This is a genomic window from Chryseobacterium joostei (assembly GCF_003815775.1).
GTDB classification, from domain to species: Bacteria; Bacteroidota; Bacteroidia; order Flavobacteriales; family Weeksellaceae; genus Chryseobacterium; species Chryseobacterium joostei.
This window is the reverse complement of sequence record NZ_CP033926.1, coordinates 1095757-1153427: the sequence shown is the minus strand read 5'-3', so window position 1 is coordinate 1153427 and position 57671 is coordinate 1095757. Positions and strand designations below refer to the sequence as shown.

Here is a 57671-nt window from a genome sequence, read left to right as displayed (position 1 = left end):
TGGGAGGATGGGGAACATTGAAACTGGCAATGGAACATCCTGAAATGTTTGCTGCTGTAGCTTCAGTTTGTGCACCAACAGATCAGGTTATGACTGCTAATATTGATCAATTTAAGAATTTGAATATGAAAATATTTCACGGTGGGATGGATGATGTTGTTCTTCCGGAGAATGCTTTCAAATTTTATCAAAAACTTCATCCCGTAAATCCAACGGCTGAATTGATAGTTTTCCCGAATGATAATCATAACTCATGGGACTCAGCCTATTCGGACCCTAAATTATACGAATGGATGTTGTCGAAAAAGAAAGAAAAATAAAACAATAATTTAAGAAGATAGATTTATGAAAAAGTTAATTATACTTGCAGCCATAGCACTTTCGCCAGTGTTTTCCGCTCAGGAAATGGTAGACAAGCCCGTACAGTCGTATCAGACTGCGCAATATCAGGCAAAAAAGAAAGCCTTTGTAGATAATCTTTTATCTAAAATGACCTTGGATGAAAAAATCGGTCAGCTGAATCTTCCGACTTCCGGAGATTTTACAACCGGAATGGCTCAAAGTTCAGATATTGGCAAAAAGGTAGAGCAAGGATTAGTAGGAGGACTATTCAATATAAAAGGAGCAGATAAAATCAAAGCTGTTCAGAAAGTGGCGATAGAGAAAAGCCGTTTGAAAATTCCTATGATCTTTGGAATGGACGTTATCCATGGGTATGAAACTACGTTCCCAATTCCTTTAGGATTAGCTGCATCATGGGATATGAATCTGGTACAGCAGTCAGCAAGAGTTGCCGCAAAAGAAGCTGCTTCTGACGGAATCAACTGGACGTTTTCTCCAATGGTTGATATCTCACGTGAACCACGATGGGGAAGAGTTTCTGAGGGTTCTGGTGAAGATCCGTACCTTGGAAGTGAAATCTCAAAAAACATGGTGTATGGTTACCAAGGAAAAGACCTTGCGAATGGTACAAATATATTAGCCTGCGTAAAGCATTTTGCATTATACGGAGCTGGTGAATCAGGAAGAGATTATAATACAGTGGATATGAGCCATGTGAGAATGTTCAACGAATATTTCCCACCTTATAAAGCAGCTGTTGATGCAGGTGTAGCTTCAGTAATGGCTTCTTTCAATGAAGTTGATGGAGTTCCTGCAACAGGAAACAGATGGCTTCAGACCGAAGTATTGAGAAATCAATGGAAATTTAAAGGATTTGTAGTGACCGATTATACCGGTATCAATGAAATGGTTGACCACGGAATGGGAGATCTTCAGCAAGTTTCTGCCTTAGCCTTGAAAGCAGGTGTGGATATGGATATGGTGGGTGAGGGATTTTTAACAACATTAAAAAAATCTTTATCCGAAGGAAAAGTTACACAGGCTGAGATAGACACTGCAGCCAGGAGAGTTCTTGAAGCAAAATACGACCTGGGATTATTTGATAACCCATACAAGCACGGTGATGCAAAATTAGCAGCGAAAGAAGTGTACAGTATGGAAAACCGAAATATTGCAAGAAATGTTGCCGCTCAGTCAATGGTTTTACTGAAAAATGAAAATCAGGTATTACCATTGAAGAAATCAGGAACAGTAGCCGTAATTGGTCCATTGGTTAATAATTCCATAAATATGTCAGGAACATGGAGTGTGGCTACCAAGCACAACGTTTCTGTTAACTTAATGCAGGGACTTCAGGCTAACTATGGTAAAGAAGTGAAATTCCTTTCTGCTAAAGGAGCAAACATAGATTATAATGCAAAATTAGAAGAAATCTATGCGGCCCACGGGAAAAAAACAGACAGAGACAACCGTTCAAAAGAAGAATTATTAAAAGAAGCTGTTGATATCGCTAATAAAGCAGACGTTATTGTTTTAGCTATCGGAGAATCAGCTGAAATGAGTGGAGAGTCTTCATCAAGATCAGAAATCACTATTCCTCAGTCTCAGGTAGATCTTCTAAACGAGCTGAAAAAGACAGGAAAGCCAATTGCGATGATTCTTTTCACAGGACGTCCATTAGCTTTAACCAATGTGAAGGATACTCCTGATGCCATTCTAAATGCATGGTTCCCGGGTTCAGAAGCAGGAAATGCTATGGCAGATGTTCTTTTTGGAAAAGTAAACCCTTCAGGAAAGCTTCCAATGACGTTCCCAAGAAGCTTAGGACAAGTTCCTATCTATTATAATGCTAAAAATACAGGCCGTCCACTAGATCAGAAACTTACTGATAAATGTGAGTACCAAAGATTCCGTTCAAACTATATGGATGAATGTAATACGCCACTATATTCATTCGGATACGGATTAAGCTATACCAAATTTAATTACTCAGATATCAGTGTTTCCAATGCCAATCCAAAAGGAGATCAGGCTATTCAGGCATCTGTTACTGTTACCAATACCGGAAACTATGATGGAGCAGAAGTGGTTCAGCTGTATATCAGAGATATGGTTGGGAGTATTACAAGACCGGTAAAAGAATTAAAAGGTTTCCAGAAAATATTTTTGAAAAAAGGAGAATCCAAGAAAGTAACCTTTGATATTACTCCGGAAAACTTGAAGTTTTATAACGGAGAATTGAAATATGACTGGGAATCAGGAGACTTTGACCTTATGATTGGAACTAGCTCTGATGATGTAAAGCATTCAAAAATAAACTGGACAAAATAAATAGGTGAAAAGTTATTCACAGAAATGTGTTTTATGTTTTCTTTGGCATGATTTTTAATAATACCCAGCGTAGTTATCATAATAATGGAAAACAACATGAAAAAAACAATTTTACTTAGCACAATGTTCCTTGGTACTTTAATATTCGCTCAAGAAACACATGTATTAGGTGGCGATAAAGATGCTCACGGATGTATTGGGTCAGCAGGATATACTTATTCTCAAATCAAAAAGGACTGTATAAGAACTTTTGAAGAAAAAATAAAGTTAAAAGAAGTAGCTTCAAATGGAAATTATATTGCTGCCGTTATTTTCAGTAAAGACAAGAACAAAGCTGAGGTTTTCGTTAAGGATGCAGAGGAAAGAAGTATAATTCTTACCAGAGCAGGAAAAGGGAAAGCAAAAGCTTGGAAAAAAGATGGATATGTACTGGTTCCTTACAAAAAAAGCGGATACCAGCTTAAGAAAGATAATGTTGTGATTTATCAGTAAATCCAGATTTTATAAAATACAATAGAAGACCGTCTGCTAAGGCGGTCTCTTTGTTTTTAACGGGTTAAGCAGTCTCAATTTTGAGGATATAACACGCTGAAAATTTCCCGGACTAAAAAATATATTTATAAACCTCTCAAAATGAGAGGTTTTTTGTATCTTGGGTTTAACTAATGCCTTATTACTGTTGTTATTTTTCAAAACTCAAACTATTAATATTTCAATATGAGAAAAACTATTTTATTGGGAGCAGTGTTCCTTAGTTCTTTAGCCTTTACCCAGCAAAGATCTCCAATTGTAGGAGGTGACGTAGATGTTCATGGGTGCAGAGCTTCAGCAGGTTTTACGTATTCACAAATCAAGAATGTTTGTGTAAAGGTTTTTGAACAGAAAATCAAATTAAAGGAAGTGGACTCGGATAAAAGTTCTACTTCAATGACAGCTGTTATTTTTAGTAAGGATATGAAAAGGGCTGAAATTTTTATCCCGGAAGGAAATGCAAAAAGCATTATTCTGGGCAAAGAAGGGAAAAGCAAAATGTGGAAAAGTGGAAGCTATATTAAGGAAACATATGTTTTGGTCCCTTATAAAAAAACAGGTTACCAGATTAAAAAAGATGATGTTGTGATTTATCAGTAAATCATAACTTAAAATATAAAAGCCATTCAGACGAATGTTTTTTTTTGTTTTTTAGCAGTGAGTAATCATAAAAAAGCCTGAATTGGTCAGGCTTTATTTTTTATATTTTTTAGAATTTGTAAATATTTAGGGGCATATAACGTTTTTAATATAGAGATTAATAAACTCTTCAAAATAGGAAAGCTTTCATAGGCTCTAAAGAAAATAAAGACTACAAAAATCATAAAAGCAAGATTTTCATCTCTCACTGAAAAACCGTATTTTTGTACATCTAAAAAGTAAAAGAAAGAATGAATTCCTACAAAAATCCATTGGAAGAGCGCTATTCCAGTGAAGAAATGTTGTTTAATTTCTCACATAATAACAAATTCCGTACCTGGAGAAAGCTTTGGATCGCTTTAGCAGAGATCGAAAAAGACCTGGGTCTTGAAATTACAGACGAGCAAATCGCTGAATTAAAGGCTAATGCTGAAAATATCGATTTTGATAAAGCAGCAGAATACGAAAAGAAATTCCGTCATGATGTAATGGCTCACGTTCATACTTATGGAGATGTGGCACCATCAGCAAAGGGAATTATACACTTAGGAGCTACTTCAGCTTTTGTAGGAGACAATACAGATTTAATTCAAATTCGTGACGGACTTTTAATTCTAAAGAAAAAGTTAGTTAACGTAATGAAGAACTTGGCAGATTTTGCCATTCAATATAAAGATCTTCCAACTTTAGGATTCACTCACTTTCAGCCAGCTCAGTTAACAACGGTGGGGAAGAGAGCTACGCTTTGGTTACAGAGTTTGGTTCTTGACATCGAAGAGCTTGATTTCTTCCTTGAAACTCTTCGTTTCAGAGGAGTGAAAGGAACTACAGGAACGGCTGCAAGTTTCCTTGAGCTTTTCAATGGTGATTATTCTAAAGTAAAACACTTAGATAAAGAACTTTCAAAAAGATTCGGTTTTGAAAAAGTTTTCGGAGTTTCCGGACAAACCTACGACAGAAAAATTGATGCTAAGGTTGTTGCCTTATTAGGAAACATTGCTCAGTCTGCTCACAAATTCACAAACGATTTACGTTTACTTCAAAATCTTAAGGAAATTGAAGAACCGTTCGAGAAAAACCAGATCGGTTCATCTGCCATGGCATACAAGCGTAACCCAATGAGAAGTGAAAGAATTGGAGCATTGGCAAAATATGTAATGTCTTTAACGACAAGTTCAGCAATGGTAGCTTCTACACAGTGGTTTGAAAGAACACTGGATGACTCTGCAAACAAGAGATTAACCATTCCACAGGCGTTTCTGGCAGTGGATGCCATCTTATTGATCTGGAACAATATTATGAACGGAATTGTAGTATATCCAAACAGAATCAACAAGCACATTGAAGAAGAACTTCCTTTCATGGCAACAGAATATATTATCATGGAAGAAGTGAAGGCTGGTGGTGACCGTCAGGAAATTCACGAAGTGATCAGAGTTCATTCTATGGAAGCTTCCAAGAAAGTAAAGGAAGAAGGAAAAGAAAACGACCTTATCGAAAGAATCTTAAACGATGATTCTTTAAAATTAGATAAATCAAAATTAAAAGAAGTTTTAGATCCGAAAAACTTTATCGGTTTCGCACCGATTCAGACGGAAGAGTTCATCAAAAATGAAGTACAGCCGATTCTGGACCAGAATAAAGATTTAATAGGATTGGAAGCTGATCTTAAAGTATAAAAACGATATGCAGTCTTTTGGGCTGCATATTTTTTTTCACCTCAATTCTTATGAAATATCTGCTAATTACCATTTTATTCATTCCGATGATTTCTTTTTCTCAGGAAAAGGAGGGCTTAGTATATTTCAAATCCAAAGATTCCTTGGTTGGAGTAAAAAAACAGTCCGGAGAAATTATTATTCCGGCACAATTTAAAATTTATTCAGACCTTAAAGATGGAGATCCCGTACAAGGAGAAACCATTCTTTTTGATGGAGTGAAAAAAGACGAAAAATGGGTTGAAAATACTTGGGGATATGTCTATGACAGAAAAGGAAACTTTCTCTATACCCCATTTTTATATGACAATGGTCCGGACTATTTTTCTGAAGGCGTTAGACGATTTGTAAAAAACGGAAAGATAGGCTTTGCAGATAGAAATGGAAAAATCGTTATTGAACCCAATCATGACTTTGCTACATTCTTCATTTTTGGGTATGCTTCTTTCTGTGATGGATGCCAATGGAAAAAAGGAGAGGATGGCTATAAGGAAGTGGTAGGAGGTAAATGGGGAGTGATGAATGCCAAAGGAGAAACAGTTCAGCCTCTTGCAAGACACTCAGGAAAAGATTTAGAAATTAATGGGGAGTTTTACCCATATCCATTTCAATACAACCAAAAAGAAAAGGATATTCTGCAGTTCTTTGAAAAACAAAATAAAATGCTTTCAGACCTTTATTATGTCAATCTTTACAATAAGCTGTCTGAAGATCAGAAAAAACTGTTTTTTGAGATTGTAGAAAAACCAAAGGAGAATTTTCCCTATTATCAGGTGAATACCTATGATTATAGAAAAATAGATATAACATTATCCTACCAGTACAAGTTTTTGGTTTCAGAAGATGGCAAAACATACTATTCATTGGATGGAGAGGATAAAAAAACTCCTTTTAAAGAATGGTTGAAAAATGAAGCGAAAGAAGCCAAGCAATTTCAAAAAGAACATCCGGATAATCCGAATAAATTTGTCAACTAATAACAACCCATACCATGAAAAATATTTTATTATTTGTATTTGCCTTAGCATTTGTAAAACATAGCGCACAAAGCGATCAGACTGTTTATGCAGCTATAGATGATAATGCTAAAAATCTTGCCCAAAAATCAGGAGCCTATTCTGTATCTATCGGTATTTTAAAAGAAGGTAAAGTTTATACCAGACATTATGGGGAAATCGATAAAGGAAAAGGAAATAAGGCAGACGATAATACTTATTTTGAAATAGCCTCTGTTACCAAGCTTTTTACAGGTCAGTTATTGGCACAGGCAGTGTTGGAGGGTAAAATAAGTCTTGATGATGATGTTAGAAAATATCTGAAAGGATCTTACCCTAACCTAGAATATAATGGTGTTCCGATAAAAATAAGAAATTTAATTTCTTACGAAACAGCACTTCCAAGAAATCTTCCTAATGATGACAAATTAAGGAAAAATATGACAGATGAGACCCCTTTTCTTTATGAAAAGCTTAACGAAGGATACACAAAAGAAGACTTTAAAAAAGATCTGGCCACTGTCAAATTAAGCATGGAGCCAGGTAAAGAATATAAATACAGTAATTTAAGTCTGGAAATGTCAGGCCTGATACTGGAAAATATCTACGGAAAAAGCTATGAAAACCTTTTAAAAGAAAATATATTTTCAAAATTGGGAATGGATCATACCAAGCTGGGACTTGATAAAAATGAGGTTCAGGCCAATGGATATCATATCAATTATCGTCTGATGCCTGTTTCAAAAAGCAATCTATGGGGCTCAGGAGGTTCAAAGACCAAATCCACAATAGGAGATATGGTGAAATTTTTGAAAGAAGAACTGGATGTAAAAAATAAAGTAGCACAAGAGTCACAAAGAAATATTAGCAACAGTAAAGAAGCATGGTATGGATATTTCTGGGACCAAAATTTTATTAATGAAAAAGGAAAAGTAGGATTTAAGCATGGTGGGTCTTATGGAACAAATACCTGGTTTGCTATATATCCTGAGCTGAATATAGGTGTTTGTATGATTGTAAACATTAATGGACCTGAAACCTTTAATGCACTTTATAATACTTCGGCGGATCTAGTTGGAGATCTTATTTCCACCTCAGATAAAAATAAAAAAGAAGTATACGGATATACAGTTAAAGGAAATAACGTTGTTTTTTCTTACACTCATCCAAAGAATCTGGACGCAGGTCTTATCAATACGATGGCTGTAGCGGGAAGCTTCAATGACTGGAACCCTGAAAATAAAGAATATCAAATGACCAAAAAAGATAACAACCGCTTTGAACTGGTAGTTCCGGTCTCCAGATTTGAAAAAGGAAAGACCTATTCTTTTAAATTTGTATTCAATAAAGAAGGATGGATGACAACTCCTAAAAGTGCATCCAATACAGACGGAACCGAAAATAATAATTTAATCATGACCCTGTAAAACTATAGGAAAAAGATTGAGGTTAAAGAAAGTAAAAAGATTAAATTTGTAATCAATATTATAGGGTGGATGATAACACCCAAAAGAGCGACCAACGTAGACAGGAATCTGATATGCATGCTCTGAAATCAGAAAGTAAAAAGAAAAATAAATCTAATATTAAAATCTGACATCTAATGTCTAATAACAAAAGAATTTTCGTAGAAAAAAGAGGAATTTTCGATGTTGAAAGTCCAAAAATTTTTGATGAAGTAAAAGCGGTTGTTCCGGCAATTCAAACGGTAAAAGTCTACAATGTGTATGACATCTTCAATTTGAATGATGGAGAATTTGAAAAAGTGGTAAACAACACCTTCGTAGACCCTGTTACTGATATTTTACACACAGAAAACCCTGCAAAAAATATCCATTTCAGTATGGAATTCTTGCCTGGTCAGTATGATCAGAGAGCAGACTCTGCACAACAGTGTATTGCTTTGCTGACAGAAAATGAAAAGTCAAAAGTAAGAAGCGGTAAACTGATCGAATTTGAAGGAGTATCTGAAGCTGATCTTGTTAAAATCAAGGACCTTTTGATCAACAAAGTAGAATCTCAGGAAAAAGACCTTTCCATTTTGGATATCCCTGCAGACGAAATCCCTTCAAAAGTTTTGATCCACGAAAATTTCATCAATTTCAACGAGGCTGAGCTTGAAAATTTCTATAACAATCATGGCTTTGCATTAGGTTTAGATGATCTGAAGTTTATTCAGGATTATTTTAAAACTGAGCAGAGAAACCCTACAGAAACTGAACTTAAAGTATTAGATACCTACTGGAGCGATCACTGTCGTCACACGACTTTCGAAACAGAATTGTCAGACATTCAGTTTGAGGGAGACTTCAAGCATACATTGGAAACTATTTTCAATGATTATATCGAAAAAAGAAAATTCTTAGGCCGTGAGCTGAAGCCAATCTCTTTAATGGATCTGGCAACAGTATGCGGTAAATACTTCCATAAAACAGGAAATCTGGATAACCTTGTGATTTCTGATGAGATCAATGCATGTACCATCCAGATTGAAGCCGAATACGATGGTAAAAAAGAACCTTGGTATTTATTGTTCAAAAACGAAACCCACAATCACCCGACAGAAATTGAACCTTTCGGAGGAGCATCAACATGTTTGGGAGGAGCAATCAGAGATCCTTTGTCCGGAAGATCTTTCGTGTTCCAGGCGATGAGATTAACGGGTGCTGCAGACGTTTTAGAATCAGTTGATAAAACGTTACCGGGTAAGTTACCTCAAAAAACAATTACAAAACAAGCTGCTAACGGATACTCATCTTATGGTAACCAGATCGGATTAGCCACAACAATGGTTTCCGAAATCTATGACGAAGGCTATAAAGCAAAGAGAATGGAAGTAGGTTTCGTTACCGGAGCTGTTCCTATTGATTGGGTAAGACGTGAAAAACCTGAAAATGGAGATTCAATCATCATTTTAGGTGGTGCTACAGGTAGAGATGGTGTGGGAGGTGCAAGCGGAAGTTCAAAAGAACAGGACGAGACTTCTATTCATACCATGAGTTCGGAAGTTCAGAAAGGAAATGCAGTAGAAGAACGTAAGATCCAAAGACTTTTCAGAAACCCTGAAGTAACAAGATTAATCAAAAAATCAAATGACTTTGGTGCCGGTGGTGTTTCTGTAGCAATTGGTGAGATTGCAGACTCTCTGGAAGTAAATCTTGATGTATTACCATTAAAATATGAAGGATTAAACGGAACAGAATTAGCTATTTCCGAATCTCAGGAAAGAATGGCTGTTGTAGTAGATCCAAAAGATAAAGAAAAGTTCATTAAGTTCTGTGAAGCTGAAAACATTGTTGCTGTAGAAGTGGCAAAAGTAACAGATTCTGGAAGAATGCAGATGTTCTGGAAAGGAGATAAAATTGTAGATCTTTCGAGAGAATTCCTGGATACCAACGGATGTTCAAAATCTCAGGAAGTAAAAATTAACCACCTTGGAGAAGTAAAAGCAGAAACGAAAGCATTCACAGCAGAAAACTTCATCAACATTTTAAAAGATAAAAATGTAGCTTCCCAAAAAGGATTATTGGAAATGTTCGACTCTTCAGTAGGAGGGACAACTGTTGCCATGCCTTTAGGAGGGAAATATCAACAGACCTTAATGGAGGGAAGTGTGCAGACACTACCAATTTTAGGAGCAAAAGATATTAAAACCGTTTCCTTGGCAAGCTGGGGATTCGACGCTGAAATTTCAAAGCAAAACTCGCTATTAGGAGCATCTTATGCTGTTGTAGAAAGTGTTGCTAAGATTGTTGCTATGGGTGGCGATTATAAAAATATCAGATTAAGCTTCCAGGAATATTTCGAAAAATTAGGTCAGGCTCCTGAAAAATGGGGTAAACCTTTGGCTTCGCTTTTAGGAGCTTATGATGCGCAAATCAACCTTGGTCTTGCAGCTATCGGAGGTAAAGATTCCATGAGTGGAACCTATCAGGATCTGAATGTTCCTCCAACTTTGATCTCTTTTGCATGTGCCAACGGAGACAAACAAAATATCATTTCACCTGAATTTAAAGCGGCGGGGAACAAGTTATACTTCTTCAATCATATCGCTCAGGAAAGTGGTCTTCCGAATTATGATGCATTAAAAGAAGTATATGAATTCATCTTTGAAAACATCAAGTCAGGAAAGATTGTTTCTGTAAAAATAGTGAAAGAGGGTGGAGTTGCAGTAGCAGCAGCTAAAATGAGTTTCGGAAACAGATTGGGTGCTGAGATCAATGCTGATGAAACTGTTTTATTAGCTAAAAATATCGGTAGCTTAATCATTGAATCAAAAGAAGAATTAAGCTCAACAGTTCTTCAGTTGATCGGAGAAGTAAAAGATTCAGGAATTTTGAAAATCAACAGTCTTGAATCTAGTATTTTGGATCTTGTATCTGCTTACACAAATACATTCGAAAACCTTTTCCCAACAATAGAAAAAGAAAAAATTACGGTGGAAATTGACGAAAAGTCAAACTCAATCCATCCAAGAAATATCATCATTAAAAAACACGGAATAGCACAGCCAAAAGTTTTTGCTCCTGTATTCCCGGGTACAAACTGTGAATATGACACGCTGAATGCATTCCAAAAAGAAGGAGCTGTTGTAAGCAGCCTGCCTTTAATCAATATCAATCACCAATTGCTGGATGAAAGCATTGATGCTTGGGTGGAGGAGATCAGAGCATCACAAATTTTAGCATTCTCAGGAGGTTTCTCAGCAGGTGATGAGCCAGATGGTTCTGCAAAGTTCATTGTAAACGTTTTGAAAAACGAAAAAATGAGAAATGCAGTTCATGAATTATTGGACAGAGACGGGATGATCATCGGGATCTGTAACGGGTTCCAGGCGCTTGTTAAATCAGGATTACTGCCTTATGGAAGAATCAAGGATCTGGATGAAAACTCACCAACCTTGGCTCACAATGCCATCAGAAGACATATTTCTCAGATGGTAACGGTACGGGTTGTAAATGACGAAAGCCCTTGGTTAAAAGGAATGAAAGGTCAAACGTTCACTATTCCTATTTCTCACGGTGAAGGGCGTTTCATGGCTTCAGAAGAGGAAATCAAGAAGTTATATGAAAACGGACAGATTGCAACTCAATACATTGATCTTGATGGAAACATTGCCCACGGAATGCCATTCAACCCTAATAATTCATTATTCGGAATTGAAGGAATCACAAGCCCATGTGGAAAGATCTACGGAAGAATGGGACACCCGGAGCGCTTTGCAGAGGGTCTTATGAAGAATATACCAACCGCGAATTATCACAACATATTCAAAAACGGAGTCGAATACTTCAAATAAAAAAATTAACCTCACAGACTTTCAATCTCTGTGAGGTTTTTTTTAATATGTAATCAATAAGTTCATATTTTTGCATCATTACATTTAGAAAAAACAAAACTTTAACCAATGAACCAAGAAAATTCTTCTGAGACCAAGAAAGAAATCAAAAGAATAGATGCAAGTTACATTTCGCACGAAATACAACACCTTTTACACTTTGACAAAGGCTTTCCTTTTACCTTTAAAGAAGTTTTGCTTCGTCCGGGGAAAGCAGTAAGAGAATATCTCAGAGAAAATCGTGAAAAATATGTAAAACCAATTGTGTTTTTGGTTTTCGCCGCAGTTATTTATACTTTTATTATTCATTTGTTTCATATTGAAGTCCTCATTTTTAATATAAAAGGATTTGGTGGAACACAGCAATGGGAGCATAACCTAGATACTGAAGTGATCAATAAATGGATAGATTCTCACCTCGGATATTCTGCACTGATCATTGGTTTTTTTATGGCTATTTGGACCAAGATATTCTTTTACAAGAAAGGGTATAATATATTTGAAATATTTGTATTGCTATCCTATGTTTTCGGAGTGTTTTTTATTGCACTTTTATTTTTTCTGTTGCTTTCAAAGCTAACAGGCTTGTTAATGATAACTCAGATAGGGGTGCTGTTACTTCAAGTTTATTTTGTGGGAGCAATTGGCCAGTTTTTTGGAGAAAAGAATCTTTTCAATTATGTCAAGAGTTTAATTTGTCTGTTTTTAGGGATTATTACCTACAAATACAGTTTGATTTTACTGGCATATTTGATCCATCTTTTTAAGTGAAATATATTTTAAAAAGTAATGTTAGGAACCATCACAAATAATTACAAATGGACTTAAATACTTCAAATAACAATACAAGAAAAATGATCGTCATCAATGGCGGTCATTTTTCGTCTTTAGCAGGATTCTATGAAGAAGCTTCCGATGTCTTAATGAAAGATACAGATTGGAAAGTAGGTACCTTGGATGGCTTTGACGATATCCTTTACGGAGGGTTTGGAGTCTTTGAAAATAAAGAAGAAATTGAAATCATCTGGAAAGAATCTAAAAAGTCAGAAGAAGATCTGGGGTTTAAGACTACTCAAGAATTCTATGAGAATAAAATCAGACAGGGAAAGCCTTTTAATAGAGAACTGATTCAGCAAAAACTGGATGACTTGATGGCAGGAAAAGGGCAAACGCTGTTTGATATCCTAATCGAAATTATTCAGTCTCATTCTAATATTACCCTCATTTTAAACTGATAAGTAATGATTCGGGAATTTAATTATTCTTTATTGCTTACGATGTCTTAATCGTTCATTGTTAGTGAAAATATGGATTAAAAAATGCTCTTAGATTAAGTGTATTCAGAAGATTTTATTTTACTTTGAAAAATATTTTAAATGCTTTTTACCTGAACTATTATAGCAGGTTACAATAACAAACAAAAGAATGAATTGAATGAAGAAAATCGTATATGGACTGTTCTTTGGAGACAGTATTACGTATGGAGAATATGATGGCGTTTTTGGAGGCTGGGTAGATATTTTGAAGAGATATGCTTTGCAAAAATTCCATGAAGGAAACGGTGATGAATTAATTTTATTTAATCTGGGAATTGGTGGGGAAACTACAGAGGGATTATTAAAGAGAATGCCTACTGAGTTAGGCGCTAGAAATTCTGCAGACGGAAATCTTGTTTTTATAGGCTACGGAGCCAATGATCTTGCTATAAAAGAGGGAATTCAAGTGGTAAAACCTGAAACATTTAAAAGTAATATTATAAAAGCTGTTCAGCATGCAAAACAATTCTCAAAAGATATTTATCTGGTAAGCATTCTTCCGGTTTCAAAAAAAATAGATGGAGTAGTAGTGAGCTCAGGGAAGTTAAGAACCAACGAGGAAGTTGTTGCCTACAACCAGATTCTTAAGGATATTGCCGTAGATCACTCTTTAATGTACATAGATTTTTATGCAGCAATCTTAGAGGATAAAGAAAGTTTGCTTTCCGCAGATGGGGTACATCCTAATGAAAAAGGCTATGGAATGATGGCCGAAATTGCAATCCCAATCATTGAAAAATACTTATAATGCCACATTTATTTTCTTACGGAACACTGCAGAAAGAGCAGGTTCAACTTGAAACCTTTGGACGAATTTTACAAGGAAAGAAAGATGCTTTATCAGGATATAAACTAAGGATGCTTGAAATTACCGACCCTGAGGTATTACGGAAAAGTGGTCAGAAATATCATCCCGTTCTGGAGTTCTCAGGAAATGAGCAGGATGAGGTAGAAGGAGTACTTTTCGAAGTCACAGAAGCTGAAATTCTTCAGGCAGACGAATATGAAGTAGATGATTACAAAAGAATCGAAACCATTTTTAAATCCGGAGAAAAAGGATTTATCTATGTAGGTGTATAATTTTTTATAAGATAAAACATAGAATTGTAAACATTACAATATCATATCAATAGAAACGGGCTTTAGCCCGTTTTATTTTTAAACCACCAATCCATAGCTTTAGCCAAAACTTTAAATTTGCATGAGCTTTCCGTACTGTTTATTTGAATGCTATCAGAAATCCTACTGACAAACAGTTGTCACAATTCATTCCTATCTTTGGTAAAGACAAAAGAAAAATTAAAACATGAATAACGTGAAAGTCGAGCCTTTTAAGGTAATAGGAATTGCGGTAAGAACTACCAATGAAAATAATCAGGCAGCAAAGGATATTCCGGTGTTATGGGAGAAATTAATGAAAGAAAACATTGTGGAAAATATTCCCAATAAGATCGATAATGCTGTTTATTCCATCTACACAGATTATGAAAAGGATCACACAAAACCCTATACCACGATCCTTGGATGCAAAGTCGCAAGTCTGGATCATATTCCCGACGGAATGGTGGGTAAATCCTTTGATGGCGGAGACTATGTGAAGTTTACAACTAAAGGAAATTTAGCAGAAAATCTCGTTATCAACGAGTGGATCAAAATCTGGAACATGGACCTTGGCAGAACATTTACAGCCGACTTTGAAATATATGGAGAAAAAGCAATGAATCCTGCAGATGCAGAAGTAGATATTTTAATTGCAGTACAATAAGCAAATAGAAATATTTCATTATCCATACAATCATAAAAAAGCCTCCTGACATTGAAAAATAGTCAGGAGGCTTCAGTATTTTTATTATACAGGTTATTTATAAAAAACAGTTTTTATATAGTCATTAGTATTATCACCATTATAATCATAGTTAGCAGGAGTTAAAATGATAAGCTTACCGGTGGAAAGATCCAAAACTTCAGCATTATTATTGTTAATGGTAAGTTTCATTTGGGTTGAATCATAAAAATAGGGAAGAGTAGATTCAGTCTTTTGGCAAACAGAACTTACTGTATTATAATCATTCATATAATATTTTCCATCATTTCGGAATTCATAAGTACCCTTTTTCTTGCAATCATCAGGAACGTTTTCATGGATGACCGTTGCCTTATCAGAACCTGAAATTTGATATTCAGTTTGTATTTTCCAAACCCCAACAATATTAGTATCATAAATATTGTTGTTATTATTTCCTGTTGGAGTATCATCACCAAGGCTGCATGATGAAAGAGTTCCCAATACTAAAATTCCAGCTATTATCTTTTTCATAAAATGAATTTTTGGCGAACTTAATAAAAATTATTAAATGAATGGAACTTTATATGATTTTTATGAAAATTTGATGGTACGAGCCCCTTAAAAAATATATTTTCCGTAAACCAGAACGCCGATTACTACAGAAACTGCAGCCCCTAATACCACAGCCCCTGCTGAAATATCCTTAATAAAGCCTATTCTTTTATCGAAATTAGGCTGAATGATATCACAGATCTTTTCAATGGCGGTATTGAAAATTTCAGCACTTAAAACACCAACTGAGGCAAGGAGAATAATGGCTGCATCAAGATTGGAAAGCTTTAAATAAAAAATTAAAAACAAATTGATAAGAAAAGCCAGAAACTCGATCTGGAAATTTCTTTCCGTCTTTATCATTGCAAAAACACCGCGGAAAGCATTGAGAAAACTTTTATGGAGGGGTGGTTTTTGCATAGTCTTTTTACTTTTTTCAACAAAGATAGGTTTTGTACTTTGATTGTTGAATTTAATCTGCTATATTTGGAATACAGGATTGAAAAATCAGTGGGAGTGATTTCAAAAGCCATATTTTTAATAAAAAAGTGGAAGCCCTTGGAAATGCGAACATAATATCAGGTCATAAAACAGATTAACGATGTTTGTTCAAAACTCCTCCATATTATTTTTTTCTTTGTTGTATGTATTTATTATATTTGTAGAAACTTATTTTATAAATCTATGAAATTTATTATTTCAAGTGGTGAACTGCAGAAGGCTTTGCAAACTGTAAGTGGCGTAATATCAAGCTCTCAATCGAGACCGATTTTAGAAAACTATCTTTTTGAATTAGACGGAAATAATGTTACCATTACAGCATCTGACGGCGAGACGACTCTTGTAACTTCTTTGGAAGTGAAGTCTGATGATTCAGGTAAATTTGCCGTTCCTGCTAAAATTTTTCAGGATTTTATCAAGACATATGGGGAACAGCCTTTAACATTTGTTGTAAAGGACAATGCGGAGGGAACTGGAAGCCAGCTTGAGATTTTAGATGAAAAAGATAATTTCGCAGTAGCATTAGATAACGCTGATGACTACCCTGAGCTACCAGAATTTGATGCATCACAAAGTGTGACAATGCCGGCAGGTGTTTTGTCTGAAGCTTTAACCAATACATTATTTGCTACAAGTAACGACTCTCTTCGTCCGGTAATGACAGGAGTTCTGTTCCAGTTTGGAGAAAATGAAACCAATTTTGTTTCTACAGATTCTCACAGATTGGTTGTTTACAAAAGAACAGACCTGATGAATGCTGAACCAATGGAGTTTATCATGCCTAAAAAACCTTTGAATATTTTTAAGAATATTCTGGCAAGTTCCAACGAAGATGTTAAAATCGACTTCAATGAGAATATGGCTAAATTTACTTTTGATAAGCATATCTGGATCTGTAGACTGATTGATGGTAAATATCCAAACTATACAGCGGTAATTCCTAAGGAAAATCCAAATGTATTGACCATCAACAGAAACCTATTGTTGGGAGCAATCAAAAGAGCATCTATCATGTCTAACAAGTCTACCAATCAGGTAAGATTTAAGCTTTCAGGAAACATTCTTCACTTACATGCAGAAGATACTGAATATGCGAACAAGGCAGATATGCAAATTCCTTGTGACTACAACGGAGAAGATATTAATATCGGATTCAGCTCTAAATTCTTAACTGAAATGTTAACGATTTTAGGTTCTGACGATATTACAATGAAAATGTCTCAACCAAACAGACCGGGGATCATTGAGCCTCTTGACGGTCTTGAAGAAAACGAAAATATCTTAATGTTGTCAATGCCGGTAATCGGGTTGTAATATTAAATAACAAATAGATAAAAGCTGGAATTAAATTTCCGGCTTTTATTTTTTACGCCCAATAAGAAATTGATCTTAAATCATGGAAGCTAGAATACATTCTTACCATCCCTCAGATTTTCTTTCAGGTCTTACCACTGAAAACTATAGTGTTGTTTTGTGGAAGGGTTCGGGAGTTTTTTCTGTAGATGACATCAATTATTCCTATAACGGATATAACATTCTATTTCTGTCGCCTTATCAAAAGTTGAAATTAATTTCAAAATCTGAGGAAAATATTCATATTCTTTTCTTCCATGGCGATTATTACTGCATTGAATATCATAAGGAAGAAGTAGCCTGCAACGGACTTCTTTTCAATAATATTTACATGAATCCGGGGATAGAGCTTACAAAAGACAGTTTTGATTATATTTTGGAGCTTTTTAATTATATCAAAAAAGAAGAATCTGAAGATCATCTGTTTTCCCAATCCATTATCAAGACCTATATTCAGTTGATTCTTGCTTTATGCAGCAAACAAAAAAAGAGTGTTGAGCATAGCTCTGCTTTCAATGAAAAGTTACCCAATAAAAATGCTGTTGAATTCCAGAAACTGCTGGAACTTCATTTCAAGGATGAAAAGGAACTGTCATTTTACAGTGACAAGCTTAGTATTACAAACAATACTTTAAGTAAAGCTGTTAAAAAAGAATTTTCCAAAACCCCGAGCCAGCTTATTAATGAAAGAATTATTCTGGAAGCCAAAAAATTACTTCATTTAACCTATCGATCCATAAAGGAAATTGCCTCGGAGCTGGGATTCAGTGATGAGTTTTACTTCAGCAGATATTTCAAAAAATCTGTAGGTTGTTCTCCCAAAAAATATAGAGAAAAAGTGGGAATTTCTGTGGTGGCAAAAATGTCCATGTAATGTCCTGAAATATCTATGTTAAGACACTGTGCGTGTGAATACCTTTGTTAGAAAAAGTAAATCATATGCAAAACAGCAGACTATACAACCGTTTATTAAGGCTGGATACCTATTTCTTCAACTTTCTGAGAATCTCAATATTCATTGTTATGGCCTGGATTGGTGGACTTAAAGCTTTTCAATATGAGGCAGACGGAATTGTTCCCTTTGTTGCCAACAGCCCAATGATGAGTTTCTTTTATAAAAATGTAGGAAATAAAGTCCTGAATGAAGATCAAAAGCTGGTTTCGGAGTATACATTATACAAAAATCCGGAAGGAAAAATGGTAAAGAAAAACATTGACTGGCACACGGAAAATGGAACGTATGTATTTTCATATGGATTAGGTACAATGATTCTAATTATAGGAGCTTTGGTTCTATTAGGAATTTGGTTTCCTAAAATAGGAGCTGTGGGAGGTGCTTTAACATTTTTAATGTCATTGGTTACACTGTCATTTCTTGTCACAACACCTGAAGTATATGTCCCTAATCTTGGCGGAGATTATCTTACTCCTCAATATGGGTTTCCCTATTTGTCCGGAGCAGGACGTCTTGTATTGAAAGATATTATCATGATGGCGGGAGGGCTTATATTGTTTTCCGATAGTGTAAAGAAAGTTCTTAAACCATCTGCCAGCTAAGAATTTTTAAGATGTAGCAAATAAGATCGAGATTTATTCAATCTTTCGAAGAGAAATGAATCAAAATTATTTGTCTTAAAGTTGTTTCTAAATTTCTGTATTTCTCAAAAAAACACGACATTTGTACCTCGAAAAATTACGTAAAATAATTGCGTGATGTTTCAAATAAAAGTTTCAAAATAAAGCAGGCGAGCCTTTCGGTTTCATCTGACCAATAAAAAAAGTAGATAGATAAACAAATGAAAATATCAAACAACTGGCTGAAAGACTTTGTGACAACGGAATTGAAAACTGAAAGAATCGGTGAATTCCTTACAGATATAGGTCTTGAGGTTGAAGGGATAGATAAATTTGAAAGTGTAAGAGGTAGTTTGGAAGGGATTGTTGTAGGTAGGGTTTTAACCTGCGAAAAACATCCGAATGCTGATAAACTGAAGAAGACAACAGTAGACGTAGGAAACGGAAAGGTATTGAATATCGTTTGCGGAGCTCCTAACGTAGATGCAGGACAAACAGTTCCCGTAGCAGTTGTTGGAACAAAAATCTATGACAAAACAGGAAACTTTTTTGAAATTAAGGAAGCAAAAATCAGAGGTGAGGTTTCTCAGGGAATGATCTGCGCAGAGGATGAGCTTGGCCTTAGCGAAGATCATGGCGGAATCATGGTATTGGATGAAACCAAATATGAAGTAGGAAAGAACTTTGCAGACTATTTTGAATTGACGAATGACGAGGTTTTTGAAATTGGTTTAACACCAAACAGAACAGATGCCATGTCTCACTACGGTGTTGCAAGAGATCTTAATGCCTATCTTTCTACAAATCAATTGAAGTCGAAGTTTAATAAAGTAGCTTCAGAAGTTTTAAATGGCGAAGGAACTCACGATTTCAAACTGGAAATTGAAAACGCAGAGCTATGTCCAAGATACATCGGAGCCGTTATTGAGAACGTAAAAGTTGCAGAATCTCCGTCTTGGTTAAAAGATAGACTAAAAGCAATCGGGTTAAGCCCAATCAATAACGTAGTAGATATTACCAACTATATTCTTCATGGGTACGGACAACCGCTTCACGCATTCGATGCAGACAAAATCGCAGACAAAAAAGTGAAAGTGGGTGTAGTAAAAGCAGGAACGAAATTTACTACCCTGGATGGTGTTGAAAGAACATTGAACGGTTCTGAGATCATGATCAAGGACGGTAAAGACAATCCAATGTGTATTGCAGGTGTTTTCGGAGGAGAAACTTCAGGAGTATCTGAAGTTACAAAAACAATATTCCTTGAAAGTGCTTACTTCAATCCAATTGCAGTAAGAAAAGGAGCAAAACTTCACAGTTTGAATACAGATGCGTCTTTCAGATTTGAGAGAGGTGTAGATCCAAATATTACAAGAACAGCAATTACTCACGCTATTAAAATGATTCAGGAGATAGCAGAAGGGAAACTAGCGGGAGAGCTGTTGGAAGAATATCCTAAGAAAATTGAGGATAGCTATGTGATCCTTAGATTCTCTAAAATTGAGCAGATTTTAGGAACAAAAATTCACAGAGAAAAAGTAAAGGAAATTTTAAAGGCATTGGAAATTCAGGTTTTAAATGAAATTCCTAACGGTTTTGAAATCTCTGTTCCTGCCTACAGAGCAGATGTAACAAGAGAAATTGATGTAATTGAAGAGATTTTAAGAATCTACGGTTACAATAAAATTGACGCCCCACAAAAGATTTCATTTACCCCTGTTAAGCTAAGTGCTAACGATCAGGATGAATTGGAAAACAGCTGGGCAAGAACTTTACAAAGCCTTGGTTTCAATGAAGTAATGAACAACTCATTAACTTCTGTGAAAGACGAAACGGATGCTGTAAAACTATTAAACCCTTTAAGTGGTGACCTTGCATTCATGAGAAAATCCTTATTGGAGGGACTTCTTCAGAATGCAGTATATAACATCAACAGAAAGAATCAGGATATTAAGTTCTTTGAATTCGGAAAAATCTATCACAAAAAAGATAAATACGAAGAAAGAAAACAGCTTGCAATTATTGTTTCCGGAAGAGATGTTGCAGAGAACTGGTTACAACCTAAGTCAGCAGTAAGCTTCTACAATCTGAAAGCTTATGTTAAAGTTTTATTAGAAAGATTAGGGATCAGCTACAAAGAAGTAGCTTTATCTGATGACAGATTCTCTGATGCCCTTACTTATGAAGCAGATGGAAAAGCATTGGTAAGAATCGGAAAAGTAGCTCCGGCTCTTTTAAAGGATTTTGATATTGATCAGGATTGTTTCTATGCAGAAATTGAACTTGAGTTTGCACAGGAATTACGTTCTAAAAATGAACTAAAGTTTAAGGACATTCCTAAGTTCAACAAGATCAGAAGAGACCTTGCTTTACTAATTGATAAGAATGTAAACTATCAGGAATTATACCAGACTGCAAAGAAAAACAAGTCTCCTTTCATTAAGAGCATCAACCTATTTGATGTATACGAGGGTAAAAATCTTCCTGAAGGCAAGAAATCTTATGCAATGAGCTTCGAGTTACTAAACGAAGAAAAAACACTGGAAGAAAAGGAAATCTCAGAAGTAATGGATTCCTTGATTAAGTCTTTCCAGAAAGAATTCAATGCAGAATTGAGATCTTAATTGTAAGAGATAACAGATATATAAAAACGGGCTTTTTTAAGCCCGTTTTTTTGTGATGTTTGGGCTGAAGTCAATAATAAAACAATGTGATTGATGAAGCTATTCTTGATATTCATACTTAAAATAAAGACGAAATACCCATTGTTAAAGAACAATAAAATTCTACAGAAACCGTTTAAATAATATAAAATCCGTAAATTTGGATTAATTCAAAAAGAAAAAAATGAAAAATCTTTTTTTAAGTATATGTACAGCAGCGGTATTAGCTTCATGTGGAACTATGACCAGTGCATCTGCCTCTAAAGTAGGAAAAGCTCAGGCAGCTCTTGCCAATACAAAATGGACTTTGGCTGACAATGTAAAAGGTAAAATTCCAACATTGAATATTGAGGGAGAAAAGATCACAGGAAATGCAGGTTGTAATAACTATTTTGGAACTGCACAAATAGATCCTGCTTCAGGAAGCTTCTCTGCCGGTCAGATGGGATCTACAAAAATGATGTGTAATAACATCGGAGTAGAACAGAACTTTATGGATATGATGGGAAAAGCAAACAAGTATGTAATTTCCGGAAATACCCTAGAGCTTTATAAAGACAATCTTTTATTATTGAAATTTAATAAATCAGAATAAAACAAAAGGAACTCAATTTGAGTTCCTTTTTTATGTTTAGAGTGTTATGTAATTAATCTTCCTCTTCTTCGTCGTACTTAGCCAACTCTTCATCACACCATTTGAATGCTGCTTCTACTACTTTCGTAGCTTCGTCTGCCATAGTCTCTTCATCATCTCCCTCTAGATCATCTAACCACTCAACTTCCTCTTCCTCAACGTTTAGGATAAATCTTGGATATTCTGTGTGGACTACGAATAGATCTTCTGGAAATTCCGAATTATCTGCCAATAAAAACTTTGGTAATTTCATTTTTTTAATGTTTTAACTTTCTCAAAGATAAATAAAATTATTGACTTAAAATTATTTCAAAAACATTTTTGAAACTTTTTCAGCTTTTTTGCTTTCAGAATAATCGTAGAAGCCTTCACCCGATTTTACACCCAGTTTTCCTGCAGTTACCATGTTTACAAGCAATGGATTCGGAGCATATTTAGGATTCTTGAAACCGTCATACATCACATTAAGGATCGCAAGACATACATCAAGACCAATGAAGTCTGCTAATTGAAGAGGTCCCATTGGATGAGCCATACCTAATTTCATTACCGTATCAATTTCTTCAACTCCCGCAACACCGTTGTAAAGTGTTTCGATAGATTCATTAATCATTGGCATAAGAATTCTGTTGGCTACAAAACCTGGATAATCATTCACTTCTACCGGAACTTTACCTAAAGTTTTGCTCATTTCATAGATCGCATCGAAGGTCTCCTTGGAAGTGGAGTATCCTTTAATGATCTCTACAAGCTTCATGATAGGCACAGGATTCATAAAGTGCATTCCGATTACTTTATCAGCTCTTTTTGTAGCTGCTGCAATTTTAGTAATGGAAATAGAAGAAGTATTCGTTGCAAGGATACAACCGGCAGGAGCCAATTCGTCCATTTGACCGAAGATCTTTAGTTTAAGATCCATATTTTCTGTAGCCGCTTCTACAATAAGATCAGCAGCTCCAACAGCATCATTAAGTGCTGTGAAAGTAGTAATGTTTCCTAGTGTTTCCGCTTTTTGTTCTTCTGTAAGGTTTCCCTTTGCAATTATTCTGTCAAGGTTCGTAGTAATGGTTTTCAACCCTTTGTCTAAGGCATCCTGAGATACATCTACAAGATTTACCTTAAAACCGCTTTGTGCGAAAGTGTGTGCAATACCATTTCCCATGGTTCCAGCTCCGATAACTACAATGTTTTTGATCATTTTCCTTTATTTTTTATAGATAGTTAAATTTTTTCCTTTTATAAGATCCTGTTGATGTACAATGGTTGCCGGATCAAAATTTACTGTGCCATTGTTTTCACTTTTTCTGTTGTTGTTTTGATTAGAAACAGCTGCCGTAATGCCTCTCACAAGACGACTTCTTTGATTGGTCGTAAGAAAATCGGTACCCACGTACAGACTAAACTCTCCCTCTCTTCCCATTCCTTTCTGCATAAGAATTTCCAGACTTCTTATTTGATTTTTTTTCTTAAACTCTTTTAAGAAACTGATGACCGGTTTTTCAGAAAGAGGACCGCAGCAAACACTTCCATAGCTGATCTCTAAATAGTTTTGATTCTTCTGTGAAAAGGTGAATGCAAAACAAAATAAAGCCGCCGCTAATATTATTTTTTTCATACTGATGAATTCAAAGAATTGATGTAATTCTCTGCTCTAAAATTAAGCTTATTATTTTACTTATTAAAATTGTCCCCAACCGCTTTGGAAATATCAGAAATGATCCCGCAGTTTACAGTCTCAGATTCCTTAGAATTACTTACAAATACAGCAATACCATACTTACCTTTTGTAATAGCGCTTATTTTCTGTTCCAATTCAGAGGTCTGTGATGATACAAATGCCAAAATTAAAAGAAAAAGAAATGCTATTTTTTTCATAAGGCTAAACGTAAGGTCCTCTTTTTAAAGGTTAAAAATGGAATTGCAATTTAAGATAATTATTGTGATTCTATTTCAAATAATTTAAATTAATATTTCCTTTTGTCATAAGGGATTACAAGCGGTTGGAAATATCATTTTTAGAATGGGAAAATTTAATTATTGCAATAAATTGCAAAGAAAATGGCTGTCTCAGAAAGACAGCCTTTTATATATTTTTTTTAATCTTAATAATTAAGAAATCAATTTCATAATCTGTAAGGCAATCTTTAATGCCTCAGTTCCGTCTTCAAGAGATACCTCCACATTTTTATCACCTGTAATGGCATCTGCAAAAGAGTTCAATTCATCAAGAATTGCATTATTAGGCTGAATATTTGGATATTCAAATAAGATCTGGTTTTTCTCTCCATCCGCATTTTCGATAATCATATCAAATGGAGTAGGAGTTTCAGGGGCATCCTTCATTCTGATTACCTCTGCTTTTTTCTCAAGGAAATCCACTGAAATGTAAGCATCTTTTTGGAAAAATCTGCTCTTTCTCATCGCTTTCATAGAGATTCTGGAAGTGGTAAGATTGGCAACACATCCGTTTTCAAACTCTATTCTTGCATTGGCAATATCCGGAGTCTTGCTTACTACGCAAACTCCGCTTGCATGGATGTTTTTTACCTTAGATTTAGCCATGCTTAATAAAATGTCCAAATCGTGAATCATAAGGTCCAATACCACAGAAACATCAGTTCCACGAGGATTAAACTCCGCCAAACGGTGAATTTCAATGAACATCGGATTGTTGATATACTCCTTAGTCGCAATAAAAGCGGGATTGTATCTTTCAACGTGTCCTACCTGTGCTTTAATGCCGTTTTCCTGACATAAACGCAGGATTTCCTCTGCCTGTTCAAGAGTTTGGGTTACCGGTTTTTCAATAAAGAAATGAAGTCCCTTTTCAATTGCCTTTAAAGCATAATCATAGTGGTAAATTGTCGGGGTGACAATGTCCAGCATATCAATTTGCTCTAGCAATTCATCAAAATTTTCAAAATATTTATATCCGAATTCGGCTTCTAATTTTTTTCCGTTTTCAACATCTTTATCGTGGAAACCTACAAACTCATATCTATCTGATTGATTAAGAAGTCTTAAATGTATTTTTCCCAAGTGTCCGGCACCTACCAAACCTGCTTTTAACATAGCTGTATTAAATTTTTGTAAAGATAGTGAATGTACAATTATAAAATATATGACTTTTCACTTGAAGATATTTAAGTTTGAACATATTCAGGCATTAAAGAAATTACAGTAAATTCACGGTCTCAAAAATAACTATGAAAAGACTAATTTCGATTGTACTCTTCTTTGGATTATGTACTGCAGGATGTATAGGAGATAGTCCATATGATCCGCAGGCTAAATGTGGAACCCCAACAAATTTGAATTTTGAAAAAGGAAATAACTCGTTTTCCTGGAACATTAATAGCTCGGGCGAAGGACATTATGAAGTGCAGTATGGAGAGCATGGCTTTTCTTTAGGCAATGGAACTACTGTTATAACGAATAGTAATTTCTATAACCTCCCATTGTATAAGAATAATAAATATGACCTTTACGTAAGGAAAAATTGTGGAACAGCCAATGGACGAAGCAACTGGGCGGGACCTGTTACTGTTTTGGCAAGCAATACAACAACTTGTGTAAAACCGGGATATGCAACTTATTCAAAAACGACTTCTTCCACATATTCTTCTACTTTTGATGCTACAGTATCCTGGGAAAATGATGGGATCTCTCTATATGAGACTGTCTTAACGACTAGTTCTGCACCACCAGCGAGTGGAGAATTAGCTATGACAGGTCAAAAAGCTATTTATATAGGATTAAGTAAGACCGTGAACTATAACTTTTTTGTGAGAAAAAGATGTGCTGATAATACTTTCAGCGATTTTTATGGACCTTATCCGATAAGATGGAATTAAGAAATAAAAATAAAGCAGTCATTTTTTGATTGCTTTATTTTTTTATGGAAATAATAGGAGAAAAGGACTATGCCTAGGTTGATTAGTAAGGTTTGTTTTGTTACTTTTGTAACACTAATAGCGGTAACCGTAATAACTATTATTTAAATAATGATGCAGGATTCGTTTGTACATAAAGGAAAAAGAAAGAATTTAGTAGAATATCTTAGATACAGAATTGGTATTTCGGATGAAAATGTACTTTCGGCAATGAATGAAGTTCCGAGACATCTTTTCATCGAAAGTATTTTTGAAGACTTTGCCTATGAAGACAGAGCTTTCCCGATTCTGGCACATCAAACCATTTCCCATCCCTCAACGGTAGCGGAACAGTCTGAGTTATTACAAATAACAGCCGGGGAAAAAGTACTGGAAATTGGAACGGGATGTGGTTACCAGACCGCAGTTTTATTGGCAATGAAAGCCCATGTATATACGGTGGAAAGACAGAAAGATTTATTTGATTTCTCAAAAAATAAGCTTAGAGAACTTCATTTATACCCAAAATTTCAAAGCTTTGGAGATGGTTTTGCCGGACTTCCTACTTTTGCCCCTTTTGATAAAATTATTGTAACCTGTGGAGCTTCAACCTTACCTACAGAACTTTTAAAACAATTGAAAGTAGGAGGAAAAATGGTTATTCCATTAGGTCCTACAGATGAACAGGTTTTATTTAGATTTACAAAAGTAGGTCCTACAGAATTTGAAAAAGAAGAATTTGGAGCCTACAAATTTGTTCCTATGCTGGGAAATACCAATCAATAAAAAATAAGTTAACATTTAGAATTTTTTTAACTCATTTCGGAATGAAAATTGGATGATCTTAAGTCCTTAACTCCTAAAATAATGCATCAGTATTTGAGAATAGATTCAATAAATATTGCGTAGTATGTGGAGGAGATTAAAATCATTCAGATGAAAAGAAATAAATTTTTTAATATTAAAGTTGAATAACCTTACTTTTTGCGAGTGAGGTTTTTTTTATTTAAATCTATTAATCAATAACAATGAAAGTCTTTATAAATAAAATGATCCCTGAAATTGGAATCAAAATGTTGAAAGAAGAAGGAATACAAATCATATTTTCTGAAAATGAAAACCTTTCTCATGAGGAATGGTTAAAGTACTGCCAAAATACAGATGCTATTTTAAATGTCGGTGGTGATTTTAAATATGATAAAACATTTTTTGACACCTGCCCGAATGTTAAGGCAATTGCATTGTATTCCGTAGGGTTTGATCATGTGGATACCAAAGAAGCTTCCCAAAGAAATATTCCGATTGGAAATACTCCCGATGTGTTGAGCAGGGCCACTTCAGATGTTGCTTTTCTACTCATGCAGTCGGTGGCAAGAAGAACAAGTTATAATTTTCAGAAAATAAAGGATGGAAATTGGAATACATTTGATCCTTTACATGCTTTGGGACAAGAACTTTATGGTAAAACCCTTGGAATCTTCGGACTGGGAAGAATAGGTTTTGAAATGGCTGATAAAGCCAGAAAGGCCTTTGGTATGAACATTATTTATCACAATAGGAGTCATAATGAGCAAGCAGAAAGAGAACTTGGAGCAATTTATGTTTCATTTGATGAATTAGTTAAAAATTCAGATGTATTAAGTATTCATGCCAATTTTACACCGGAACACACCAACCTGTTTAATCATTCAGTATTTGAAAAGATGAAGCCTAATTCTATTTTTATTAATACGGCAAGAGGAGGGTTTCATCACCAGAACGACTTATACAACGCCTTGGTGGCTGGAAAAATATGGGGAGCAGGATTTGATGTGACTAATCCTGAACCAATGTCAGCTGAGGATCCCATCCTGCAGCTGTCAAGTGTATGTATTCTTCCACATATTGGATCCGCTACGATTGAAGCCCGAAACGGAATGGCCAGGCTGGCTGCAGGGAATTTGATAGCCTTTTCAAAGGGAGAGAAAATGCCTCATTGCGCCAATCCGGAAGTTTATTCCAATCATTCATAGCAACTTGGAATTATTTTTGTTCTGAATATATAAACTTTAAAAACCTAAACATTATGGTACCGGAAAACAATATAAACGAACAGAACGAAAGGTTGGAACGTATGGATTATGATCCCAACGAAGATATATTTAAAAAAGAAAAACATATTTCGCTTGACGGCGATGGAAATCCTATTTTTGATGAATATGCTGAGGAGGATAAAATAGATAAAGGACTGGATATTCCCGGTGCAGAAGAAGATGATAAAATGGAAGAGATAGGAGAGGAAGATGAAGAAAATAATTATTGGAGCCTTAGCGACAACCAAGATGACCATGAAGAGCAAAATGATGATGTCTTAACTTAAGTTCTAAATACATACAATAGCTGCCTTGCTGATCTTCAGTGAGGTTTTTTTATGTTGAATAACGATCCTATTCGTAAGTACAAAATTCCCCCCCAAAGGAGGGGTGGATTCAAAAATTAACTAATTTTTGAAGACGGGGTGGTAGGGATAGTTCCATAGTGCAGCACAATAAAATCCTCTAACTCCTTCATCACAACACTTAAATTATTCCTCACATCAAAATCTGTAATTCTGAAAATAAACAGCCCTAAAGACTTTAAATATTCCTCTCTTATACCATCATAAATTTGTTTTTCATCATGGCTTGAACCGTCAATTTCAATAACAAGCCCTAATGCTTTTACATAAAAATCAACAATATAATTCCCAATGATTCTTTGCCTGTCAAAATCAATAGCATGGAAGCTTTTTGCACGAACTTTTTTCCAGAAAAGAACTTCACCCAGAATTCTGGCTTTTCGCTTTTCTTTTAATAATACTTTTAAATAGGAGTTGTAGGGGAGGTTTTCTACGAAATTCCTGCGGATTGGAATTCCGTTGATGGTGATGAGGATTTCTTTCATCGTTGTGTTTATTAACCACCCCGTCTTTCAAAGCTTACACATTGAAATCTACCCCTCCAAGAGAGGGAATTAAGGTACATCTATTCAAATATAGTATTAAATTCAAAAATGGTAAACAAACCGTATTGCTAAGGCCTTATCATCAATCATTTTCCCTTGTTTAGTTGCCTATATTTCATAATTTGAATATCTTTAAAACTTCAAACATTGTTTAAACATAGAACTTTAAATAGCAATATGACATTCCAAGAACAGATACAGCAGGGGATACCCAATCAGCTGCCACAAACAAAACTATACGAGACGAATATAAACCATGCTCCAAAGCGTAAGGAAATCTTAGGAGAGGAGGAGAAAAAGCTGGCATTAAAGAATGCTTTACGTTACTTCGATCCAAAATTTCACGCAGAGCTAATTCCTGAGTTTAAGCAGGAACTAGAAGACTACGGAAGAATTTATATGTATCGTTTCCGTCCGGATTATGAAATGAAAGCGAGATCTATTGCAGATTATCCTGGGAAATCTGAGCAGGCGAAAGCAATTATGCTGATGATCCAGAATAATTTGGATTACGCAGTGGCTCAGCACCCTCACGAATTGATTACTTACGGTGGAAATGGAGCTGTATTCTCCAATTGGGCACAGTATCTGTTGACAATGAAATATTTGTCAGAAATGACCAATGAACAGACATTGGTAATGTATTCCGGACATCCGATGGGATTATTTCCTTCCCATAAAGATGCACCAAGAGTAGTGGTAACGAATGGGATGATGATTCCAAATTATTCAAAACCGGATGACTGGGAGAAATTCAATGCACTTGGAGTGACTCAATATGGACAAATGACGGCGGGAAGTTACATGTATATAGGCCCTCAGGGAATTGTTCATGGAACTACCATTACGGTTTTAAATGCGTTCAGAAAGATCAATAAAGAACCAAAAGGAGGTCTTTTCGTGACTTCCGGTCTTGGAGGAATGAGTGGAGCTCAGCCTAAAGCAGGAAATATTGCAGGATGCGTTACCGTATGTGCGGAAGTAAATCCGAAAATCACGAAAATCCGTCACGAACAGAAATGGGTCAATGAAATCCATGAGAATCTTGATGAATTAGTAAAAAGAGTAAGAGAAGCGCAACAAAATAAAGAAACTGTTTCCCTGGCCTACCTTGGAAATATTGTTGAAGTTTGGGAGAAATTTGATCAGGAAGATTTAAGAATTGATATCGGTTCAGATCAGACCTCTCTTCACAACCCTTGGGCAGGTGGATATTATCCGGCAGGTCAAAGCTTCGAGGAATCTAATGCAATGATGGCCGAAAACCCTGAATTATTCAAGGAAAAAGTTCAGGAAACATTAAGAAGACACGCTGCTGCAATCAATAAACACACCCAAAAAGGAACATACTTCTTCGATTACGGAAATGCTTTCCTATTGGAGGCTTCCAGAGCAGGAGCAGATGTAATGTCAGAAAACCCGACATTAGGAAGAGAATTCAAATATCCTAGCTATGTTCAGGATATCATGGGACCTATGTGTTTTGATTATGGTTTTGGACCATTCCGTTGGGTATGTGCAAGTGGAAATCCTGAAGACTTACAAAAGACGGATAATATTGCATGTACAGTATTAGAGGAAATGATTAAAAACTCCCCTGAAGAAATCCAACAGCAAATGAAGGATAATATTCAGTGGATCAAAGGAGCGCAGGAAAATAAACTGGTTGTAGGCTCTCAGGCAAGAATCCTTTATGCAGATGCAGAAGGAAGAATGAAGATTGCAGAAGCATTCAATAAGGCTATTAAAAATGGCGAAATAGGACCTGTAGTACTGGGTAGAGATCACCATGATGTTTCAGGAACAGATTCTCCTTACAGAGAAACTTCCAATATCTATGACGGTTCCAGATTTACTGCAGATATGGCCATTCACAATGTTATTGGTGACAGTTTTCGCGGGGCAACCTGGGTTTCGATTCACAATGGTGGTGGAGTCGGTTGGGGAGAAGTAATCAACGGAGGCTTCGGAATGCTATTGGACGGAAGTGATGATGCAGACAGAAGATTAAAGTCTATGCTTTTCTGGGACGTGAACAACGGAATCTCCAGAAGAAGCTGGGCAAGAAATGAAGGGGCTATCTTCGCTATTAAAAGAGCAATGGAGGTTGAACCTAATCTAAAGGTTACCCTTCCGAACCTTGTAGATGAAAATTTACTGTAAATTATAATTGATTCAGCATTGGCAAGTATTAATAAAACACTGTTTTCACACCTTAATGTAGAGGATGGTGATCCCGTTTGGGAAAAATTTGCTGAAGTTGAATTTTCAAGAAAAAATAAATTCTCGGACAACAAAGCCTATCTTGTAGAAGATGGGCTTGTCCGAAAATATTATATCAATAGCACATCAGAAATAGATACAGAAGTTTGTGCAGAGTTTTACTTTCCCGGCGATATTTTTACCGTGGAAGAAAAAGGATCTGATGCTATTTATGAATCGATCAATAAAGGACTGGCATGGGAAATTACCCTGGATGAGGTCAAAGAAATGTTTATCATTAATCCTCAATGTCGCTTCGTACAAAACTATTATCTGAGCAGAAAACTGAATGCTGCCATGAAGCGGGAAATGCTCCTGCTGAAAAACACCCCACAGAATCTCTACGAATATCTGCTGGAAAATAAACCTCACTACATTCAAAACATTCCATTAAAATATCTGGCTTCCTACATTGGGATTACTCCTATTTCATTAAGCAGGATCCGAAAGAGAATTAATTAACTTTTGTTTATTGTTTAGCCTTCCGTAAGTCTTTTCCTTTGTGAAAAAAGAAATATGGAAATACAAAAGTTAAACTGGGCAGGCATAAAGCTTGTTTCCCAAAACAAAACTATCCTGATAGATGCCGTAGAAGATTTTTCCTACTATAAACCCGTCTTGGGAGATGCTGTAGAAGAATTGCTGAAATTCTCAGATCATATACAGGCAGATTACATCCTGTTTACCCATTTACATTTGGACCATTTTGACAAAAATGTCATCAGAAAATGCTTAAAAAAGGATGGAAAATTGATTGTCTACTCGGGATTAGAGCCCTTTGTAAGAAAACTTATTGATGATGTTCAAATGATTGTATTAAATCTGGATGAAACGTTCACAGACGGAAATATTACCTTTAAACCCGTATTTGCAATGGATGGAGTGGGAGAAATTCAGTCCTCATGGATTGTGGAAGACCCAACTACAAAAATCTTTCATGGCGGAGATACCATCTGGCACAACCAATTCTGGAAGCTTGGAAAAGAAAACCCAAACATAGATTATGCATTTATGCCGGTGAACGGAGTCGTTGTTAATTTTGAAGTCATCGGATTGGAATATAGTCCCGTTCCCGCTTCCCTCAATCTGAAAGAAGCCTTTACAGCAGCTCATTTATTACATGCTAAAAAACTGGTTCCCATCCACTATAGATTGTTTGAGCATGAGAAATTTTATATCCCTCAGGTATTTGATGGTCATGATTTGAAAAACGTTTCGGAGGAAGTGGGACAGGAGTATCTGCTTTTGAAAGATGGAGGAATATTGATAAAAGTTTAATATGATTTTTTAAATTGCATTATTAAACATAAAACTTTGCTCTACGATTACAGCAAAGTTTTATGTTTAATAATCTTCATAATTTTTTTGCTTTTTATAGTTTTCAAACTCTGTCATTAATTGACCATTTTCATAAATAATGATAATATTAAAGTTTTCATCAATTTTAGCAGAGATATAGTCATTTTCTTTATTTTTATCATTTTTAAAAGCCCAATAGCTAGAAAAATTTGCTTTGCCTAAAGAGATTGCAGTTTCAATATGTCCGTCATTTTGTTCATAAGGATATTCATAATTTTCAAAATCATCTACCGTTTTGTAATATTTTTCGTTTACTTCCTCTTTAATTTGTTTATATAAAGTTACCGTTCGACTCTCTAAATTTGCTTTTACAAAAACCATTGCTCTGCAAAATTTATCTTGAACAAAATGGAAAGCTATAAATATAGTATCCCGTCCTGCAAATTTTAGATTATCAAAAATTAAAGAATCATCATTACTATTCTCTGAATCAAGAATTCCATTTTTCTCTTTAATTTTTTCAATTACATTTTGTTTGTTTTCTCCAAAGGAAATGTTAAGAAAACCATTGATTTTTAAGCTCATAGTTTATAATTTTGTTTCTAAATACATGAATTTTATTCAAAAGCTATTAAAAGACTTTAGTATTTCAAATTTATAAGGTCTCTATTTATTAATAATACGGTTTCCCGTAGTTCAAAAAAGATTATCCTCAAAGTATCTTTGTTTCATTACAAAAAAATCCTAAAACTTTAAAAAATCTCTGTTTGTATTCAAAAAGAGGTTGCTTTAAGGCACAACGATTTTATCTGTGATAAAATTGAATAGTATATCTTTTAAAACCTCACGCAGATTTTGGAGATTAAACAGATGTTTATGGAAAAAATCCGCGGAATCTGTTATATCTGCGAGCAAATAAATTATAGTCCCGCTTGCCTAAAATCAATGATTTTCTTGTGCCTTAAAAAGATGTTTCAAGATTAAAAAAAACTTTACGCTCTTGCGATTTCCAACTTTATATAACAAATAAGATAAAAACAAAAACCCCTGATCTTTTATCAGAGGTTTTAAATTATTTAAAAAAAAATTTATCCCTTTACAGCATTAATAGCCGCTTCATAATTAGGTTCTTGGGAAATATCCGATACCTGCTCTTCGTAAATAATGTTTCCTGATGGGTCAATCACTACTACAGCTCTGCTGAGAAGACCTTTCATGGGAGAGTCTATCATTTCTACCCCATAGTTCCATCCGAAATCAGAACGGAAGTCAGAAAGCATAACCACGTTTTTGATTCCTTCTGCTCCACAAAATCTCTTTTGGGCAAATGGCAGATCCTTAGAAATACAAAGAACCACTGTGTTAGGCAGGTTAGCAGCATCCTCATTGAAATGATGAACAGATGCTGAGCAAACTCCTGTGTCTACACTTGGGAAAATATTAAGAATCACATATTTTCCTTTGTAAGAATCTAAAGTTTGTTCCTTCATATCAACGTCTGTAAGGGTAAATTTCGGAGCCGGTTTATTTACTGTTGGCAATTTAGAATACGTACGTACAGGCGTTCCTCTCATCAAAACGGTATTGCTTGTTTTTGTATTTTGAGCGAAACCACATGCTGATAAGAAAAATAATGTACTGAAAATTATTTTTGAAAACATTGAAATTTATTTTTAGCAAAATTATTCTTTTTTTTAGTTAGCTGAGTTAATTTTCATTCAAATAGCTTTTAAATAGAGCAAATCTATTGAATCATTATTCTTAAAATCAATTTTTACATCTACCTTTATTCTTCAAAAATTCAGATTCAAATTATTAAATACTAAAAATATGAGTTCAGTAAACAGTGCATCATTTCAAGATATTTTTAAAAGCGAAACCGAAATTCCCGAAGAATTCAAGGTTCCTGAAATCCATCAGAAAGTTTATCTTCTCAATGGTGAATTGGTAGAGTGGAAAGGAGATACCCAAAATATTTATTCCCCCGTGTGTATACCAACAGAAAACGGATTGGAGAGGAAGCTATTGGGAAGCATTCCGAATATCGGTCCTGATGAGGCGATGGAAGTTCTTGAAGCCTGTGTAAAAGCCTATGATAATGGCCTTGGTGAGTGGCCCACGATGTCTGTGGAGGGAAGAATCAAGTGCATGCAGAAGTTTGTATACCTGATGATACAGCAGCGAGATCTGGTCATTAAATTATTAATGTGGGAGATCGGAAAAACGCTGGCAGATTCTACCAAGGAGTTTGACCGTACCGCAGATTACATCAACCAGACAATAGATGCGCTTAAGGATCTGGATAGAGAATCTTCCCGTTTTCAGGAGGCTGAAGGGACCATTGCTCAAATCAGAAGAGCACCGCTTGGAGTAGTCTTGAGTATGGGTCCATTCAATTATCCGTTAAATGAGATCTTTACTACATTGATTCCAGCGTTGATCATGGGAAATACAATTTTGTTTAAACTTCCAAAACATGGTGTGTTGGCTCATTATCCTTTGTTGAATGCCTTTAAAGAAGCTTTCCCAAAAGGAACAGTGAATACTTTATATGGAAAAGGTTCAGAAATTATCACACCAATTATGGAAAGCGGAAAGGTCAATGTACTGGCATTTATCGGATCTAGTAAAGTGGCTAACGGGCTGAAAAAACTACATCCAAAAGTCAACCGTTTAAGAGCAATTTTAAGTCTTGATGCTAAAAATGCAGCCATTGTAACTAAAAATGCAAACCTTGATGTGGCAGTGAGCGAATGTATTCTGGGAGCACTTTCTTTTAACGGACAACGTTGTACAGCCCTAAAGTTGATCTTTGTTCAGAAAGAGATTGCAGGAGAATTTACCAAAAAGTTAAGCGAAGCTGTTTCTGCGCTGAAAGCCGGATTGCCATGGGAAAAAGATGTGAAGGTTACCCCACTTCCGGAAGTAAATAAACCTCCTTATTTGAAAGAATGTATTGATGATGCATTATCGAAAGGGGCCACAGTTTTGAATAAAGACGGAGGCTATACGGAAGAATCTTTTGTATTTCCGGCAGTAGTATATCCTGTGAACAGTGATATGAAGCTGTATCATGAAGAACAGTTCGGTCCTGTGATTCCTGTTGTGCCATTTGAGGATATCGAAGAACCTATAGATTATCAGGTGAATGCTTCCCATGGAATGCAGGTAAGCATTTTCAGCGAAGATCCACATGAGGTAGCGAAACTCATTGATCCTTTTGTAAATCTGGTAAGCCGTGTGAATATCAATTGTCAGGCACAGCGTGGTCCGGATGTATTTCCGTTTACAGGTAGAAAGGATAGTGCAGAGGGAACGCTTTCTGTTTTTGATGCCCTTCGTTCATTTTCAATCCGGTCTTTGGTGGCTGCAAAACTGACGGAATCCAACAAAACATTATTAAATACCATTGTGAGAGAACATGATTCCAACTTCTTAAGTACCGACTATATTTTCTAGTTCGTATCTTGATTTGTATTTAACATAAAATAAAAATCCTTAATAAACGCTTTTGTTTTTTAAGGATTTTTTAACTTAAAGGCAGAAATTTGAGTATTGTGTTATAATAAGGTGACGTTTTTTAACGTTTCCCAAGGATTAGTGTAAATCATGTCTTCACCCGAAAAAGAATTTTTAGAGAAAATTGAAAAGCACAAAGGTGTTGTTTTCAAGATCTCTAAAATGTATATGGATAATAAGGACGACCAAAATGATCTCTATCAGGAGATTATTTACCAAGCCTGGAAATCATATGGCGATTTTCAAAAGAGGAGTGATTTCTCAACATGGCTGTACAGAACTGCGCTAAACACAGCAATTGTATTTTTGCGAAGTGAAAAAAAACGTAGTTTTATACAGAATCAAGACATTGATGGACTCAATGCGAGGCAGGAACCTTATAATGATACGGATGATAAGAATATGAAGCTGATGTATGAGGCTATTCATCAGCTGAGCCCTATTGATAAAGCTTTGATTTTTTTCTTTTTAGAAGATTTTTCGGGAAGAGAAATTGCCTGCCAATTGGGAATTACGGAAGTGAACGCAAGGGTGAAGCTTAAAAGAGCGAAAGAAAGGCTAAAGGAGATCATTGCTAAGCAAGGTACGGGTTCAAATTAATAGATTAAACTATGGAGTTAGACAACTTTAAAGAACTTTGGAATAAAGATACAGGGCAGGATCCTCCTGAAATTTCCCTGGAAAAACAACGTGAGATTCATTCTCCTATTCAGATGTTGAAAATAAATATGAAAACCGAGTTTTGGCTTATGGTTGTAACATTGCCCTTGCTTCTTACTGGTTTTCCATTTGCTTCCACAGACTCTAATATTACAACTATTTCAATATTTGTCACGGCTCTGACTATTGTTTTTATAGTTTACTTTTATTCCCGCTTTCTTAAGCTTTATAAATTGCTTCAAAAAAACAGCATTAATACAAATTATGATCTGTTTAACCTTAAAACCCAATTGCTTATATCGAAAGAAATTTACATTTCCTATTATATTTCCTACATTCCACTTGCTTTTCTATTATCCCTGATCAAGATTAATTTTCATTTTGATATGGAATATAATCTGGCGATTTTCGGGATTAGTTTTCTGATTACATTGCTGCTTGTATGCTTTATTATCAAATACTGGATCTATTATATGTATGGAAGATATATAGATGATGTAGTACTTTTAATAGATGAGCTTAATGGAGTGGAAGTGCAGCCTAGGACTGTAAAGAAAAAGACCTGGTTTGAGCGATCCCAGAAGTTTTTCATGAACAAATTAGGAATCAAAGGGAATATCCTGAATACAGTGATATGGTTTGTATCCGTATACATTTTTATTATTTTGTTTCTGACATTGGTTCTTTTAATCATCATTATTATCGGAGCCAAGCTGGACTTAATCAATATAATGACACTACAAAGAGCATTAAACAGGTTGAATTAAAGATTGAAATATTACCCACTAAAAATACAGACCCGACAGACTTTTCTATCGGGTTTTTATTTTTTTGAATATTTCCCTGTAACAATTTTTTTAAACGAAAACTAACTCTATAGAGTAGCAAGCTATGATCTCACTAGAGCAAGAGTTTATTCAGAAGATTAAAAAACATAAGGGAATCATTTTTAAGATTTCCAAAATGTATATGTCTGAAAAAGACGATCAGGATGATCTTTTTCAGGAAATTACTTATCAGATTTGGAAGGCATATCCGAGCTTCAGAGAGCAGAGTGAATTTTCTACCTGGTTATACAGAATTGCCTTAAATACAGCCATTATTTTCCTTAAAACGGATAAAAGAAGAAGCTTTATTGGTAATGAAGATCTTTCCAATTATGTTGTCTTTCAGGAAGATTATGACTATGGAAAGGAAGAACGTTTGGCAGAGATGTATAAAGCCATCCATAAACTTAACCCAATTGATAAAGCCTTTATATTCTATTATCTTGAGGATTTTTCAGGGAAGCAGATTGCTGAGGAAATGGGAATCTCAGAGGGAAATGTAAGAGTGAAAATGAACCGCGCAAAAAATAAACTTAAAGATATCTTAAGCCAACATAGAATTAACAACCATTAAATCAGTAATCCAATGAATATAGATGAATTGAAAGATACCTGGAATGAAGATATTGTAGATGAAACTCCGGAAATTAGCATAGAACAAAAAAATAAAATCAATCTTCCTCTTGAAAAAGTACGTAAGAATATGCGTGCAGAATTTTGGTGGGTCATTGCTATCTTTGTTTTTGCATTTATGGTTTGCTCACTATGTAAACCCTTTAAATTACAATTGTATATAACGGTTTTAGTTGCCTCAATGCTTATTGTTACCATTTTCTTTTTTAGCAAGTTTTTTAAACTGTATAACGATATCAGCAATACAGAGCTTAAGACGTATGAATCCTTAAAGGATCTTGTTAATCAGCTCAATCTGAACAAGCAATACTATCTGTCTTATTACATCAGTTTTGCTCCGTTTATTGTGTGCGAGATGCTTATTGTATTAGAATTTATACCCTGGCCAAAACCTTTGGGAGAAGTAAAAATTGCGCTCATATTAATTGGTTCTGTAATAGGTGGATTATTCTTGCTTTTTGTGTGTGGAAGATTTTGGTTTTACCGTTATTATGGAAGATATATCAAGCATATTGAAACCCTTTTGGAAGAATTAAAAGGATAAACAACTTCGGCGGGCTTTTAGCCCGCCGAAGTTGATTTATAATATATATAAAACAATTTTGAATTACATATGCTCAAATAAATATCGATTATTGACAAATCCTGAATAATCAATTTATCTTTTCCCTGGAAATTTCATTCATTATCCAATCCAGCTGCGGGTCTTTTCTATCAATAATATCCTGCATGCTTTCATGAACCACTACATCCGGAACAACTCCCTTTTTAGAATCTGAAAAATTGATGTCAGGCTGTACAAGAAGCAGTCCGATAGGAAATTTTATTTCAGAATTGGGAAGTTTCTGATAAGAATAAAAGCCAGCTACTGTTCCATCATTGGCACCTCCTGTTTCTTCTCCTACAAGGGTTGCTCTTTTATCATTTTTAAGCTTTGCCGTAATAATAGATGAAGCAGAGAAACTTCCGCCGTTGATGAGTACAAATACCTTTCCGTTGAAAGCTTCCTTATTAGGTTTTGTGGGTTTATCAGCTTTCATTTTATAGAAAACTTTCCCGTCTTTTGTATACGTACTGAAAGCCTGAGCAAAAAAGTAACTGGGGTATGCTATGCTTTTAAATGCAAATTCCAGAGGAGTACTTTTTCTGAAATAATTAGTTCTTAAAGGAACATCTCTCGATGTAACCTGAGATGGTTTTATCAATGTGAAAGGTTTATCTGTCAAATAAGAGTACAGATTATTAATTTCATACAGAGACCCCCCATAATTATTACGAACGTCTATGATGAGGTAACTTGCCTTCGCACTTTTGATTTTGGAAAATGTCTTTTTATAAAATTCCTCAGAATACTCTCTTGAAAAACTTTTCACTTTGATATAAGCAATGGTACTGTCTTTATCCAAAAATTTAAAACTTCGGTTATAAGAATTGCTGGCAGCCACATAGTCATTCAGTTTTTTGTCCTCAGTACGTTTCTTCATCTCCTTATCTTTTTCAACATCGGTATCAGATTTAGATTCCCTGTTTAGAATATAAGTATGCTTGTCTCCTTTATAAAGAGTTTCTATGGTTGCCTTATCAGAAAGTCCATTTTCTGCAGTGTAATAGTTGAAAAATAAATCCTTTAAAAAGTATGGCTGAAACGTAGTATTATAGCCATCACTGCTGATCAGGCTTCTATATTTTTTTATATAGTCTGAAACAGGAACATTGTTGATGGATAGAATCTCAGTTCCCGGTTGGATGTTTTCAATAAAATCATTGTTTTGGATAATATACATCTGATCATTAGAAATGTAATATTCAAAGCGGCTAAACAATCCTTTTTTATGCTCAAGCTTTTTTATTTCCTTTTTAGTGAATTTTTTTCTTGGCATTCTTAACGAAAGATGTCCTTCACGAATGCCAGCAATTACCGGCTGAAACTTAAAATAAAACTGAAGTGGAGTAAGGGGTTCATTAAGGGTTTGCTTAAGACTGTCAAATTTATGTTCCAATTCCTGCTTGGGAATGTACCAGTACAATTGAGGATGCATCTGTTGTAGCTTTGCATAGGCATAGTCTACATCCTCTTTAAGCTGGTCAGGAGGAATACATGAAGCCCGCTGTTCATTGTGTCTTCTAATGGAAGCGCACGACGAAAGCATAGCCAGAATAAATATTGCCGAATAATTTTTCAATATACCTTTGAGTTTTTTAAGGTGCTAAAATAGAGAGTTTAAAATTAAACATCACTTAAATGAATAATAAATTTTCTGAAACACATGATAAATTTAGTTAAAAAAATAAAGCCAAACACCGCATATTTTCATGTAAATCTAAAAGTTGATACCTTTGGATGATTATTTTTTTACTAATGATATATTATTGGATTATTACGATTGCAGCACTATTGATAGTAACCTACTTTATCGTGATAAACGGAAAACCATTTGGTGGTGTCCCAAAAGGAAAGAGGCTGGAACGTATGAAGCAGTCAAAGCTGTATAGAAATAAGCAGTTTCATAATATTAGTTATACACCCTCTATTGCTGAGGGCTACAAAATGTCAAAAGTTACCTACGATTTCTTTTTAGGAAAAAAGCACCCGCTACTGAAACCCTTGAAAAGAATTCCATCCATTCATACAGATTTGAGAGCTATTGATAAAAACACTGATGTTTTTATTTGGCTGGGCCATTCATCCTATTATTTACAGACCGATGGGGTGTCTTTTCTTATAGATCCGGTATTGAGTTTATACGGATCACCATTTAAATATTTTAATAAGGCATTTAAAGGATCGGATATCTATAAACCAGAAGATATTCCGGAACTAGATTATTTGATAATTACCCACGATCATTTTGACCATTTGGATTATCCTACAGTGCAATCCATCAGAGATCGAACGCATAAGGCTATTGTTCCATTGGGAGTGGGGGTACACCTGGAAAGATGGGGATATAAAGAAAACCAGCTTATTGAAGAAGAATGGGGTGCAGAAGTAGAACTGAAGAATAATATAAAAATTGCCTTTACTCCTGCAAGGCACTTTTCAGGAAGAAGAGTAAGGCAGAATGACACCCTTTGGGCTTCCTATGTACTGGAAACACCCACAAAGAAAATCTTTTTGGGTGGAGACAGCGGTTATGATTCCCATTTTAAGATGATTGGGGAAAAATATGGTCCTTTTAACTATGCTATTCTTGAAAACGGGCAATACGGAGAGGCATGGAGATATATTCATACATTACCGGAAGATGTAATTCAGGCAAGTATAGATATTAATGCGAAAAAAATAATTCCGGTTCATGCTGCAAAATTTGCACTGGCACTTCACCCTTGGAATGAGCCTTTACAAAAGATAACCAGCCTTGGAAAAGAACAAAATCTAGACATCCTTACTCCGATGATTGGAGAGGTGGTTGATCTAAATAATTCAAATCAACAGTTTACAGTCTGGTGGGAAGACTGATTAGGCATGCCAAATGTCTTTGTACCTTGCGGGATGGTTTTCAAACTGCTGGCGTACAAAATCACATTCCGGGTCTACAAGCAAATCTTTTTCCTCTGCATAGCGTACCAATTCATCCAGCAGAAGCTTAGCATAGCCTTTTCCCTCATGCTCTTCGTCAAGCTTGGTGTAATAAACAATGAGCAGTCTTCCATCAACCTTTATGGACATATAACCTGCTTTTTGCCCATCAAGGAGTAGCTGTAATTCATCCTGATATGGAGATACCATAAATTTTATACTTTCCATAATTATTGAGATTTGGTTGATTAAAAAATAACTTAAAGAACTCCCGAAAGTGTTCTCTCCATTAAAATTACAAAATTAATTGATATGAAATGATAGTTTCCGGGAATCTTAACGAATTTTATAAATATAATTATCAATAGTAAGAAATTTAAAAATTGTGCTGGGGTTAAGTTTTTTCATTATTAAATTTCAATATAATAAGTTTTAATCTGGTCAAGTAAATGAATAAAACTCATTTGGCTTTATCACAGGCTTAAATGCATCAAAATTAGCACTTTGAGCATTGAAACTTGGTATCTGTATCCTAACTGTTTAAGAAAAATAAGAGGAATGTAATCGGGATTTATTCAACGGATAAAATAAATAATTTATAAAATTATTTAAAAGATAATCAGTTATTTATGGTTTTTATTAACAATTATTGGCAATTCCTTTTAATTATTGGCACTTTTATTGACTATGTCATCTTGTTTAATTTAAAAGAGGAATGAAATGAAAAAGTTATTGTTAACCTTATTTTTGATTGGAACGTTCAGTATGAGCTATGCCCAATCAGACTATTATAATGACTACAGAAGAAGTATTGCCGATGTTAACTGGCAAACGGTAGTCGCAGATCTGCTGCTTTCCAGAGGGCAGGCCGATCAAATTTATGTATTGAATGACAGATACCGTGATTATGATTCATGGAACAGAGCGTATGTTGTAGATCCGGGAAGATGGAGAGGAGACCGATATTCAGAGCTGGAAAGAATTCTGGGAAGAGAAAAATATATCCTCTTTAAAAAGAAATATTATAAAGGACAAAATCCTGTAATTGTATACGGAAGAAATAAGAACGACTATAAAAAATATCGTAAACAACAAGAGAAATACTATAAAGAACGTTCTAAATATTATAAAAAACAAAATAAGCATCATGGGCATCATGGTGATTGGGATTAGACCATTATCAACTATATATATTCACTATTAAATTGGCTGGCATTCGTGTCGGCCTTTTTTATGGGTAAAAATTATTATTGGCATACAAGTGTTAAAAAATAATTTTATGAATTAATTTGTTTGAATTTTATAACTTTGATAGATGGAATCAACAGAATCACTAAGCGGTTTTTATGAAAGAAATGCTCCTGATCAGGTGTTGCAATGTATTGGAGCGAGTGGAATGGGGCACTTTAATGTTTTCTCAAGAGAGTCTTGCTCTTTATTGTCTCCCTATAGCAGAAGAGATTATTATAAAATTTCATTAATCATAGGAAAAGGAAAGCTTCATTATGCTGATAAGTGGATTCAGGTGGATCGTCCCGCATTGCTGTTTTCCAATCCTATTGTTCCTTACTCCTGGGAGGCTGATGATGAAGATCAGAAAGGTTGGTTTTGCCTTTTTACAGAGCAGTTTTTGCAGAATGGAAGCCGTCTGGGAAACCTTCAGGATTCCCCGCTTTTTAAGATTGGCGGAACTCCGGTTTTCTTTGTGGAGGAAGAACAGCAGGAAATACTTTCGGATTTGTATACCAAAATGATGACGGAAATTCAGTCCGATTACATCCATAAATATGATATGCTTAGGGCCTATCTTCATCTGATGATTCATGAAACGATGAGAATGCATCCGGCAGAAACTTTTGAGCCTTACCAGAATGCATCACAAAGAGTAGCTTCTTTATTTATGGAATTGCTGGAAAGACAATTCCCGATTGATAGCCCAGAGGCCTTTTTAAAGCTAAAGACCCCAAATGATTACGCACAGAGCCTTTCCATTCATGTCAACTCTTTAAACCGCTCAGTGAAAGAGATTACAGGAAAAACCACTAGCCAGCAGATTACAGGACGAATTATTCAGGAAGCCAATGCCTTGTTGACCCACACAGACTGGAATGTTTCTGAAATAGCCTATGGATTGGGTTTTGAAGAACCTGCTTATTTTACCAATTACTTTAAAAAACAAACTGGAGTGACTCCAAATACCCTTAGAATGAACCTTGTTTGAATTTTATAATTCTTAGTTTGAATTCTATACCAGAGATGGGTGCCACATACTCTAATTTTGTCTTGTAAAATTAAAATCAAAACCATCATGAAATTTAGAAAATTAGGAAACACAGAAGAGCAGCTTTCTGCTATTGGATTAGGTTGTATGGGAATGAGCTTTGCTTACGGCCATGCAGATGAACAGGAAAGTATCAATACTTTACATAGAGCATTAGATCTAGGAGTTAACTTTTGGGATACTGCAGATATGTATGCCAATGGAGAAAACGAAAAGCTGATCTCCAAGGTTTTAGTTCCCAACAGAGATAAGATTTTTATTGCCACTAAATTCGGGTTCAGGTTTAAAGATGGAAAAGCCAGTCATAGTGGTGCTCCGGGCACCTATTTCGACGGTTCGCCGGAGTGGATTAAACAAGCAGTAGATTTAAGTCTTCAAAGGTTAAAAATAGATACCATAGACTTGTATTATGCCCACAGGGTTGATCCAAATATACCTGTAGAAGAGACTGTAGGGGCGATGGCTGAATTGGTAAAAGCAGGAAAAGTAAAATATATCGGTCTATCTGAAGCTTCAGCAGAATCAATAAGAAAAGCCAATAAAATTCACCCAATTACTGCTTTACAATCAGAATATTCCATCCTTACCAAGGATGTTGAAAGTGAAATACTTCCAACCATCAGAGAATTAGGAATCTCCTTGGTTCCGTATTCACCACTGGCGAGAGGTCTTTTTGCCAATATCAGTGAAGTACAAAACCTTGGAGATGATGATTTTAGAAAATCATTACCTCGTTATCAGCAGGAATATCTGGAAAATAATACTAAACTGGCTCATGAGATTAATGAGTTTGCAGCTTCCAAGGGAGTGAAGGGAACTCAATTAGCATTGGCTTGGGTACTGAATCAGGGAAATGATATTATTCCGATTCCGGGAACCAAACGAATCAAGTATCTGGAAGAAAATATTGCAGCCGTTAATATTGATCTTTCCCAGTCCGATCTGGACACCATTGATGCCATTCTGAAAAAATATCCGAATGTAGGAGAAAGATACAGTGAGGGCTCTATGAAGTTAGTAAACAACTAAAGACTATACATTAACTGGGTTTCTGAATTACAGAAGCTCAGTTTTTTGTTAGATATAAAAATTAAAAACACCACATTACAATATGAACAGAAGAGACTTATTAAAAAACGGATTACTGGTGGGAGCATTAAGTTTTGTTCCCTTTTCTAATGTTTTTGCAGAGACAAAAACAAGTCCGGAAAAACCTGAAGATGATTTATCCGGTTTTAAAAAAATAAAATTGGGAGAGTTGGAATTGTTTATTCTTACAGGCGGATATATTCATGAAACAGATGTAAATTCATTTGCTCCACGAGGTAACGTTTCAGAATTGAAAACCATTCTTAAAGATAATTTTAGGCCGGAAGATTATATTGATATGGCTCTGAATTTTTTACTGATTAAAACAAAGAATAGACTGATTTTAATGGATTCAGGAATGGGAATTTTTGCTGATGAAAGATCTGGGTTTTTGTTGAAAAGCCTCCAAAAGGCAGGATTTGCAGCAAAAGATATTACTGATGTTTTCATTTCTCATGCGCATCCTGATCATATTGGAGGGGTAATAGATAAACAAAATGCTCTTGTTTTCCCGAATGCTAATATTTTTATTTCAAAAACTGAATATGATTTCTGGATGCAGGCTTCCATTAAAGATTTTAACAATAGTGCATTGAAATCTAAACCTGAATTGCTTAGTCAGATTATTTCGGCACTCCAGAATATATTAAAAACCATTAAGCCCAAATTGAAGTTTTATGATTTAGACAATCCGTTGTATGATTATTTTAGTTTTCAGCTGGCTCCGGGCCATACTCCCGGTTTAACGGTTACTACCATATCTTCAGGAAATGAAAAACTCATATATATTGCAGATCTCATTCATTCTGATGTTATTCTTTTTCCTCATCCTGAATGGGGGTTTTCTGGTGATACAGATCTGGATATTGCTACGGCTTCAAGAAAAAAGCTTCTCCTACAATTGGCAGATACCAAAACGAGAGCTTTTGCCTGTCATTTACCATGGCCGGGATTAGGATTTACGAAGAAGAAAGGAAATGCATTTGAATGGATTCCGGAGAGTTTCATGAATTAGGTGACAGCGAACAAATCAAAGACTTTAAGGATGGTTCACTTCTTTCATTTTTAAAATAAAAAAGCTCCTTAAAAAAGGAGCTTTTCATTTATATCAGTGTCAGCAATTAAATTGCATCAACAATTTCATTTAAAACTGTGCTTGGTCTCATTGCTGAATACGTTTTATAAGTATCAGTTTTGTAGTAACCATCAATGTTTTGAGGCTTACCTTGAGCACCAATTAATTCTGCATTAATTACTTCTTCGTTTTCTTTCATTGCTTGTGCAACCGGAGCAAACTGTGCAGCTAATTCAGCATCAGCAGTTTGGTTAGCCAAAGCCTCAGCCCAATACATTGCTAAGTAGAAGTGAGAACCTCTGTTATCAATTTGACCTACTTTTCTTGCAGGAGATTTATCTGTAGCCAAGAACTTAGCGTTTGCTTCATCCAATGCATCAGCTAAAACCTGAGATTTTGTATTCCCTTGAGTTTGAGCTAAATGTTCTAAAGAAGCCTGTAATGCCAAGAATTCACCTAGAGAATCCCATCTTAGGTATCCTTCTTCAAGGAATTGCTCAACGTGTTTTGGAGCAGAACCTCCGGCACCTGTTTCAAATAAACCACCACCGTTCATCAATGGAACAATAGAAAGCATTTTTGCAGAAGTACCAAGCTCAAGGATTGGGAAAAGGTCAGTTAAGTAATCTCTTAATACGTTTCCTGAAACAGAAATTGTATCCTTACCTTCTCTTGCTCTTTTTAAAGTTTCAGTCATAGCATCCTTTACATCAAGGATTCTGATGTCAAGACCTGTTGTATCGTAGTCAGCAAGATATTTTTCTACTTTTTTGATGATCTCTCTGTCGTGAGCTCTTCCTTTGTCTAACCAGAAGATCGCAGGCGTATCAGAAAGTCTTGATCTGTTTACAGCTAATTTCACCCAGTCCTGGATAGGAGCATCTTTAGTCTGGCACATTCTGAAGATATCATCCTTTTCTACTTTTTGAGAAAGAAGAACGTTTCCGGCTTCATCCTGAACCTCTACCGTTCCGTCAGCAGACAATTGGAAAGTTTTGTCGTGAGAACCATATTCCTCAGCTTTTTGAGCCATTAAACCTACGTTTGGAACAGATCCCATTGTGGTAGGGTCTAGTTTTCCGTGTGCTTTCATATCATCAATTACAGACTGATAGAAACCAGCGTAAGAACGGTCCGGAATAATACAAACTGTATCTTCTTCATTTCCTTCCTTGTTCCACATTTTACCTCCACCTCTTACAAGGGCAGCCATAGATGCATCAACAATAATGTCAGAAGGTACGTGGAAGTTAGTAATTCCTTTGTCAGAATTTACCATTGCCACTCTTGGTCCGTCAGCAAGAGCTTTTTCAATATCAGCCTTGATGTCAGCTTCCTGAGCATTTCCTTTGATTTTTTCAAAAAGATCAGCAAGACCATTATTTGGGTTAACATCTAAAGATTTGAAAGTCTCAGCATATTTAGTAAATACATCCTTGAAGAAAGTTTCTACAATAGCCCCGAAAATGATTGGATCAGAGATCTTCATCATCGTAGCTTTAAGGTGAGCAGAAAGAAGTACATTTTTGTTCTTAGCTTCTTCAATAGCTTCCTGAACGAATGCCTTCAATGCATTTAGGTTCATTACAGAAGAATCGATTACTTCACCAGCCTGAAGACCTGCGAAGTCTTTCAGTAAAGTTTCAGCACCGTCATTTCCTTTGAATACGATTTTATATTTTGTAGCGTTTTCTAATGTAGTAGAAGTTTCTGTTCCGTAGAAATCACCATTGTTCATGTGAGCTACGTCAGTTTTGCTGTCAGATGCCCAGTTACCCATTCTGTGAGGGTTTGTTTTAGCATAGTTTTTAACAGCCTTTGGAGCACGTCTGTCAGAATTTCCTTCTCTTAATACAGGGTTTACAGCACTACCCAGAACCTTTGCATATTTAGCCTTAATAGCTTTCTCTTCGTCATTTTTAGGTTCTGCAGGATAATTTGGAACTGCGAAACCTTTAGCCTGTAGTTCAGCGATAGCAGCGTCTAGCTGAGGAACAGAAGCAGAAATATTTGGTAATTTGATGATATTAGCTTCAGGCTTAGTTGCCAATTCTCCTAATTCAGCCAAAGCATCACCAATTTTTTGGTCATCCTTTAAAAACTCAGGAAAGTTAGCTAAAATTCTTCCTGCCAAAGAAATATCCGGAACAGCGATCTCAATATTTGCTGATTTAGTGAAAGCTTTTACAATTGGTAAAAACGAGTGGGTAGCCAGCATTGGAGCTTCATCCGTTAACGTGTAGTAAATTTTTGATTTTTCTGACATTATACTGTTATTTGTTATTTGAAATTTTAAGTCCTACAAATTTAGTTAAAATTTAAATTTTGGGATGAATACTATGCCTAGATTTTTCACTTTAAGATTAATTTAACCTTAATTACACAGAAAAAAAATCTATTTTTGATTAAATTTGAAAAACTAAAAAAATAAATATTATGTCAACGACAATCACTTTAAAAGGAAACGAAGTACACACAATAGGAGCATTACCATCAGTAGGAACAAAAGTTAAGGATTTTGCCCTAGTAGATTCCGGGTTAAATGTAAAGACTCTTGAAACTTTTGAAGGAAAGAAAAAAGTATTCAATATTTTCCCAAGTATCGATACTCCAACTTGTGCCGCTTCCAGCAGAAAATTCAATGAAGAAGCTTCAAAACTGGATAATACAGTGGTAATTAATGTTTCCAAGGACCTTCCTTTTGCATTAGGAAGATTCTGTGCAGCGGAGGGGTTGAATAATGTAGAGACTCTTTCTGACTTCAGAAGCAGCTTTGGTGATGATTATGAAGTAACAATTACAGATTCTCCTTTGAAAGGCTTACTAAGCCGTGCGGTGATTGTTACAGACGAAAACAATAAAGTAATTTACACAGAGCAGGTTTCAGAAATAGCAAACGAACCTAATTATGATGCAGCGCTTACAGCCTTGAATCAATAATAGAAATAATCTTATAAAAAGCCTTGTGAATGAACTTTTGCAAGGCTTTTTTGAATCTAAAATACACCATAAATGATGTCAGACCACTACACAAAATACGGAGACCTATTTCAGGTAGATCAGGAGCATTTCGATGAATTTTATGCACTACTTAAAGATACTAGCTTTTAAAATCAGATTTTTTCTTGAAACAAGGGGATAAATGCAGGTATCTGGGGTTTATTAAGAAAGGAACCATCAGAAGCTTTTATATTAATGATCAGGGCAGGGAAATCAACTTTGGGTTTTATTTTGAAAATGAATTTTTCACTGATTACGAAAGTATTCTTTGTGATACAGTCTCCAATATGAATATTCAGGCTTTGGAAGATTGTGAAATTCTGCTGCTGAGTAAAGATCATCTCCAGGGATTATATCAGAAAGAAGCATACTGGCAAAAATTTGGAAGGGTAATGAGTGAAAAGATTTATTTGGACGCCAAAAAAAGGATTGATGATTTATTATGCCTGTCTCCAGAAAACAGATACTTAAATCTCTTAAAACAGCAACCTCTTCTTTTCCAGAAAATAGCACAAAAACATATTGCAAGTTATCTAGGAGTTACAGAACAATCTCTTAGCCGGATTCGTGGCAGAATTATAAATTAACTTAAGTTAACGTCAGATGAAATTTTAGGTCGTAGTTTTACTATTATCAAATTTTAATCATTATGGAACAAAAAGATTTAACCATTATTTTGGTACACGGAGCTTGGGGAGATGGCTCTCATTGGCAGTATGTTATCCCGTCACTTGTAAAGGCAGGCTATAAAGTAAGAAGTGTTCAGAACCCTTTAACTTCCCTACAGAACGACATTGATAAAACAAAGGACCTTATCGATGCTCAGGATAGGAAAGTACTTTTGGTAGGACACTCTTATGGCGGAGCTGTAATTTCAGGAGCTGGACATCATGATAAAGTAGCAGGCCTAGTTTATATTGCCGCTTTTGCACCTGATGCAGGAGATAGTTTAGGATCCCTTTTAGGAAGAAGAGAATCTCCGGGTGGGGCAAGTATTTACCCTGATGACAAAGGATTTTTATGGATCAAATATGATGAGTTTAAATCCGCTTTCTGTCAGGATCTGGATGATGAAAAAGCCTTGGTGATGTCATTATCACAAAAACCGATTCATGGGCAGTGCTTTGGAGATGTAGCGGGTGAACCGGCATGGAAAATACGCCCAAGTTGGTATCAGATATCATTGCAGGACCGTATGATTCCTGCAGAAACAGAAAAAGAAATGGCAGAACGTCTTGAGCCTAAGAAAATAATTTCTTTAGATGCAGGACATGCTTCATTGGCATCACATCCTGAAGAAGTTACTCAGTTGATTTTAGAAGCTGCTGCTTCAATTTAATAAGATATACAACACAATAATTTATTAGGTCTTGTGAAATTTTACGTAATTTCACAAGACCTTTTTTAATGGAAAAACGAGTGCAAAATGGTAAAAAGAATCGTAGCCAATATTAAAACGGATGATCTTTCCATGGCTAATCAATTTTATCAGGATATTCTGGAACTGGATGTTTTGATGAATCATGGCTGGATCAAAACATTGGGTAATAATGAAGAAGCTAAAATTCAAATCAGTTTTGCTGAGCAGGGAGGAAACGATACCGAAGTTCCCGACCTGTCCATAGAAGTAGATAATGTAGATGAAATGTATGATAAAATGAAGTTGGCAGGCTTTGAGATTACTTACGAAATCACTAATGAAGACTGGGGAGTTCGCAGGTTTTTTGTAAAAGATCCATTTGGAAAATTAATTAATATTCTTTCTCACCAATAAAATCCAGTATCCTATGAAGGCAGAGCAGATTATTCCTGTACTTAGAATTTTTGACTACCAGAAAACACTTGAATTTTATATTGACTGGCTCGGGTTTGAAATTATCTGGGAACACCGGTTTGAAGAAAATTTTCCCGTTTACATTGAGGTGAAAAAAGAGAACATGGTTTTTCACTTGAGTGAACATCATGGCGATGCTAGCCCAGGAAGCAGTATCTTCATCTGGGGAGAAGGCGTTGTGGAATATCACAAAGAACTCATCGATAAAAATTATAAATACAATCGTCCCGGGCTTGAGAAAACCTTTTATGATGCAGTCTCTTTCACTGTAAATGATCCTTTTGGAAATAAAATTATTTTCAATGAAAAATTTGATGAAAAGAAGCACGGAGCCTTAAATCTTCACTCAAACCATTGATCTGAAAGCAGATGTTCTAAAAACTCATTGGGATTATAAAAGTAGTTGTTTATCTTTTTTTACTGATTTATACTTGGCTGAATTCATGATGAATTTGAAATATTAAGCCTAACTTTGTTTTCCCAAAATTGAAAAATGAAACGTTCAGGAACAGCAGATCTGCCTCTTCACTACGGTAAAGTACCACCGTGGCTGTATGAGCGTATGTCTGTTCTGGGACTTTCTATTATTGAAGTAATTCTTATGGATTACGGTAAAGATGAGGTCCTACGCAGGTTGGCAGACCCGTTTTGGTTTCAGAGTTTTGGAGCAGTAATGGGAATGGATTGGCATTCCTCGGGAATTACCACTTCTGTTATGGGAGCCTTGAAACGGTCCATTAATCCCAATTCCCAATCACTGGGGCTTTATATTTGTGGAGGGAAAGGGAAATTCTCCAGAGAAACCCCATCGGAACTCATTCAGATTGCCGAAAAGACAGGTCTCAATGGGACCGCATTGGTAAGAGCCAGTAAACTTTCAGCCAAGGTAGATAATACAGCTATTCAGGATGGCTATCAATTGTACCTACATAATTTTGTCCTGTCAGACAATGGAAACTGGAGTGTTATTCAACAGGGAATGCATGAATCTGACGGAACTGCAAGACGTTATCATTGGCATTCTGAAAACATAACTTCCTTCGTGGAAGAGCCACACACAGGGATCAGTGGTATTTCAAGAGGACATATTTTAAATCTTACCGATTCAGAAGCCTCTGAAAATCGAAAAGGAATTCTGGATATTTCCCACACAGACTCTGTAGATGTAATGAAGGATTTTTCGAGGCTGATTCTTCCTGCTCATCATGATGTTCGGGCTTCAGATGTTGATCTTAAACGTCTGGGAGCACTTTTATATGTTACCCGAGAGCAACAGCCACAGAATTTTGAGGATTTGTTGATGTTGGAAGGAGTAGGCCCCAGAACAATGCAGTCTTTGGCCTTAGTAAGTGAAGTAATTCACGGTGCTCCCGCAAGATTTGCTGATCCTGCAAGGTTTTCCTTTGCCCACGGAGGTAAGGACGATCATCCTTTTCCGGTTCCGATTAATACCTACGATGAAAGTATCGGTATTCTCAGAAGAGGAATAGAAAAGTCCAAACTCGGAAACTCTGACAAATTGAATACATTAAATAAGCTTCATCAAATAATAGCCACTGCCGAAAAAGACTTTACCCCGGATTTCGATATTCAGGAAGTTATTGAAGACGAAAGACATAATTCATGGCGCTTTGGTGGTAAAACAGTATTTGGAGATGCTAAGAAACCTGATTCTTCTAATGGTATTCAGCTATCCCTGTTTTAGATAGAATAAATTTCCAATAAAGACAAAAATAGAGAGATAAATTTCCGTCCTTACTATTATGATGCTTTCACCAAAATAAAACATCTGTTTAATTATTTGAATTGATTAAAATATTTTATTTTCAGCATAGTATGTGATTTAAAATAGGAGGTAAATTATTTTGTTTAATATTTATTTTCTCCATTTCAATTAAAAATTCTATTTTTAAAGTCTTAAAAAAATTGACCTGATGACCAATAAATCCTTAGAAATATGCTATGATTTCCCATTTTTCTTTCAGGAAGAGCTTGAGGAAATATTTCAGGCACATGAAAAGACATCATTTCAAAAAGGTGACTTTATTCTAGAAGAAGGGAAAACAGCCAATGAATACTATATTCTGGATAGCGGATTAGCTCGCTCATTTGTTAATGATTTCAACGGAAATGAGGTAACCACCCACTTTTTTGTAGAGAATGAAGTGATTATTGAGGTTTTATCAATGTTTCAAAGAATTCCGTCTCAGGAAAATATTGTCTGCATTACAGATTGCGAATGCTGGAAGCTGGATTACGACACTTTTCAGGAACTATTTCATAAAATTCCCAATCTAAGGGAGTGGGGGAGATCATGGATGTCCAAGGAACTCTTCGCTTATAAACAAAGATCTGTAGAAATGTTTACCCTTTCAGCTACCAAAAGATACCTCAATCTGTTGGAACAGAAATCCAAAGTAGTACAGTTTGCTCCATTGAAGCAGATAGCTTCGTATCTCGGAGTAACAGACACTTCCCTGAGCAGAATCCGTAAAGAATTGGTTTCACATCCCAAGAAAAATTAAATCTTGCCTTATGACAAGTAGATTTTCATTACACCTTGGTAATTTTGGTTTAAAGTTTAACACCAAAAATTACAAAAATGAAAGTCAATCAAATTTATGTCAATTTACCTATAAAAGACGTACAAAAAACCAAAGAGTTCTGGACGAAGCTGGGATTTTCCATTAACGAGCAGTTTTCAGATGACAAAGCAATATGTGTAGTAATGAAAGAAGATTATATCTACACCATGTTTTTGAAAGAAGAGTTTTTCCAAACATTTACCAACAGGCCTTATGCTAAAGGAGACACCACGCAGGTACTTATTGCCATTGGAGTAGACAGCCGTGCAGAAGTGGATCAGATCGTGAAGACAGCCATTGAAAACGGAGGTTCAAAGTATAGTGAATCCATGGATCATGGATGGATGTATCAAAGTGCTTTTGCAGATATTGATGGCCATCAATGGGAAGTGATGCACGCAGATGCTTCTCAGATCCCTACAGAATAATTCATCAATCATACACCTCACATTAGAAATATGGAAACAAAGTCGAATGAGATAGAATTGGTGAAAAATCATATATTCAGCAGCTTCAAAATAGTTTCCTTAAATACAGAGGGAATTACCAATGAAGAATCAATGATTTTTCCTAATGATGAAGCCAATTGCATGAACTGGATTCTGGGACATTTGATCTACATCAGAAACAGCTTATTGAATATTTTAGGGGAAGAATCAATTTGGGACAGCGAAAAATTTTCCTGCTACAACAGAGGAGAAATTGCATGGGACAGAAAAGCAGAGTTTATCAACTTTGAGGAACTCAAATCATATCTCCAACAATCACAAGATAAGCTGGAGGAAAAACTCAACATCCTTGAAAGTTTTAAGGAAGAAAATGTTAAAGATATTTCAACACTCTGTCTCCATGAGATTTATCACGGTGGGCAGCTGGGGTATCTCCGAAGAATTCTTGGAAGACCGGGAGCAATAAGATGATATGAATCTATAAGAGAATAGTGCATAAAAGCATTATCAGAAGTTAAAGTTTCGTCTTTACATTTTTCATTATCTAGTTTAAAATCTATAAAAAATAACAAAATGGACACACCAAAATCAAAAAAAATAGAACTCATCATTCCGGCTTACAGAATGCATACCCAAGGCTTTATGAATGTTTTGGATGGTATTTCGGAAGAAGATGGCTTGAAAAGAATTGAAAACAAAACCAATCACATTGTGTGGATGGCAGGGAACTTTGTGAATATGCGCTACGGCTTGGGCTGGGTGCTGGGACTGCAGGAACAGGATCCAAACAATGATCTTTTCTTTCAGGGAAAAGCTTTGGATGAAAGCATTAAATACCCAACCTTGGCAGATCTGAAGAAGAACTTCCATGATATTTCTCCAAAAGTATATCAAAAATTATGGGAAATAACTGATGAAGAACTGGATGAGATCTTTGAAATAGGCATGAACATTCCTTTTGTAAAAGAAACAAAGCTCAATTTTGCCGGAATGTGCATTGGTCGTGAAGACTATCTATGCGGGCAAATAGGTTTGATGCGTAGAATCTTAAACTATCCGGGAATGAAGTATGATGTGGATGAAAACCTTAATTACTAACCCATGAATCCTTTAGAAAAAGGCTATAAACGGGTGAATGGAATTCAGTTGTATTATGAAATCTATGGATCCGGAAAACCATTAGTGTTGATTCATGGTGGCGGTTCTTCTATTTTGTATGATTTTAAAGAAGTCATTACAAGGATGGAGAGTAGGTTTCAGCTTATAGGAATTGATCTTCAAAATCATGGACGAAGTGAGCATCGTGATATTCCTGAAACATTTGAGCAGGATGCAGATGATGTTGTTGCACTTTTGGCCGAAATAAATATACATAAAGCCTCATTTTGGGGATTCAGTAATGGTGGAAACACTGTGATGCAGATTGCTCATCGCCATCCCAATATTGTAGAAAAATTAGTGGTTGCATCCGCATTTTATAAAAAAGACGGCATGATGGATGGTTTCTTCGAAGGGATGCAGGAAGCTACCTTTGAATCAATGCCTGAGCCATTTAAGATCAATTTTTTGAATCTCAATCCTGATTTTTCAAAACTGGAAAACCTCTTTGATAAGGATTGCAAAAGGATGCAAACCTTTGAAGACTGGGAAGATGAAGTTCTTACCTCAATACAATCACCTACATTATTCATTAGTGGTGATAAAGACGTAATGAAGCCAGAACATACGGTAGCAATGTGGCGCTTAGTAGAAGATTCAAAGTTAATGATACTTCCGGCAACTCACGGAACTTATATGATGGCTGACTTTGATGGGAGTATCAATGAAAATCTAATTGATTGTACTGTGAAAGAAGTTGAGCAGTTTTTAAATCATTAAAACAATAATTAGCACTTGTGGCATTACTGTAATTAGTGAATGATCCTTGTCATTTGTGTTTCAAATAAACAATAACATTTAAAATTAAAAATCATGGCAAAATTAAATCCGTACCTAAATTTCGATGGAACAGCTGAAGAAGCTTTCAATTTTTATAAATCTGTTTTCGGAGGCGAGTTCGTAGGAGAAGTTCATAAAATGGGAAATGCTCCCGGCACTGAAAACCTTTCAGATGAGGAAAAAAACAGAGTGATGCATATTGCGCTACCTATAGGAAGCGACCTTTTGATGGCATCAGATATCGTTCCGGGCTTTGGGCAAACCTTAACGGTAGGAAATAACAACTATGTTTCTATTTTTCCTGATTCAAGAAACGATGCAGAAAGAATTTTTAAAGGGCTTTCTGAGGGCGGAAATGTAGAAATGCCTCTTGAAGATCAGTTTTGGGGTGACTATTTTGGCAGCTTTCAGGATAAATATGGTGTTCATTGGATGGTGAATTATAATGAAGAGTATACAAAATAACCTTATATTTACTATATTTAACTAACCATAAAAGAGGTGCCTGTCTTGGGCAGCTCTTTTATTCAAATCACTAAAAAGTAGAACAATGGATCCAATTAAAATAGACATTACAATTTTAGTTCCAGTGGAAAAAGTATGGAATTATTTCAATGAGCCTAAGCATATTACAAAATGGAACTTTGCCCATGAAAGCTGGCAATGTCCTAGCTCAGAAAATGATCTGAAAGTAGGAGGGAAATTCAAAAACAGAATGGAGGCAAAGGATAAAAGCTTCGCATTTGACTTTGAAGGAGTGTATGATGAAGTTGTTCCTCATGAGAAAATTAAATACCACATGGAAGATGGACGAAAAGTTGAAGTAATCTTTGATAAGATTGACGAAAACACAACGAAGGTTATTGAAATTTTCGATCCGGAAAAACAAAATTCTGTGGAAATGCAAAGAGATGGCTGGTATGCTATTCTCAACAATTTCCATAAGTATGTAGAGAATCACTAAAAATATTTTTTGTAGCCATGATCAATTTAGTTATCATGTCAAAGAGTTTGAATTCCATTTATGCTATTAACTATGATCCCAAAGAGGATTTTCTTCATGGTGTGATTGCAATTCCGGCAAGAAAAGCCTTGAAAAAAGAGAAAATAGACTCTTTGGAAAAGCTGTCAGACTATTCTGAAAAGGAGCTTTTGCAGCTTCATGGTTTTGGAAAAAACGCAATGATGAAATTAAAGGACCATATGAAGGAGAAACAATTTTTTTTTAAAAAAGCATAAAAAGCAAAGTCAAATTTTTTATAGTGTCATTGCAAATAAAGAGAGATGATTTCTTTAAGTGCAGAGACATAAGATTCCCCTTGCTTTATGTTTTGATAGGAAAGAATGAATTCTTGTAAGGTTTAGGAGTTTTATCTGGGATAGAATTTCTATTCTTTTACTTGCCTGCAGATTTATTTTATTATTAATCTGCTGAAATTATTAGTCAATGAAAAAATAATTAAACTATTATAAAGCCAATTTTAAAATTGAAACTTATGAATAAAGATATTTTCCCATGTCTCTGGTATGACGGAGATGCCAAACAATCCGCAGAATTTTACTGCAAAGTAT

Annotated in this window: 63 protein-coding genes (2 of these 63 only partly in view); 50 read left to right on the top strand and 13 right to left on the bottom strand. The window is 35.4% G+C overall.

The window, feature by feature from the left end:
- The 13 genes from EG359_RS05460 to EG359_RS05400 all read left to right on the top strand — a co-directional run.
- A protein-coding gene (locus EG359_RS05460; RefSeq protein WP_076351204.1) for a carboxylesterase family protein crosses the window boundary here: on the top strand, positions 1–320 show its 3' portion. Its footprint begins 382 nt before the window's first position; only the last 320 of its 702 coding nucleotides appear in the window; its start codon lies off the left edge, out of view; its stop codon occupies positions 318–320.
- A gap of 25 nt (positions 321–345) precedes the next feature.
- The gene (gene bglX, locus EG359_RS05455) at positions 346–2673 is read left to right on the top strand and encodes a beta-glucosidase BglX (protein WP_076351206.1); all 2328 of its coding nucleotides are present in this window, start codon (positions 346–348) and stop codon (positions 2671–2673) included.
- A 96-nt stretch (positions 2674–2769) separates the two neighbouring features.
- Entirely contained in the window at positions 2770–3165 is a 396-nt protein-coding gene (locus EG359_RS05450; protein ID WP_076352067.1) for a hypothetical protein, read from the top strand.
- A 225-nt stretch (positions 3166–3390) separates the two neighbouring features.
- On the top strand, positions 3391–3804 hold the full coding sequence (locus EG359_RS05445) for a hypothetical protein (RefSeq protein WP_076351208.1): 414 nt from the start codon (positions 3391–3393) through the stop codon (positions 3802–3804).
- 290 nt (positions 3805–4094) lie between these two features.
- Positions 4095–5522 (top strand): adenylosuccinate lyase, encoded by a 1428-nt coding sequence (purB, locus tag EG359_RS05440; RefSeq protein WP_076351210.1) that lies wholly within the window; start codon positions 4095–4097, stop codon positions 5520–5522.
- A 50-nt stretch (positions 5523–5572) separates the two neighbouring features.
- The gene (locus EG359_RS05435) at positions 5573–6538 is read left to right on the top strand and encodes a WG repeat-containing protein (RefSeq protein WP_076351212.1); all 966 of its coding nucleotides are present in this window, start codon (positions 5573–5575) and stop codon (positions 6536–6538) included.
- Positions 6539–6552: 14 nt separating this feature from the next.
- Positions 6553–7983 (top strand): serine hydrolase, encoded by a 1431-nt coding sequence (locus EG359_RS05430; protein WP_076351214.1) that lies wholly within the window; start codon positions 6553–6555, stop codon positions 7981–7983.
- Positions 7984–8159: 176 nt separating this feature from the next.
- Positions 8160–11855, top strand: a complete 3696-nt coding sequence (locus EG359_RS05425; RefSeq protein ID WP_076351216.1) for a phosphoribosylformylglycinamidine synthase — start codon at positions 8160–8162, stop codon at positions 11853–11855.
- Positions 11856–11963: 108 nt separating this feature from the next.
- Entirely contained in the window at positions 11964–12665 is a 702-nt protein-coding gene (locus tag EG359_RS05420; protein ID WP_076351218.1) for a DUF3667 domain-containing protein, read from the top strand.
- Between the two features lie 47 nt (positions 12666–12712).
- Entirely contained in the window at positions 12713–13129 is a 417-nt protein-coding gene (locus EG359_RS05415) for a ribonuclease inhibitor (protein ID WP_076351220.1), read from the top strand.
- Positions 13130–13328: 199 nt separating this feature from the next.
- A complete protein-coding gene (locus EG359_RS05410) occupies positions 13329–13958 on the top strand; it encodes an SGNH/GDSL hydrolase family protein (RefSeq protein WP_084180270.1) in 630 nt (209 codons plus the stop codon).
- A complete protein-coding gene (locus EG359_RS05405) occupies positions 13958–14290 on the top strand; it encodes a gamma-glutamylcyclotransferase family protein (RefSeq protein ID WP_076351222.1) in 333 nt (110 codons plus the stop codon). Before EG359_RS05410 ends, EG359_RS05405 begins: the two co-directional genes overlap by 1 nt.
- A gap of 226 nt (positions 14291–14516) precedes the next feature.
- Positions 14517–14975: a GyrI-like domain-containing protein gene (locus tag EG359_RS05400; RefSeq protein ID WP_076351224.1), complete on the top strand. Its 459-nt coding sequence runs from the start codon at positions 14517–14519 to the stop codon at positions 14973–14975.
- Between the two features lie 93 nt (positions 14976–15068).
- Here EG359_RS05400 and EG359_RS05395 read toward each other — a convergent pair whose 3' ends face one another.
- A complete protein-coding gene (locus EG359_RS05395) occupies positions 15069–15527 on the bottom strand; it encodes a hypothetical protein (protein WP_076351226.1) in 459 nt (152 codons plus the stop codon).
- Positions 15528–15614: 87 nt separating this feature from the next.
- Positions 15615–15968, bottom strand: coding sequence for a diacylglycerol kinase family protein (locus EG359_RS05390; RefSeq protein WP_076351228.1), 354 nt, complete (start codon positions 15966–15968; stop codon positions 15615–15617).
- 264 nt (positions 15969–16232) lie between these two features.
- On the opposite strand from EG359_RS05390, the gene dnaN reads away from it, so the two are divergent.
- The 5 genes from dnaN to EG359_RS05365 all read left to right on the top strand — a co-directional run bounded on the left by dnaN (position 16233) and on the right by EG359_RS05365 (position 22235).
- On the top strand, positions 16233–17363 hold the full coding sequence (dnaN, locus tag EG359_RS05385; protein WP_076351230.1) for a DNA polymerase III subunit beta: 1131 nt from the start codon (positions 16233–16235) through the stop codon (positions 17361–17363).
- A gap of 82 nt (positions 17364–17445) precedes the next feature.
- The gene (locus tag EG359_RS05380; protein ID WP_076351232.1) at positions 17446–18276 is read left to right on the top strand and encodes an AraC family transcriptional regulator; all 831 of its coding nucleotides are present in this window, start codon (positions 17446–17448) and stop codon (positions 18274–18276) included.
- Between the two features lie 65 nt (positions 18277–18341).
- The gene (locus tag EG359_RS05375; RefSeq protein ID WP_076351234.1) at positions 18342–18959 is read left to right on the top strand and encodes a DUF417 family protein; all 618 of its coding nucleotides are present in this window, start codon (positions 18342–18344) and stop codon (positions 18957–18959) included.
- Positions 18960–19198: 239 nt separating this feature from the next.
- Positions 19199–21601 carry a phenylalanine--tRNA ligase subunit beta gene (gene pheT / locus EG359_RS05370; protein ID WP_076351236.1) on the top strand — a complete coding sequence of 801 codons (2403 nt, stop codon included), beginning with the start codon at positions 19199–19201 and terminating at the stop codon, positions 21599–21601.
- A 223-nt stretch (positions 21602–21824) separates the two neighbouring features.
- Positions 21825–22235 (top strand): META domain-containing protein, encoded by a 411-nt coding sequence (locus EG359_RS05365; protein ID WP_076351238.1) that lies wholly within the window; start codon positions 21825–21827, stop codon positions 22233–22235.
- Positions 22236–22287: 52 nt separating this feature from the next.
- Here EG359_RS05365 and EG359_RS05360 read toward each other — a convergent pair whose 3' ends face one another.
- The 5 genes from EG359_RS05360 to EG359_RS05340 all read right to left on the bottom strand — a co-directional run bounded on the left by EG359_RS05360 (position 22288) and on the right by EG359_RS05340 (position 25346).
- Positions 22288–22527 carry a hypothetical protein gene (locus EG359_RS05360; RefSeq protein WP_002977986.1) on the bottom strand — a complete coding sequence of 80 codons (240 nt, stop codon included), beginning with the start codon at positions 22525–22527 and terminating at the stop codon, positions 22288–22290.
- Between the two features lie 51 nt (positions 22528–22578).
- Positions 22579–23469: a 3-hydroxybutyryl-CoA dehydrogenase gene (locus tag EG359_RS05355; RefSeq protein ID WP_174567007.1), complete on the bottom strand. Its 891-nt coding sequence runs from the start codon at positions 23467–23469 to the stop codon at positions 22579–22581.
- A 9-nt stretch (positions 23470–23478) separates the two neighbouring features.
- Complete coding sequence (locus EG359_RS05350) at positions 23479–23889, bottom strand: hypothetical protein (protein WP_076351242.1); 411 nt, start codon at positions 23887–23889, stop codon at positions 23479–23481.
- 56 nt (positions 23890–23945) lie between these two features.
- A complete protein-coding gene (locus tag EG359_RS05345; RefSeq protein ID WP_076351244.1) occupies positions 23946–24149 on the bottom strand; it encodes a hypothetical protein in 204 nt (67 codons plus the stop codon).
- A 234-nt stretch (positions 24150–24383) separates the two neighbouring features.
- Entirely contained in the window at positions 24384–25346 is a 963-nt protein-coding gene (locus tag EG359_RS05340) for a Gfo/Idh/MocA family protein (protein ID WP_076351246.1), read from the bottom strand.
- A gap of 134 nt (positions 25347–25480) precedes the next feature.
- Here EG359_RS05340 and EG359_RS05335 point away from each other — a divergent pair, with 134 nt between their 5' ends.
- The 4 genes from EG359_RS05335 (at position 25481) to EG359_RS05320 (ending at position 28505) form a co-directional block, all read left to right on the top strand.
- Positions 25481–26128, top strand: coding sequence for a hypothetical protein (locus tag EG359_RS05335; protein WP_076351248.1), 648 nt, complete (start codon positions 25481–25483; stop codon positions 26126–26128).
- Positions 26129–26281: 153 nt separating this feature from the next.
- Positions 26282–26932, top strand: coding sequence for a protein-L-isoaspartate(D-aspartate) O-methyltransferase (locus EG359_RS05330; RefSeq protein WP_076352069.1), 651 nt, complete (start codon positions 26282–26284; stop codon positions 26930–26932).
- Positions 26933–27174: 242 nt separating this feature from the next.
- A complete protein-coding gene (locus tag EG359_RS05325) occupies positions 27175–28158 on the top strand; it encodes a 2-hydroxyacid dehydrogenase (RefSeq protein ID WP_076351250.1) in 984 nt (327 codons plus the stop codon).
- A 53-nt stretch (positions 28159–28211) separates the two neighbouring features.
- Positions 28212–28505, top strand: a complete 294-nt coding sequence (locus EG359_RS05320; RefSeq protein ID WP_076351252.1) for a hypothetical protein — start codon at positions 28212–28214, stop codon at positions 28503–28505.
- A gap of 116 nt (positions 28506–28621) precedes the next feature.
- On the opposite strand, the gene EG359_RS05315 is transcribed toward EG359_RS05320, so the two are convergent.
- Positions 28622–29068: an endonuclease domain-containing protein gene (locus tag EG359_RS05315; protein ID WP_076351254.1), complete on the bottom strand. Its 447-nt coding sequence runs from the start codon at positions 29066–29068 to the stop codon at positions 28622–28624.
- A gap of 237 nt (positions 29069–29305) precedes the next feature.
- Here EG359_RS05315 and EG359_RS05310 point away from each other — a divergent pair, with 237 nt between their 5' ends.
- The 3 genes from EG359_RS05310 to EG359_RS05300 are packed head-to-tail and all read left to right on the top strand — an operon-like array spanning position 29306 to position 32668.
- Positions 29306–31291: a urocanate hydratase gene (locus EG359_RS05310; protein WP_076351256.1), complete on the top strand. Its 1986-nt coding sequence runs from the start codon at positions 29306–29308 to the stop codon at positions 31289–31291.
- Positions 31292–31309: 18 nt separating this feature from the next.
- Positions 31310–31852, top strand: coding sequence for a Crp/Fnr family transcriptional regulator (locus tag EG359_RS05305; protein WP_076351258.1), 543 nt, complete (start codon positions 31310–31312; stop codon positions 31850–31852).
- A gap of 54 nt (positions 31853–31906) precedes the next feature.
- Positions 31907–32668, top strand: coding sequence for an MBL fold metallo-hydrolase (locus tag EG359_RS05300; RefSeq protein WP_076351260.1), 762 nt, complete (start codon positions 31907–31909; stop codon positions 32666–32668).
- 66 nt (positions 32669–32734) lie between these two features.
- Here EG359_RS05300 and EG359_RS05295 read toward each other — a convergent pair whose 3' ends face one another.
- Both EG359_RS05295 and tpx (EG359_RS05290) read right to left on the bottom strand, forming a co-directional pair.
- A complete protein-coding gene (locus EG359_RS05295) occupies positions 32735–33274 on the bottom strand; it encodes a hypothetical protein (RefSeq protein WP_076351262.1) in 540 nt (179 codons plus the stop codon).
- Between the two features lie 503 nt (positions 33275–33777).
- Entirely contained in the window at positions 33778–34350 is a 573-nt protein-coding gene (tpx, locus tag EG359_RS05290) for a thiol peroxidase (protein ID WP_076351264.1), read from the bottom strand.
- Between the two features lie 169 nt (positions 34351–34519).
- Here tpx (EG359_RS05290) and EG359_RS05285 point away from each other — a divergent pair, with 169 nt between their 5' ends.
- The 5 genes from EG359_RS05285 (at position 34520) to EG359_RS05265 (ending at position 38872) form a co-directional block, all read left to right on the top strand.
- The gene (locus EG359_RS05285) at positions 34520–36148 is read left to right on the top strand and encodes an NADP-dependent glyceraldehyde-3-phosphate dehydrogenase (protein WP_076351266.1); all 1629 of its coding nucleotides are present in this window, start codon (positions 34520–34522) and stop codon (positions 36146–36148) included.
- Between the two features lie 150 nt (positions 36149–36298).
- Positions 36299–36808, top strand: a complete 510-nt coding sequence (locus tag EG359_RS05280) for an RNA polymerase sigma factor (protein WP_076351268.1) — start codon at positions 36299–36301, stop codon at positions 36806–36808.
- A gap of 11 nt (positions 36809–36819) precedes the next feature.
- Positions 36820–37635: a hypothetical protein gene (locus tag EG359_RS05275; protein ID WP_076351270.1), complete on the top strand. Its 816-nt coding sequence runs from the start codon at positions 36820–36822 to the stop codon at positions 37633–37635.
- Between the two features lie 127 nt (positions 37636–37762).
- Entirely contained in the window at positions 37763–38269 is a 507-nt protein-coding gene (locus tag EG359_RS05270) for an RNA polymerase sigma factor (RefSeq protein ID WP_076352070.1), read from the top strand.
- 12 nt (positions 38270–38281) lie between these two features.
- Entirely contained in the window at positions 38282–38872 is a 591-nt protein-coding gene (locus EG359_RS05265) for a hypothetical protein (RefSeq protein ID WP_076351272.1), read from the top strand.
- A gap of 109 nt (positions 38873–38981) precedes the next feature.
- Here the strand turns inward: EG359_RS05265 and EG359_RS05260 are convergent, their stop codons facing one another.
- Positions 38982–40511, bottom strand: a complete 1530-nt coding sequence (locus tag EG359_RS05260) for a S41 family peptidase (RefSeq protein WP_076351274.1) — start codon at positions 40509–40511, stop codon at positions 38982–38984.
- A gap of 158 nt (positions 40512–40669) precedes the next feature.
- On the opposite strand from EG359_RS05260, the gene EG359_RS05255 reads away from it, so the two are divergent.
- Complete coding sequence (locus EG359_RS05255; protein WP_076351276.1) at positions 40670–41788, top strand: MBL fold metallo-hydrolase; 1119 nt, start codon at positions 40670–40672, stop codon at positions 41786–41788.
- On the opposite strand, the gene EG359_RS05250 is transcribed toward EG359_RS05255, so the two are convergent.
- Positions 41789–42076, bottom strand: coding sequence for a GNAT family N-acetyltransferase (locus EG359_RS05250; protein WP_076351278.1), 288 nt, complete (start codon positions 42074–42076; stop codon positions 41789–41791).
- Between the two features lie 492 nt (positions 42077–42568).
- On the opposite strand from EG359_RS05250, the gene EG359_RS05245 reads away from it, so the two are divergent.
- The 4 genes from EG359_RS05245 (at position 42569) to EG359_RS05230 (ending at position 46233) form a co-directional block, all read left to right on the top strand.
- Positions 42569–43021, top strand: coding sequence for a hypothetical protein (locus EG359_RS05245; RefSeq protein ID WP_076351280.1), 453 nt, complete (start codon positions 42569–42571; stop codon positions 43019–43021).
- A 142-nt stretch (positions 43022–43163) separates the two neighbouring features.
- The gene (locus EG359_RS05240; RefSeq protein ID WP_076351282.1) at positions 43164–44069 is read left to right on the top strand and encodes a helix-turn-helix domain-containing protein; all 906 of its coding nucleotides are present in this window, start codon (positions 43164–43166) and stop codon (positions 44067–44069) included.
- 87 nt (positions 44070–44156) lie between these two features.
- Entirely contained in the window at positions 44157–45158 is a 1002-nt protein-coding gene (locus EG359_RS05235) for an aldo/keto reductase (RefSeq protein ID WP_076351284.1), read from the top strand.
- Positions 45159–45240: 82 nt separating this feature from the next.
- On the top strand, positions 45241–46233 hold the full coding sequence (locus EG359_RS05230) for an MBL fold metallo-hydrolase (RefSeq protein WP_076351286.1): 993 nt from the start codon (positions 45241–45243) through the stop codon (positions 46231–46233).
- A 106-nt stretch (positions 46234–46339) separates the two neighbouring features.
- Here EG359_RS05230 and EG359_RS05225 read toward each other — a convergent pair whose 3' ends face one another.
- Positions 46340–48559, bottom strand: coding sequence for an NADP-dependent isocitrate dehydrogenase (locus EG359_RS05225; RefSeq protein ID WP_076351288.1), 2220 nt, complete (start codon positions 48557–48559; stop codon positions 46340–46342).
- Between the two features lie 170 nt (positions 48560–48729).
- Between EG359_RS05225 and tpx (EG359_RS05220) the strand changes: the two genes are divergently transcribed.
- From tpx (EG359_RS05220) to EG359_RS05150, 15 genes are all read left to right on the top strand, one after another.
- Positions 48730–49233, top strand: coding sequence for a thiol peroxidase (gene tpx / locus EG359_RS05220; RefSeq protein ID WP_076351290.1), 504 nt, complete (start codon positions 48730–48732; stop codon positions 49231–49233).
- Between the two features lie 185 nt (positions 49234–49418).
- Positions 49419–49880, top strand: a complete 462-nt coding sequence (locus tag EG359_RS05215; protein ID WP_228434871.1) for a Crp/Fnr family transcriptional regulator — start codon at positions 49419–49421, stop codon at positions 49878–49880.
- 62 nt (positions 49881–49942) lie between these two features.
- Entirely contained in the window at positions 49943–50632 is a 690-nt protein-coding gene (locus tag EG359_RS05210) for an alpha/beta hydrolase (protein ID WP_076351292.1), read from the top strand.
- Positions 50633–50719: 87 nt separating this feature from the next.
- Positions 50720–51067, top strand: coding sequence for a VOC family protein (locus EG359_RS05205; protein WP_076351294.1), 348 nt, complete (start codon positions 50720–50722; stop codon positions 51065–51067).
- Positions 51068–51080: 13 nt separating this feature from the next.
- Positions 51081–51485: a glyoxalase superfamily protein gene (locus EG359_RS05200; RefSeq protein WP_076351296.1), complete on the top strand. Its 405-nt coding sequence runs from the start codon at positions 51081–51083 to the stop codon at positions 51483–51485.
- 135 nt (positions 51486–51620) lie between these two features.
- Positions 51621–52832, top strand: a complete 1212-nt coding sequence (locus tag EG359_RS05195) for a DUF763 domain-containing protein (RefSeq protein WP_076351298.1) — start codon at positions 51621–51623, stop codon at positions 52830–52832.
- 229 nt (positions 52833–53061) lie between these two features.
- Positions 53062–53652, top strand: a complete 591-nt coding sequence (locus tag EG359_RS05190) for a Crp/Fnr family transcriptional regulator (RefSeq protein ID WP_076351300.1) — start codon at positions 53062–53064, stop codon at positions 53650–53652.
- 77 nt (positions 53653–53729) lie between these two features.
- Positions 53730–54140, top strand: coding sequence for a VOC family protein (locus EG359_RS05185; RefSeq protein ID WP_076351302.1), 411 nt, complete (start codon positions 53730–53732; stop codon positions 54138–54140).
- 30 nt (positions 54141–54170) lie between these two features.
- On the top strand, positions 54171–54632 hold the full coding sequence (locus EG359_RS05180; protein WP_076351304.1) for a hypothetical protein: 462 nt from the start codon (positions 54171–54173) through the stop codon (positions 54630–54632).
- Between the two features lie 102 nt (positions 54633–54734).
- A complete protein-coding gene (locus EG359_RS05175; protein WP_076351306.1) occupies positions 54735–55259 on the top strand; it encodes a hypothetical protein in 525 nt (174 codons plus the stop codon).
- Between the two features lie 3 nt (positions 55260–55262).
- The gene (locus EG359_RS05170) at positions 55263–56039 is read left to right on the top strand and encodes an alpha/beta fold hydrolase (protein ID WP_076351308.1); all 777 of its coding nucleotides are present in this window, start codon (positions 55263–55265) and stop codon (positions 56037–56039) included.
- 93 nt (positions 56040–56132) lie between these two features.
- Positions 56133–56564: a VOC family protein gene (locus tag EG359_RS05165; RefSeq protein ID WP_076351310.1), complete on the top strand. Its 432-nt coding sequence runs from the start codon at positions 56133–56135 to the stop codon at positions 56562–56564.
- An 85-nt stretch (positions 56565–56649) separates the two neighbouring features.
- The gene (locus EG359_RS05160; protein ID WP_076351312.1) at positions 56650–57063 is read left to right on the top strand and encodes an SRPBCC family protein; all 414 of its coding nucleotides are present in this window, start codon (positions 56650–56652) and stop codon (positions 57061–57063) included.
- A 35-nt stretch (positions 57064–57098) separates the two neighbouring features.
- A complete protein-coding gene (locus EG359_RS05155; protein WP_228450480.1) occupies positions 57099–57338 on the top strand; it encodes a DNA-directed RNA polymerase subunit alpha C-terminal domain-containing protein in 240 nt (79 codons plus the stop codon).
- A 257-nt stretch (positions 57339–57595) separates the two neighbouring features.
- On the top strand, positions 57596–57671 hold the 5' end (the start) of the coding sequence (locus EG359_RS05150; RefSeq protein ID WP_076351316.1) for a VOC family protein. The gene runs 791 nt beyond the window's last position; only the first 76 of its 867 coding nucleotides appear in the window; it begins with the start codon at positions 57596–57598; the stop codon falls past the right edge of the window.

Excerpts from the sequence above, each read along its gene's own strand:
- bglX (WP_076351206.1), top strand. The coding sequence starts at position 346 with ATGAAAAAGTTAATTATACTTGCAGCCATAGCACTTTCGCCAGTGTTT.
- EG359_RS05450 (WP_076352067.1), top strand. The coding sequence starts at position 2,770 with ATGAAAAAAACAATTTTACTTAGCACAATGTTCCTTGGTACTTTAATA.
- EG359_RS05445 (WP_076351208.1), top strand. The coding sequence starts at position 3,391 with ATGAGAAAAACTATTTTATTGGGAGCAGTGTTCCTTAGTTCTTTAGCC.
- purB (WP_076351210.1), top strand. The coding sequence starts at position 4,095 with ATGAATTCCTACAAAAATCCATTGGAAGAGCGCTATTCCAGTGAAGAA.
- EG359_RS05435 (WP_076351212.1), top strand. The coding sequence starts at position 5,573 with ATGAAATATCTGCTAATTACCATTTTATTCATTCCGATGATTTCTTTT.
- EG359_RS05430 (WP_076351214.1), top strand. The coding sequence starts at position 6,553 with ATGAAAAATATTTTATTATTTGTATTTGCCTTAGCATTTGTAAAACAT.
- EG359_RS05425 (WP_076351216.1), top strand. The coding sequence starts at position 8,160 with ATGTCTAATAACAAAAGAATTTTCGTAGAAAAAAGAGGAATTTTCGAT.
- EG359_RS05420 (WP_076351218.1), top strand. The coding sequence starts at position 11,964 with ATGAACCAAGAAAATTCTTCTGAGACCAAGAAAGAAATCAAAAGAATA.
- EG359_RS05415 (WP_076351220.1), top strand. The coding sequence starts at position 12,713 with ATGGACTTAAATACTTCAAATAACAATACAAGAAAAATGATCGTCATC.
- EG359_RS05410 (WP_084180270.1), top strand. The coding sequence starts at position 13,329 with ATGAAGAAAATCGTATATGGACTGTTCTTTGGAGACAGTATTACGTAT.
- EG359_RS05405 (WP_076351222.1), top strand. The coding sequence starts at position 13,958 with ATGCCACATTTATTTTCTTACGGAACACTGCAGAAAGAGCAGGTTCAA.
- EG359_RS05400 (WP_076351224.1), top strand. The coding sequence starts at position 14,517 with ATGAATAACGTGAAAGTCGAGCCTTTTAAGGTAATAGGAATTGCGGTA.
- EG359_RS05395 (WP_076351226.1), bottom strand. The coding sequence starts at position 15,527 with ATGAAAAAGATAATAGCTGGAATTTTAGTATTGGGAACTCTTTCATCA.
- EG359_RS05390 (WP_076351228.1), bottom strand. The coding sequence starts at position 15,968 with ATGCAAAAACCACCCCTCCATAAAAGTTTTCTCAATGCTTTCCGCGGT.
- dnaN (WP_076351230.1), top strand. The coding sequence starts at position 16,233 with ATGAAATTTATTATTTCAAGTGGTGAACTGCAGAAGGCTTTGCAAACT.
- EG359_RS05380 (WP_076351232.1), top strand. The coding sequence starts at position 17,446 with ATGGAAGCTAGAATACATTCTTACCATCCCTCAGATTTTCTTTCAGGT.
- EG359_RS05375 (WP_076351234.1), top strand. The coding sequence starts at position 18,342 with ATGCAAAACAGCAGACTATACAACCGTTTATTAAGGCTGGATACCTAT.
- pheT (WP_076351236.1), top strand. The coding sequence starts at position 19,199 with ATGAAAATATCAAACAACTGGCTGAAAGACTTTGTGACAACGGAATTG.
- EG359_RS05365 (WP_076351238.1), top strand. The coding sequence starts at position 21,825 with ATGAAAAATCTTTTTTTAAGTATATGTACAGCAGCGGTATTAGCTTCA.
- EG359_RS05360 (WP_002977986.1), bottom strand. The coding sequence starts at position 22,527 with ATGAAATTACCAAAGTTTTTATTGGCAGATAATTCGGAATTTCCAGAA.
- EG359_RS05350 (WP_076351242.1), bottom strand. The coding sequence starts at position 23,889 with ATGAAAAAAATAATATTAGCGGCGGCTTTATTTTGTTTTGCATTCACC.
- EG359_RS05345 (WP_076351244.1), bottom strand. The coding sequence starts at position 24,149 with ATGAAAAAAATAGCATTTCTTTTTCTTTTAATTTTGGCATTTGTATCA.
- EG359_RS05340 (WP_076351246.1), bottom strand. The coding sequence starts at position 25,346 with ATGTTAAAAGCAGGTTTGGTAGGTGCCGGACACTTGGGAAAAATACAT.
- EG359_RS05335 (WP_076351248.1), top strand. The coding sequence starts at position 25,481 with ATGAAAAGACTAATTTCGATTGTACTCTTCTTTGGATTATGTACTGCA.
- EG359_RS05330 (WP_076352069.1), top strand. The coding sequence starts at position 26,282 with ATGCAGGATTCGTTTGTACATAAAGGAAAAAGAAAGAATTTAGTAGAA.
- EG359_RS05325 (WP_076351250.1), top strand. The coding sequence starts at position 27,175 with ATGAAAGTCTTTATAAATAAAATGATCCCTGAAATTGGAATCAAAATG.
- EG359_RS05320 (WP_076351252.1), top strand. The coding sequence starts at position 28,212 with ATGGTACCGGAAAACAATATAAACGAACAGAACGAAAGGTTGGAACGT.
- EG359_RS05315 (WP_076351254.1), bottom strand. The coding sequence starts at position 29,068 with ATGAAAGAAATCCTCATCACCATCAACGGAATTCCAATCCGCAGGAAT.
- EG359_RS05310 (WP_076351256.1), top strand. The coding sequence starts at position 29,306 with ATGACATTCCAAGAACAGATACAGCAGGGGATACCCAATCAGCTGCCA.
- EG359_RS05300 (WP_076351260.1), top strand. The coding sequence starts at position 31,907 with ATGGAAATACAAAAGTTAAACTGGGCAGGCATAAAGCTTGTTTCCCAA.
- EG359_RS05295 (WP_076351262.1), bottom strand. The coding sequence starts at position 33,274 with ATGAGCTTAAAAATCAATGGTTTTCTTAACATTTCCTTTGGAGAAAAC.
- tpx (WP_076351264.1), bottom strand. The coding sequence starts at position 34,350 with ATGTTTTCAAAAATAATTTTCAGTACATTATTTTTCTTATCAGCATGT.
- EG359_RS05285 (WP_076351266.1), top strand. The coding sequence starts at position 34,520 with ATGAGTTCAGTAAACAGTGCATCATTTCAAGATATTTTTAAAAGCGAA.
- EG359_RS05280 (WP_076351268.1), top strand. The coding sequence starts at position 36,299 with ATGTCTTCACCCGAAAAAGAATTTTTAGAGAAAATTGAAAAGCACAAA.
- EG359_RS05275 (WP_076351270.1), top strand. The coding sequence starts at position 36,820 with ATGGAGTTAGACAACTTTAAAGAACTTTGGAATAAAGATACAGGGCAG.
- EG359_RS05265 (WP_076351272.1), top strand. The coding sequence starts at position 38,282 with ATGAATATAGATGAATTGAAAGATACCTGGAATGAAGATATTGTAGAT.
- EG359_RS05255 (WP_076351276.1), top strand. The coding sequence starts at position 40,670 with ATGATTATTTTTTTACTAATGATATATTATTGGATTATTACGATTGCA.
- EG359_RS05250 (WP_076351278.1), bottom strand. The coding sequence starts at position 42,076 with ATGGAAAGTATAAAATTTATGGTATCTCCATATCAGGATGAATTACAG.
- EG359_RS05245 (WP_076351280.1), top strand. The coding sequence starts at position 42,569 with ATGAAAAAGTTATTGTTAACCTTATTTTTGATTGGAACGTTCAGTATG.
- EG359_RS05240 (WP_076351282.1), top strand. The coding sequence starts at position 43,164 with ATGGAATCAACAGAATCACTAAGCGGTTTTTATGAAAGAAATGCTCCT.
- EG359_RS05235 (WP_076351284.1), top strand. The coding sequence starts at position 44,157 with ATGAAATTTAGAAAATTAGGAAACACAGAAGAGCAGCTTTCTGCTATT.
- EG359_RS05230 (WP_076351286.1), top strand. The coding sequence starts at position 45,241 with ATGAACAGAAGAGACTTATTAAAAAACGGATTACTGGTGGGAGCATTA.
- EG359_RS05225 (WP_076351288.1), bottom strand. The coding sequence starts at position 48,559 with ATGTCAGAAAAATCAAAAATTTACTACACGTTAACGGATGAAGCTCCA.
- tpx (WP_076351290.1), top strand. The coding sequence starts at position 48,730 with ATGTCAACGACAATCACTTTAAAAGGAAACGAAGTACACACAATAGGA.
- EG359_RS05210 (WP_076351292.1), top strand. The coding sequence starts at position 49,943 with ATGGAACAAAAAGATTTAACCATTATTTTGGTACACGGAGCTTGGGGA.
- EG359_RS05205 (WP_076351294.1), top strand. The coding sequence starts at position 50,720 with ATGGTAAAAAGAATCGTAGCCAATATTAAAACGGATGATCTTTCCATG.
- EG359_RS05200 (WP_076351296.1), top strand. The coding sequence starts at position 51,081 with ATGAAGGCAGAGCAGATTATTCCTGTACTTAGAATTTTTGACTACCAG.
- EG359_RS05195 (WP_076351298.1), top strand. The coding sequence starts at position 51,621 with ATGAAACGTTCAGGAACAGCAGATCTGCCTCTTCACTACGGTAAAGTA.
- EG359_RS05190 (WP_076351300.1), top strand. The coding sequence starts at position 53,062 with ATGACCAATAAATCCTTAGAAATATGCTATGATTTCCCATTTTTCTTT.
- EG359_RS05185 (WP_076351302.1), top strand. The coding sequence starts at position 53,730 with ATGAAAGTCAATCAAATTTATGTCAATTTACCTATAAAAGACGTACAA.
- EG359_RS05180 (WP_076351304.1), top strand. The coding sequence starts at position 54,171 with ATGGAAACAAAGTCGAATGAGATAGAATTGGTGAAAAATCATATATTC.
- EG359_RS05175 (WP_076351306.1), top strand. The coding sequence starts at position 54,735 with ATGGACACACCAAAATCAAAAAAAATAGAACTCATCATTCCGGCTTAC.
- EG359_RS05170 (WP_076351308.1), top strand. The coding sequence starts at position 55,263 with ATGAATCCTTTAGAAAAAGGCTATAAACGGGTGAATGGAATTCAGTTG.
- EG359_RS05165 (WP_076351310.1), top strand. The coding sequence starts at position 56,133 with ATGGCAAAATTAAATCCGTACCTAAATTTCGATGGAACAGCTGAAGAA.
- EG359_RS05160 (WP_076351312.1), top strand. The coding sequence starts at position 56,650 with ATGGATCCAATTAAAATAGACATTACAATTTTAGTTCCAGTGGAAAAA.
- EG359_RS05155 (WP_228450480.1), top strand. The coding sequence starts at position 57,099 with ATGTCAAAGAGTTTGAATTCCATTTATGCTATTAACTATGATCCCAAA.